The organism is Acetobacterium sp. KB-1 (assembly GCF_003260995.1).
Lineage (GTDB): Bacteria > Bacillota > Clostridia > Eubacteriales > Eubacteriaceae > Acetobacterium > Acetobacterium carbinolicum.
Genome location: NZ_CP030040.1, coordinates 461,372 through 519,042, shown reverse-complemented (window position 1 = coordinate 519,042; position 57,671 = coordinate 461,372). Strand labels below are relative to the sequence as shown.

General features: G+C 45.2%; 50 protein-coding genes and 1 pseudogene (2 of these 51 running past the window's edge). 10 read left to right on the top strand and 41 right to left on the bottom strand.

Features of this window, described 5'->3' with window-relative positions; all coding sequences use genetic code 11:
• Window positions 1-984, bottom strand: partial view of a helix-turn-helix domain-containing protein gene (locus DOZ58_RS02425; RefSeq protein ID WP_111886844.1) — the 5' portion only. 498 nt of this gene lie to the left of the window's left edge; only the first 984 of its 1,482 coding nucleotides appear in the window; it begins with the start codon at window positions 982-984; the stop codon falls past the left edge of the window.
• A 443-nt stretch (window positions 985-1,427) separates the two neighbouring features.
• Here DOZ58_RS02425 and DOZ58_RS02420 point away from each other — a divergent pair, with 443 nt between their 5' ends.
• Both DOZ58_RS02420 and DOZ58_RS02415 read left to right on the top strand, forming a co-directional pair.
• Complete coding sequence (locus DOZ58_RS02420) at window positions 1,428-4,505, top strand: methyl-accepting chemotaxis protein (RefSeq protein WP_111886843.1); 3,078 nt, start codon at window positions 1,428-1,430, stop codon at window positions 4,503-4,505.
• Between the two features lie 150 nt (window positions 4,506-4,655).
• The gene (locus tag DOZ58_RS02415; RefSeq protein WP_111886842.1) at window positions 4,656-5,054 is read left to right on the top strand and encodes a bacteriohemerythrin; all 399 of its coding nucleotides are present in this window, start codon (window positions 4,656-4,658) and stop codon (window positions 5,052-5,054) included.
• 249 nt (window positions 5,055-5,303) lie between these two features.
• Here the strand turns inward: DOZ58_RS02415 and DOZ58_RS02410 are convergent, their stop codons facing one another.
• From DOZ58_RS02410 to rsgA, 14 genes are all read right to left on the bottom strand, one after another.
• A complete protein-coding gene (locus tag DOZ58_RS02410) occupies window positions 5,304-5,843 on the bottom strand; it encodes a hypothetical protein (protein WP_111886841.1) in 540 nt (179 codons plus the stop codon).
• Window positions 5,844-6,035: 192 nt separating this feature from the next.
• Window positions 6,036-6,419: a dihydroxyacetone kinase phosphoryl donor subunit DhaM gene (dhaM, locus tag DOZ58_RS02405; RefSeq protein ID WP_111886840.1), complete on the bottom strand. Its 384-nt coding sequence runs from the start codon at window positions 6,417-6,419 to the stop codon at window positions 6,036-6,038.
• A gap of 3 nt (window positions 6,420-6,422) precedes the next feature.
• Entirely contained in the window at window positions 6,423-7,061 is a 639-nt protein-coding gene (gene dhaL, locus DOZ58_RS02400; protein ID WP_111886839.1) for a dihydroxyacetone kinase subunit DhaL, read from the bottom strand.
• Between the two features lie 169 nt (window positions 7,062-7,230).
• Complete coding sequence (gene dhaK / locus DOZ58_RS02395; RefSeq protein ID WP_111886838.1) at window positions 7,231-8,226, bottom strand: dihydroxyacetone kinase subunit DhaK; 996 nt, start codon at window positions 8,224-8,226, stop codon at window positions 7,231-7,233.
• Between the two features lie 314 nt (window positions 8,227-8,540).
• A complete protein-coding gene (gene trpA, locus DOZ58_RS02390) occupies window positions 8,541-9,344 on the bottom strand; it encodes a tryptophan synthase subunit alpha (protein WP_111886837.1) in 804 nt (267 codons plus the stop codon).
• Window positions 9,337-10,521, bottom strand: a complete 1,185-nt coding sequence (gene trpB, locus DOZ58_RS02385) for a tryptophan synthase subunit beta (RefSeq protein WP_111886836.1) — start codon at window positions 10,519-10,521, stop codon at window positions 9,337-9,339. Before trpB ends, trpA begins: the two co-directional genes overlap by 8 nt.
• Window positions 10,522-10,724: 203 nt before the next feature.
• Window positions 10,725-11,384, bottom strand: a complete 660-nt coding sequence (locus DOZ58_RS02380) for a phosphoribosylanthranilate isomerase (RefSeq protein ID WP_242988580.1) — start codon at window positions 11,382-11,384, stop codon at window positions 10,725-10,727.
• Window positions 11,385-11,542: 158 nt separating this feature from the next.
• Window positions 11,543-12,325 (bottom strand): indole-3-glycerol phosphate synthase TrpC, encoded by a 783-nt coding sequence (trpC, locus tag DOZ58_RS02375; RefSeq protein ID WP_111886834.1) that lies wholly within the window; start codon window positions 12,323-12,325, stop codon window positions 11,543-11,545.
• The gene (gene trpD, locus DOZ58_RS02370) at window positions 12,322-13,350 is read right to left on the bottom strand and encodes an anthranilate phosphoribosyltransferase (RefSeq protein WP_111886833.1); all 1,029 of its coding nucleotides are present in this window, start codon (window positions 13,348-13,350) and stop codon (window positions 12,322-12,324) included. The genes trpC and trpD overlap by 4 nt, the downstream gene beginning before the upstream one ends.
• Window positions 13,343-13,924 carry an aminodeoxychorismate/anthranilate synthase component II gene (locus DOZ58_RS02365; RefSeq protein ID WP_111886832.1) on the bottom strand — a complete coding sequence of 194 codons (582 nt, stop codon included), beginning with the start codon at window positions 13,922-13,924 and terminating at the stop codon, window positions 13,343-13,345. The genes trpD and DOZ58_RS02365 overlap by 8 nt, the downstream gene beginning before the upstream one ends.
• Window positions 13,924-15,387 (bottom strand): anthranilate synthase component I, encoded by a 1,464-nt coding sequence (gene trpE, locus DOZ58_RS02360; protein WP_111886831.1) that lies wholly within the window; start codon window positions 15,385-15,387, stop codon window positions 13,924-13,926. Before trpE ends, DOZ58_RS02365 begins: the two co-directional genes overlap by 1 nt.
• Window positions 15,388-16,050: 663 nt before the next feature.
• Window positions 16,051-16,521 (bottom strand): GNAT family N-acetyltransferase, encoded by a 471-nt coding sequence (locus DOZ58_RS02355; protein ID WP_111886830.1) that lies wholly within the window; start codon window positions 16,519-16,521, stop codon window positions 16,051-16,053.
• Between the two features lie 44 nt (window positions 16,522-16,565).
• Window positions 16,566-17,402: a lipase family protein gene (locus DOZ58_RS02350; protein WP_111886829.1), complete on the bottom strand. Its 837-nt coding sequence runs from the start codon at window positions 17,400-17,402 to the stop codon at window positions 16,566-16,568.
• Between the two features lie 42 nt (window positions 17,403-17,444).
• Complete coding sequence (gene rsgA, locus DOZ58_RS02345; RefSeq protein WP_111886828.1) at window positions 17,445-18,521, bottom strand: ribosome small subunit-dependent GTPase A; 1,077 nt, start codon at window positions 18,519-18,521, stop codon at window positions 17,445-17,447.
• Between the two features lie 440 nt (window positions 18,522-18,961).
• Here rsgA and DOZ58_RS02340 point away from each other — a divergent pair, with 440 nt between their 5' ends.
• From DOZ58_RS02340 to DOZ58_RS02330, 3 genes are all read left to right on the top strand, one after another.
• On the top strand, window positions 18,962-19,540 hold the full coding sequence (locus tag DOZ58_RS02340; RefSeq protein WP_111886827.1) for a PadR family transcriptional regulator: 579 nt from the start codon (window positions 18,962-18,964) through the stop codon (window positions 19,538-19,540).
• The gene (locus DOZ58_RS02335) at window positions 19,540-20,088 is read left to right on the top strand and encodes a hypothetical protein (RefSeq protein ID WP_111886826.1); all 549 of its coding nucleotides are present in this window, start codon (window positions 19,540-19,542) and stop codon (window positions 20,086-20,088) included. Before DOZ58_RS02340 ends, DOZ58_RS02335 begins: the two co-directional genes overlap by 1 nt.
• Before the next feature lie 175 nt (window positions 20,089-20,263).
• Window positions 20,264-23,239: a methyl-accepting chemotaxis protein gene (locus DOZ58_RS02330; protein WP_111886825.1), complete on the top strand. Its 2,976-nt coding sequence runs from the start codon at window positions 20,264-20,266 to the stop codon at window positions 23,237-23,239.
• A gap of 88 nt (window positions 23,240-23,327) precedes the next feature.
• Here the strand turns inward: DOZ58_RS02330 and DOZ58_RS02325 are convergent, their stop codons facing one another.
• From DOZ58_RS02325 to DOZ58_RS02310, 5 genes are all read right to left on the bottom strand, one after another.
• Window positions 23,328-23,786, bottom strand: coding sequence for a chemotaxis protein CheX (locus DOZ58_RS02325; protein WP_111886824.1), 459 nt, complete (start codon window positions 23,784-23,786; stop codon window positions 23,328-23,330).
• Window positions 23,777-24,640: a response regulator gene (locus tag DOZ58_RS02320; RefSeq protein WP_111886823.1), complete on the bottom strand. Its 864-nt coding sequence runs from the start codon at window positions 24,638-24,640 to the stop codon at window positions 23,777-23,779. Before DOZ58_RS02320 ends, DOZ58_RS02325 begins: the two co-directional genes overlap by 10 nt.
• Before the next feature lie 137 nt (window positions 24,641-24,777).
• A complete protein-coding gene (locus DOZ58_RS02315) occupies window positions 24,778-26,082 on the bottom strand; it encodes a DEAD/DEAH box helicase (protein WP_111886822.1) in 1,305 nt (434 codons plus the stop codon).
• 99 nt (window positions 26,083-26,181) lie between these two features.
• Window positions 26,182-26,340: a hypothetical protein gene (locus DOZ58_RS18635; protein WP_204355458.1), complete on the bottom strand. Its 159-nt coding sequence runs from the start codon at window positions 26,338-26,340 to the stop codon at window positions 26,182-26,184.
• A 144-nt stretch (window positions 26,341-26,484) separates the two neighbouring features.
• The gene (locus DOZ58_RS02310) at window positions 26,485-26,682 is read right to left on the bottom strand and encodes a cold-shock protein (protein ID WP_111886821.1); all 198 of its coding nucleotides are present in this window, start codon (window positions 26,680-26,682) and stop codon (window positions 26,485-26,487) included.
• A 385-nt stretch (window positions 26,683-27,067) separates the two neighbouring features.
• Here DOZ58_RS02310 and DOZ58_RS02305 point away from each other — a divergent pair, with 385 nt between their 5' ends.
• Window positions 27,068-27,979, top strand: coding sequence for an exopolyphosphatase (locus DOZ58_RS02305; RefSeq protein WP_204355457.1), 912 nt, complete (start codon window positions 27,068-27,070; stop codon window positions 27,977-27,979).
• Between the two features lie 31 nt (window positions 27,980-28,010).
• Here DOZ58_RS02305 and DOZ58_RS02300 read toward each other — a convergent pair whose 3' ends face one another.
• From DOZ58_RS02300 to DOZ58_RS02250, 11 genes are all read right to left on the bottom strand, one after another.
• On the bottom strand, window positions 28,011-28,625 hold the full coding sequence (locus DOZ58_RS02300; protein ID WP_111886820.1) for a hypothetical protein: 615 nt from the start codon (window positions 28,623-28,625) through the stop codon (window positions 28,011-28,013).
• 222 nt (window positions 28,626-28,847) lie between these two features.
• Complete coding sequence (locus DOZ58_RS02295) at window positions 28,848-29,618, bottom strand: arylamine N-acetyltransferase (protein WP_111886819.1); 771 nt, start codon at window positions 29,616-29,618, stop codon at window positions 28,848-28,850.
• A 126-nt stretch (window positions 29,619-29,744) separates the two neighbouring features.
• The gene (locus tag DOZ58_RS02290) at window positions 29,745-30,086 is read right to left on the bottom strand and encodes a hydrogenase maturation nickel metallochaperone HypA (protein WP_111886818.1); all 342 of its coding nucleotides are present in this window, start codon (window positions 30,084-30,086) and stop codon (window positions 29,745-29,747) included.
• Between the two features lie 264 nt (window positions 30,087-30,350).
• Window positions 30,351-33,125, bottom strand: a complete 2,775-nt coding sequence (locus tag DOZ58_RS02285; RefSeq protein WP_111886817.1) for an FAD-dependent oxidoreductase — start codon at window positions 33,123-33,125, stop codon at window positions 30,351-30,353.
• Window positions 33,126-33,138: 13 nt separating this feature from the next.
• Window positions 33,139-33,822, bottom strand: coding sequence for a hydrogenase nickel incorporation protein HypB (gene hypB, locus DOZ58_RS02280; RefSeq protein WP_111886816.1), 684 nt, complete (start codon window positions 33,820-33,822; stop codon window positions 33,139-33,141).
• A gap of 208 nt (window positions 33,823-34,030) precedes the next feature.
• The gene (locus DOZ58_RS02275) at window positions 34,031-35,260 is read right to left on the bottom strand and encodes an FAD-dependent oxidoreductase (protein ID WP_111886815.1); all 1,230 of its coding nucleotides are present in this window, start codon (window positions 35,258-35,260) and stop codon (window positions 34,031-34,033) included.
• A gap of 66 nt (window positions 35,261-35,326) precedes the next feature.
• Window positions 35,327-36,358, bottom strand: coding sequence for a helix-turn-helix domain-containing protein (locus DOZ58_RS02270; RefSeq protein ID WP_111886814.1), 1,032 nt, complete (start codon window positions 36,356-36,358; stop codon window positions 35,327-35,329).
• Between the two features lie 95 nt (window positions 36,359-36,453).
• Window positions 36,454-37,227 (bottom strand): TraX family protein, encoded by a 774-nt coding sequence (locus DOZ58_RS02265; RefSeq protein ID WP_111886813.1) that lies wholly within the window; start codon window positions 37,225-37,227, stop codon window positions 36,454-36,456.
• Between the two features lie 15 nt (window positions 37,228-37,242).
• Window positions 37,243-39,432, bottom strand: a complete 2,190-nt coding sequence (gene recQ / locus DOZ58_RS02260) for a DNA helicase RecQ (RefSeq protein WP_111886812.1) — start codon at window positions 39,430-39,432, stop codon at window positions 37,243-37,245.
• 256 nt (window positions 39,433-39,688) lie between these two features.
• A complete protein-coding gene (locus tag DOZ58_RS02255; RefSeq protein WP_111886811.1) occupies window positions 39,689-40,564 on the bottom strand; it encodes a nitroreductase family protein in 876 nt (291 codons plus the stop codon).
• A gap of 68 nt (window positions 40,565-40,632) precedes the next feature.
• Entirely contained in the window at window positions 40,633-41,223 is a 591-nt protein-coding gene (locus tag DOZ58_RS02250; RefSeq protein WP_242988579.1) for a VanZ family protein, read from the bottom strand.
• A gap of 58 nt (window positions 41,224-41,281) precedes the next feature.
• Between DOZ58_RS02250 and DOZ58_RS02245 the strand changes: the two genes are divergently transcribed.
• Window positions 41,282-41,764 (top strand): dCMP deaminase family protein, encoded by a 483-nt coding sequence (locus DOZ58_RS02245; protein ID WP_111886810.1) that lies wholly within the window; start codon window positions 41,282-41,284, stop codon window positions 41,762-41,764.
• Window positions 41,765-41,832: 68 nt separating this feature from the next.
• Here DOZ58_RS02245 and DOZ58_RS02240 read toward each other — a convergent pair whose 3' ends face one another.
• On the bottom strand, window positions 41,833-42,468 hold the full coding sequence (locus tag DOZ58_RS02240) for a nucleoside triphosphate pyrophosphatase (RefSeq protein WP_162624387.1): 636 nt from the start codon (window positions 42,466-42,468) through the stop codon (window positions 41,833-41,835).
• 357 nt (window positions 42,469-42,825) lie between these two features.
• Here DOZ58_RS02240 and DOZ58_RS02235 point away from each other — a divergent pair, with 357 nt between their 5' ends.
• A complete protein-coding gene (locus DOZ58_RS02235; protein ID WP_111886808.1) occupies window positions 42,826-44,160 on the top strand; it encodes a GDSL-type esterase/lipase family protein in 1,335 nt (444 codons plus the stop codon).
• Between the two features lie 308 nt (window positions 44,161-44,468).
• Window positions 44,469-46,028, top strand: coding sequence for a sodium/proline symporter PutP (putP, locus tag DOZ58_RS02230; protein ID WP_111886807.1), 1,560 nt, complete (start codon window positions 44,469-44,471; stop codon window positions 46,026-46,028).
• A gap of 125 nt (window positions 46,029-46,153) precedes the next feature.
• Here putP and DOZ58_RS02225 read toward each other — a convergent pair whose 3' ends face one another.
• Window positions 46,154-46,585, bottom strand: a complete 432-nt coding sequence (locus DOZ58_RS02225) for a molybdenum cofactor biosynthesis protein MoaE (RefSeq protein WP_111886806.1) — start codon at window positions 46,583-46,585, stop codon at window positions 46,154-46,156.
• A 323-nt stretch (window positions 46,586-46,908) separates the two neighbouring features.
• Between DOZ58_RS02225 and rsmH the strand changes: the two genes are divergently transcribed.
• Window positions 46,909-47,958 (top strand): 16S rRNA (cytosine(1402)-N(4))-methyltransferase RsmH, encoded by a 1,050-nt coding sequence (gene rsmH, locus DOZ58_RS02220; RefSeq protein ID WP_111886805.1) that lies wholly within the window; start codon window positions 46,909-46,911, stop codon window positions 47,956-47,958.
• 117 nt (window positions 47,959-48,075) lie between these two features.
• Here the strand turns inward: rsmH and DOZ58_RS02215 are convergent, their stop codons facing one another.
• From DOZ58_RS02215 to DOZ58_RS02180, 8 genes and pseudogenes are all read right to left on the bottom strand, one after another.
• Window positions 48,076-49,734, bottom strand: coding sequence for a C39 family peptidase (locus DOZ58_RS02215; RefSeq protein ID WP_111886804.1), 1,659 nt, complete (start codon window positions 49,732-49,734; stop codon window positions 48,076-48,078).
• Window positions 49,735-49,835: 101 nt separating this feature from the next.
• The gene (locus DOZ58_RS02210; RefSeq protein ID WP_111886803.1) at window positions 49,836-51,464 is read right to left on the bottom strand and encodes a diguanylate cyclase domain-containing protein; all 1,629 of its coding nucleotides are present in this window, start codon (window positions 51,462-51,464) and stop codon (window positions 49,836-49,838) included.
• A 139-nt stretch (window positions 51,465-51,603) separates the two neighbouring features.
• Entirely contained in the window at window positions 51,604-52,497 is an 894-nt protein-coding gene (locus tag DOZ58_RS02205) for a patatin family protein (protein ID WP_111886802.1), read from the bottom strand.
• A 188-nt stretch (window positions 52,498-52,685) separates the two neighbouring features.
• Complete coding sequence (locus DOZ58_RS02200) at window positions 52,686-53,027, bottom strand: thioredoxin family protein (RefSeq protein ID WP_111886801.1); 342 nt, start codon at window positions 53,025-53,027, stop codon at window positions 52,686-52,688.
• A gap of 109 nt (window positions 53,028-53,136) precedes the next feature.
• Window positions 53,137-53,886, bottom strand: a complete 750-nt coding sequence (locus DOZ58_RS02195; protein WP_111886800.1) for a SagB/ThcOx family dehydrogenase — start codon at window positions 53,884-53,886, stop codon at window positions 53,137-53,139.
• 272 nt (window positions 53,887-54,158) lie between these two features.
• Window positions 54,159-55,573, bottom strand: a pseudogene (gene ltrA / locus DOZ58_RS02190) (group II intron reverse transcriptase/maturase).
• Window positions 55,574-56,013: 440 nt separating this feature from the next.
• The gene (locus tag DOZ58_RS02185) at window positions 56,014-56,304 is read right to left on the bottom strand and encodes a ubiquitin-like small modifier protein 1 (protein WP_111886798.1); all 291 of its coding nucleotides are present in this window, start codon (window positions 56,302-56,304) and stop codon (window positions 56,014-56,016) included.
• Between the two features lie 19 nt (window positions 56,305-56,323).
• Window positions 56,324-57,671, bottom strand: the 3' portion of a protein-coding gene (locus DOZ58_RS02180; RefSeq protein ID WP_162624386.1) for an aldehyde ferredoxin oxidoreductase family protein. It continues 536 nt past the right edge of the window; only the last 1,348 of its 1,884 coding nucleotides appear in the window; the start codon falls outside the window, past its right edge; it ends in the stop codon at window positions 56,324-56,326.

Below are 57,671 nucleotides of genomic sequence, written 5' to 3'. Positions count from 1 at the left end.
TTCTTTATTAAGTTTAATCTTAAGCATTTGTCTATCAGCGTAATAAGCAAAACAAGGCAGTGGCTCAACAACTACCTCTACCTTAAAACTCCGATCCAAATCAAAGACCTGAAAGAGATCATTACTCTCCAGAATAAAAGGCTGCGTATCCTCAAGCATTTGCTCAAAACAGTTTAAATAGAGCTTATGAAAGCCAGGGTCCTGGTATCGCACGGCCTGGGTCAAATTCCGGGAAATGGTGATAACCGCTCTTGAAGTTAAAATAAAGTGCGGGAACAGAGCACTAATCTCCTGACCATTGTTCTCTTTCTTTAATTGATGAACATAACAATGCGATTGATAATTGACATTATCCAGCAGTGTCAATGCAATCAAATGCTTCAACGCTCCTAAAATCGGATCAGCCTCGATATCGTCGGATTCACGATGCAGGCTCAGTACATCCTGAAGCCGTAATTGCTTATTATTCCCCAACATCTGCTGAAATAAATAATCGTATACCGCCTGAAAGCCATAGGGGATAACCAGTTTTATCATTGGCTCAGTTTCCTCAGACAGTTCCCGATCAATACTTTGTTCAATCAGGCTCAGTACTTGTTTTTCTCCGGAAACGATCTGCATCGATTTAACTAGATTCTCTGAATTTGCAGCAAACCTTTTAGGACTGAGCTCCTTCGAAAAGGGAATCTTATATTCGGTCAACTCAGAAATAGTTTCGATGAGTTCAATAATTTTTTGACGATTGGCATAGGTCCCTTCCCCCACCTTAGCGATTTCCAGCAGTGATTCCAGTTCCGCTTCTTCAACCGATGAAAGCCGCAGGACCCGGGTCAATTTCTTAAAAAAAGCCCGCGTAGGCAAACGTTCCCCAGATTTAATCCGCTGCAAGGTGGTACGATTGATGTTTCCCATTTTCGCCAATGACTGAATAGTTTCACCGCTTACACTAATATATTCTGCTATTTTCTGACTAAATACTGACATAATACCTCCCCTATTATTTTATATTGCTTGTTATTATTATTTTCTCTTAAAGACTTATATTCAATTATGTCTTTGAATACTCATTTAATCTTAAATGATCATAATCTTTTTATTGTTTTCTTACAAGTGTAATATTTTGTGATGTTACCGATCGATAATATTATCACTCAAGATTCACATTAGTTTATTTGACTTTTTGAAAGTTAGTGATTCATTTTTATTTATTTTTGTGATTTTCTTAACACTATCACTGGTAAATTGTTAGGTGAATCGATATAATAGGTAATGTTGCTGACACATTGCTTAGTATTTTTATACCTACGCAAAACCAATAGCAAGCACAATAAAAGGATTCAACCTATGTTGTGTGACAATCAAAATTGATTGAACATAGTGTTGAAAATTTCAAAGAAATGGTTTAAAAAAACAGAAAGAGGTTCATCATGAAAGAAAAAAAACAGTCCCCCATTGACACTCAACCGATTTTAAACGCGACTATTGCCGTAGGTAAAGACAGGCAAATCATTAAAAAACACCTGTCCACCAAACTGTTGGGATTCACCCTGGCAATTCTGGCCATCGCGGTCATCGCCCTTGGCGTGGTTTCATATAATATGGGCTCAAAAGCCCTTTTGGAACAGGCCAATAGCGATGCCCAAAAATATACCAATGAAGGTGCCGCACACGTGGCTGCTATCATCGCCGGAAATCTGGAAACCCTCACAGAAGTCAGTAAACGCAATGGTATTGCTTCAATGGATTATGCCACCCAGGTGGCAGCCATCGATAGTGATATCGAGACATTAGGGTATGAGGACCTGGCCGTAATGAATATGGACGGTCATGCCAAATACCTCATCAGTGGCGGCGAATTTGACTCCTGGGGCGAATTCTGGTATGAAAATGGATTCACGGGAGAAAATGCCATCTCAGATGTCGCCATCAGTAAGGTGACCAAAGCCCCCTGTGTCTTTGAGGTTGCCCCCATCAAAAACAACGGACAGGTCATTGGGCTATTGGTTGGCCGCCGTTCCCCGACCTTCTTAAAAGTAACCACCAACGCCATGGGTGATGGTGACCGTCAATACGGCTTTGTCGTCAACAATGAGGGCGGCTTCATGGCCCATCCCAATGATGAGGTTATTTTAAACCAGACCAATGTCTTTAATGAAATTGACAATGAGGGTGTTTGGAAAAATTTCGGGCTGGCTTTTAAAGAACTTGGTGCCGGACAAACCGGAATGCTCACATACGTTTTAAATGGTGATACTAAAATCGGCGCCACGGCGCCGATCTCGGGCACCAACTGGAACCTGATCATTGCTCAATATGAAAGTGATGTGCTGGCACCGATGGTTCATTTACGCAATATCACAATGTTAATTTCTCTGTTAGTGTTAATTCTCGGTGCCACGGCGGCCTGGTATCTGGCTAAAAAAATTACTAAACCGATTGTTGATTTAACCTCTCTCGCCAATCAGATGGCTCTGGGCGATGTAGATCTCGAAATCGCTGCTACCAGCGCAGACGAAATTGGCGCACTGATGAATTCTTTCGCCACCATCATTGCCAACCGTAAAGACCAGGCCAAGGCTGCCCAATGTTTATCAAGAGGTGACTTCTCCGTAGAAATCATCCCCCAATCCGATCAGGATGTGCTGGCCTACGCCCTGATCGACATGGTAGCAGAAATGAATAAGGTCAACGCGGGAATCAAAAAAATAGGCACGGCTGCCCAGGATGGACAACTTAATTACCGGGGTAATACCACCGAGTACACTGGTGCTTTCAAGGATATGATTATTAGCCTCAACAACATGATTAACACCTTTGTTAAACCACTTAAGGTAGCCAGCAAGGCCATTGAGCGAATTGGTAACGGGGTTATTCCACCCGCCATCACGACCGAATACAAGGGTGATTTTAATGCGCTCAAAACTAACATCAATGCCTGCATCGACGGGTTGGGTGCATTAACAGAAGGAAATCAGGTGCTGGCAATGCTTTGTGCCAATGATCTGTCCCAGAAAATTGAAGGCAGTTATCAGGGTATTTACCAGGAAATTGGCGAATCGATTAACGGAGTTCACGCCCAGATGGTTCACATTGTCGAAATTGCCAACAACATTGCCGCCGGAAACCTCTGTGATCTGGACAATCTTAGAGCTATTGGACAGCGTAGCGACAACGATACTCTGGTGCCCAGTTTTATTTCGATGATCGAAAGCATTGCCCTGCTGGTAGCAGAAACCCAGACGATGACCCGGATCGCCGTTTCTGGCGATCTGACCAACCGCGGCAATGTGTCTAAATTTCAGGGCGAATACGCCAAGGTGGTTGAAGGTTTCAATCAGACCCTGGATGTGGTTATTGAACCCATTAATGCTGCCTCGGCGACGCTCCGGGAACTGTCCCAGGGCAATCTCCACACCGCCATGACCGGCGACTTTAAGGGCCAGCATGGCCAAATTAAAGAAGATATGAATCAGACCATTGCCTTCCTGAAAGAATATGTCGAAGAAATCACCCACACTCTGGAAGAAATTGGCCAAGGGAACTTGAATCAGGAAATTACCACCACATATCTGGGCGATTTCCAGAATATTAAAGCCGCTCTCAATCGTATAACCGCCAGCCTCAGCACAACCATGTTTGACATTAATAATGCTGCCGGACAGGTTGAAAGCGGCGCGCGTCAGATTTCTGACGGTGGTCAGGCCCTGGCACAGGGTGCTACGGAACAAGCCAGTGCCATTGAGGAACTCACCGCTTCGATTGAGGAGGTGACCCAGGAAACCAAGCAAAATGCAATCAGGGCCAATGAAGCCAACCAACGCTCCATTGAAGTCCGTAACAACGCCGAAATCGGGAATGTCCGAATGAACAGCATGGTCACTGCCATGGTAGATATCAATGACTCATCCCAAAATATTTCAAAAATCATCAAGGTGATTGATGACATTGCCTTCCAGACCAATATTCTGGCTCTGAATGCGGCGGTAGAAGCCGCTCGAGCCGGACAACACGGTAAAGGCTTTGCGGTAGTCGCCGAAGAAGTCCGCACCTTGGCCGCCCGCTCGGCCGAAGCCGCCAAAGAAACCACCGGGTTGATTGAAGGCTCCATCGACAAGGTTTCAATCGGTTCAAAAATTGCCGATGAAACAGCTGAAAGCCTGTCCCAAATCCTTTCTGATATTGAAAAGGTCACTGCCCTGGTAGGGAACATAACCCAGGCATCCAACGATCAGGCCGCGGAAATCGCTCAGATTACACAGGGGATTGAACAGGTTTCTCAGGTGGTTCAAACCAACTCAGCCACCGCTGAAGAGAGCGCGGCCGCCAGCGAGGAACTCTCCGGGCAGGCCGAAATGCTCAAACAAATGGTTGGTGCATTTACCATTAAAACTAAAAAAATCGATTTTTCCTCAGAAGGGATCAGGAAAACTTCGCAATCTACTGCTTCCCTATCAATACCTCAAATTGAGCTGGATGAGTGGACAATGGATAATGACAAATATTAAGATCATCAGCTTTGTTTTCTTAATAGTAGTGATAATCTAACTAAAACCAATTTACTTTAGAAGCACTCTTGATTTTCTAGTTCAACAGGGTTATAATTTTTACAGGTAAATTTTTATTGCATTTAATTTTTACACCCAGGAGGATTTAATATGGCTATTGTATGGACTCAGGATTTATCTGTCGGTGTCGCCAGTATCGATGGGCAGCATCAACAATTATTTAAAATGGCCGATGAACTTTTTGAAGCCGGTAAAAACGGTAAATCCAAAGAAGTAGTCGGTGAGCTACTGAATTTCTTGGATGCTTATACCAAACAGCATTTCAGTGATGAGGAAGCCTACATGAAAAGCATCAATTACCCGGGACTGGCTGATCAGCAGACTGCTCACAAAAACTTCATAGCAGAACTAGCCAAACTAAAAAGCGCATATGATACATCGGGCGGTAATATCTCGGTGATCATCAATGCTAATCAGATGGTTGTTGACTGGCTGACCAAACATATTTCCGTCATGGATAAGAAAATTGGCGTTCACACCAAAGCATAATCTAAAAAGAGCGGGAAGATGATTGTTAACAATCATCTTCTCGCTCTTTTACTATGGATACATTCTTTTTATAATCTAATTGGTCTAAGTAAGGTAAATAAATTCCCTATATTTTCGCTTAGATCGTAGTCTGTTACACATTTAACTTTTTCAAGTCAATTTAGCTGTAATTAAAAAAGAAGCAGTCCGCTGGATGATAGAGATCCGGGCTTTCGCTTCTTTTCAGGTTTATGCTTGTCAACCAAAGCATTAGAATATACTGTTTGTGGCTTTTTTCCCGGACTGGCCCATCACCGGTTTTTTGTTCTGGGGCTCAGCGGCATCATTGTCGTTTTGTCTCCTTTTCACTTCAGTATTATAAGCAGCCACAGTAATCTTTCCCGATAAAACCAGACCCTTTAATTGAGAGTTGGTGTATCCACCCAGCTGATTCCCGTTAACCTTTTCTTCTTCTTTTTCGTCTATATCAGCGGTTTGGCTCTTGGCTTCCTTTTTTTCAGAGTTCTCTTCTTCGTTCTCGTTGGGTATCCGTGACGGTTTTTGATCAACGATAGAATTACGTTGGTCGGTATCGCTGTTGATGGTCGAATTTTCACTCTTCATCCGAGACCCCACATATTCCCGGCTGAGCTCCATGGTATCGTATTTATAATAAGAATTGGCTTCAGCAGCAGCGTTCTGACCGTTAATGCTATCTGCTGTAGGCTTAACAGTAACCGCTTCAATTTTTTTTGAAAGTGTGGGCGCTGAACCTTGAAGTTCAACTGCATTTAAAGTGATTGGATCCATCGTTTTTCTCCTTTCAAAGGAATATGACTTCCGACAATTAAATAGTGAAGAAAACTATTTAAACCGTTCGCTACATTTTAGATATTATATCACAAGTTATTCTTAATTTCATTACATTTTTTTCTTTTCGTTATTTGTACTTATAGTAAAAAAACCCGGTCTCCCGGGTTTTTTCTATGAAACCAATTGGTTTCAGAACTTTTTATAAGATTTTGCTCCTGCCAACACTTCGATGACTTCATCAAATGATGAGCCGATAGAAGCCTCCACAGAACTAAAGATTGTACCTTCGACAATCGGTGCATCAATAATCTTTACCTGACTGCTATCTTCCAGCATTTCTATGGCCATTTCCGAACTCATCACGGCACTGCCGAGATCAACCAGAATTACCACACCATCACCATCCTGAACAGCTTCGATGCCAGCCAATATTTTAGAAACGTCGGTACCAATGCTACCATCTTCCATTCCCCCAGCAGCAGCTATTTTAGCTTCTGGCGCCATTTGTCTGGCCAGTTCTACTGCTCCTTCGGCGACTTTCTGACTATGAGAAACAACTACAATTCCGACCATAAGTTAAACACCCACCTTTTCTGCCACTTCTTTAATGGCTTGAAAGGCATATGCCATTGATGTCGCCCCGGGATCCTGATGCCCAATACTCCGTTCTCCCAGATAGCTGGCCCGTCCTTTGGTGGCAATGATAGTTTTCGTGTATTCAACTCCGTCCCAAGCCGCGGCTTCAGCGGCAACCAGAGCCTCGGTCATCGTTTTGCCGTCAGCAATACTGGCTTTAATGGCATTGATAGCGGGAATCATACTATCGAGGATGGTTTTTTCACCTTCGACTGCTTTTCCTCTAAACTGGATGCCACCGACAGCTTCATCCAGTGCCAGAATAATATCCTCATCGGACAATTCTTCTTTACCTTTGACAGCCGCCCCGGCTTTCATAAAAGCGGTGCCGTAAAGTGGTCCGGAAGCGCCGCCAACGGTGGAGACCAGGGTCATCCCCACAGTTTTTAAGATATCGTCAATATTTTTTTCGTAAACAGTCGGTAATTTTTCCATCACCGCTTTAAATCCCCGACTCATGTTAATCCCATGATCGCCATCACCGATTGCCTGATCAAAATCGGTCAATTCTTGTCGATGTTCTGCCATTTTATCCGCATAAACCCGGATAAAATCCAGTACTTCTGCCTTTGTTGCCATTTCTTTCCTCGTTTCTATGTTCTTCTCAATTAGTTCTCTAAAACCTTTATCTTAACACCAAACTAAGTACCGACAATTGTTACATCATCTTGTACGCATCGGAGCGAACAACAGATTAACAATTGGTCGGTACGTTAGCAAAGTACTTACCAAATTGTAGCGCGAAATTTTAGTACATTTTAAAACCGATGGTATCAGCTTGAGCCAGTAATAAATCTTTTAGTTCGGCATCTAATTTTAATAAGGTAATCGATGCGCCAGCCATGTCGATGGAGGTCATGTAGTCACCCACAAAAGTCTTAAATACTTTAACGCCTTTGTCCGCTAAAATTTGTTGAACTCGACGGTTTAAGATATATAGTTCCATTGGTGGGGTTGCTCCGGCACCATTGATCATGACGGCGACTTCGTCACCGGCTTTAGGATCCATATCTTTTAAAATTCGATCCATCAGATAATCAACGATTTCATCAGCTGTCTGGATTGGTTTTCGTTCGGTTCCCGGTTCACCGTGGATTCCGATACCCAGTTCCATTTCATCTTCTGATAATTCAAAACCCGGTTTTCCTGCCGCTGGAACAGTACAAGGTTTCAAAGCGACACCCATGGTGCGAACGTTAGCAATAACCTTTAGTGCCGTGGCTTTGACTTCCTCCAGGCTAGCACCAGCTTCAGCTTTTGCACCGGCGATTTTATGAACAAAAACAGTTCCGGCAACACCGCGACGTCCGGTTGTATAAAGACTATCTTCAACAGCAACATCATCATTGGTAACCACGTTGGCCACTTTGATGCCTTCAGCTTCAGCCAGTTCGGCAGCCATTTCGAAGTTCATGATATCACCAGTGTAATTCTTGATAACTAATAATACACCTTCACCGGCATCAACTGCTTTGATCGCTTCAAATACCTGGTCTGGTGTGGGAGAAGTAAATACAGATCCTGCGACAGCACCGTCAAGCATTCCTTTTCCGACAAATCCGCCATGAGAGGGTTCATGTCCACTGCCGCCGCCGCTTACCAAAGCAACCTTGCCAACTTTTTTGTCAGCACGAATCAGCACATCAAAACCTTCTACTCGAGCTACGTATTCAGGATGGGCCAGAACGATACCTTCAAGCATTTCATTTTCCACATTTTCTACATCATTAATAAATTTTTTCATAAGACGTCCTCCTACAAACATTATTAGTACTCTAACCATACTATAACACGTTTTTACCCATTTTGAATGTAAAAAAACGATATCAATTGATTTTTTTTGGACGGAATCAACTGATTCATGAAAAATATTGAAGGAAACCTGCAAAAATTCGTTACATCAATAGGATTCCGGTTGAAAATAAAAATTTTGTGTTAATCTTTTGTAAACTTTGTGCGGATAATAGGGGTTGAATGCTGGTTAACGCTATATTTAAACCATTACGTTATCTTGCCGTACCGACCAATTGTCGGTACTAGCTTTACTGCCGATACACCCTAAACCAGCGCCGCCTTCATCTTGCGGACGTAGTCAGACAGTGGGTCGGTGGCGGCGGCGCCGTGCTCGGCGATGATCCGGACGATGGCGCTGCCGACGATAACACCATCGGCAAGCTGCGAAATCACTGCAGCCTGTTCTGGAGTGGCGATTCCAAAGCCCACCGCCACCGGGGTCTGGGTTACCTGGCGGATGTCGGCAATAATGGCGGCCAGATCGGTTTTAATCTCGCTGCGCACCCCGGTAACGCCCATCGATGACACCAGATAGATAAAACCGGTGGCATCGACGGCCAACATCTGAATCCGATCCTGGGAGGTCGGAGCAATCAGGGTGATGACGTCCAGCCCGTGGTTTTTAGCGGTCTCTCGAACCTCCCTCTTTTCTTCAAAAGGCAGATCTGGAATAATGACCCCATTGATTCCCACTTTTTCACAAGCGGTAAAAAACGTTTCGGTCCCATAAACAAATATAGGATTCATATAGGTTAAAAAGACCAATGGAATTGATGTTTTCTCCCGAACACGCTTAACCATCGCAAAGATCTTATCGGTGGTGGTGCCGATGCTTAGCGCCCGTTCGTTGGCCGCTTCAATCACCGGCCCTTCAGCGATGGGGTCCGAAAAAGGAATCCCGATTTCAATCAGATCGGCCCCGGCGGCGGCCATCGCCAGAATAAATTCCTCGGTTTTAGCAAGGCTCGGATCGCCAGCCGTTAAAAAGGCAATAAAGGCTTTCTGGTCGGCAAAAATTTGTGAAATTTTATTTGCTTTGATTTTATTTGCTTCTATTATGTTACTCATAGATATTTTCCCCCTTGTAGCGGGCAATCGCCGCCACATCCTTGTCGCCCCGGCCGGAAACATTGACGATAATGATTTCGTCTTTACTCATCGTCGGTGCCAGCACCATTGCATAAGCAATCGCATGGGCCGATTCAATGGCCGGAATAATCCCCTCAGTCCGAGACAGATAGAAAAAGGCGGCGACAGCTTCATCATCAGTGATCGGCACATACTCAGCCCGTTTGGTGTCATGGAGATTAGCATGCTCCGGCCCAATGCCCGGATAGTCGAGCCCCGCCGAAATCGAGTAAACCGGGGCGATCTGGCCGTATTCATCCTGACAAAAATAGGATTTCATGCCGTGGAAGATCCCCAGACTGCCATTGGCAATAGTGGCCGCATGGAGGGCGGTATCGACCCCTTTGCCCGCCGCTTCACAGCCGATCAGCCGGACTTCGGCGTCGGGAATAAAGTTATAGAAGGCGCCGATGGCATTACTGCCGCCGCCGACACAGGCGATTACAGCACTGGGCAGTTTGCCTTCCTTTTTTAGAATCTGCGCCCGGGCTTCTTTGCTGATGACACTCTGAAAATCGCGAACCATTTCCGGGAAGGGATGCGGCCCCATCACCGAACCGAGGACGTAGTGGGTATCGTCCACCCGGGTTGTCCATTCCCGAAAAGTTTCGTTAACAGCATCCTTTAAGGTCATCGTGCCGGAGGTAACTACATGGACCATGGCACCCAACAGCTCCATCCGAAAGACGTTGAGAGCCTGGCGGTCAGTGTCTTCTTTACCCATAAAGATTTCACATTCAAAGCCCATCAAAGCGGCGGCAGTGGCGGTAGCCACCCCATGTTGACCGGCACCAGTTTCGGCAATCAGCCGGGTTTTCCCCATTTTCTTGGCCAGCAGTGCCTGACCCAGAACGTTGTTAATCTTATGGGAGCCGGTATGGTTTAGATCTTCACGCTTGAGATAGATCTTGGCACCACCCAGATCGGTGGTCATTTTCTTCGCATAATACAACCGCGAAGGCCGACCGGCGTATTCATTTAACAGTTCGGTTAACTCAGCCTGAAAAGCCGGATCGTTTTTATAGTGTTCATAAGCTTTTTCCACTTCAATAATGGCATTCATCAGGGTTTCTGGTGTGTACTGCCCCCCGTGGATCCCGTATTTTCCTTTACTCATTTTCTTTCTCCTTTTTATATCAAATCTCCATGCTTTTATTAAACTGCATCGTCTATCCTCGGTTTGTAGGGGCGATTCGCAATCGCCCGGACGCTGTTGCTGTTAAGATAAACGCATGGCATAAGATCTACGCTTGCGGGCGGTCAATGACCGCCGCTACGGAATAATGCGTTACGACAGTGTATTTATTCCAGTAGTTTTTATTAACCGCGAATTTTTCTGATCATTTCGACAATCTCAATAATCTTGTCCCGGTCTTTCTTACCAGCGGTTTCGACGCCGCTGCTTAAGTCGACACAGTAGGGATTGACCTGGTTGATGGCGGCGGCGATGTTGCTGCGGTTGAGGCCGCCGGCCAGAAAGAAATCGCCGCTGGTTCCGGCCAGCAGATCCCAGTTGAAGGCCGCCCCGGAACCGCCGTATTGGGAAGGATCGTAGGTGTCAAAGAGCCGGTAATCGGCGGTGCTGGCCCGGATGTCGACCGGGTTGCTGATCCGCAACGCCCGGATTACCGGCACACCGGTTTGGGTTTGCAGCAACCGGACGGTGGCTTCCTCCTCATCCCCATGCAGCTGGATGATGTCGATAATGCCCTGCTCGGCCAGCGCAATGATCTCGGCCACCGGGTGGTTGACAAAAACCCCCACCGCGGCAATGCCGGGATCAAGCGCTTGTTTTAGGACTCGCGCCGTTGCCATATCGACCTGACGCCTGCTGGTGGCAAAGACAAAGCCAATATAATCCGGCCGGGCCGCGTTCACCGCCGCAATATCTTCTAAGCGGGATAACCCGCAGATTTTTATTTTTGTCATGGTTAACTCCTCGCTCTTAATTCCATCCGGCGCCAATTTTATAATAAACATTTGCTATAAAATCGACGTTCCGGGCGGGTACTACCCGCCCCTACAACCTAACACATCACATTGGTGTATACTATTTAAACGGCACCGTCTATCATCAATTCGTAGGGGCGATCCGTGATGACCAAGGGGTCAGACCCTCGCCCTCACCACCGCCGCAGCTACCCCCGTAGCTTGTCCAGTTCCTGTTTCTTATCCCCACTACGCATCAACGTTTCGCCAATCAGTACCGCATTCGTCCCATTTTTCCGCAGTTTCGCGATGTCTTCCGGAGTCCGTATCCCACTTTCCGAAACAAACTGGATTTCTGGCGGCACCAGCTTGCGCAAGCGGATGCTGTTTTGGAGATCCACTTCAAAGGTTTTAAGATTGCGGTTGTTGACCCCAATGATCCGGGCGCCGGCGGCCAGGGCTTGCTTAACTTCTGCTTCATCGTGGGCTTCGACCAGCGCCGACAGCCCCAGCGCATCAGCAATACCTAGATAGTCCTTAATCTGCGCGGTGGTGAGAATTGAACAGATCAGTAAAATCGCATCGGCGCCGATCAGGCGGGCTTCATAAATCTGGATGGCATCAATAATAAAATCTTTACGCAGCACCGGAATGCTTACCTGTTCTTTGATTTCGGTCAGATAAGCACTCGTGCCCTGAAAAAATTCCGGTTCAGTCAGCACTGAAATGGCATCGGCTCCGGCAGCCTGATAGTCCCGGGCAATCTTAAGATAAGGGAAATCTGGCGCAATCACGCCTTTGGACGGCGAAGCTTTTTTGACCTCGCAGATAAAAGCAATTTCTCCAGCGGCTGACTTTCTGGCCAGGGCTTTTTCAAAAGCAAAGGGCGTTTCCGAGCGTTTGGCCTGACTTTTTAGCAGCGCCAGAGTGGTTGTTTCTTTAAGCGCCGCCACCCGTTTAGTGGTGGAGGCCACAATTTGATCCAATATCATGCCAGCACCTCGATGGTAATCTCATTGCTGCGCTTAACGAATTCATCCAGTTTAGCCTTAGCCTTGCCGGAATCGATAATCTCCTCGGCCATTTTGACGCAATCCCGGAGGGTGATATCGTTGTGGGACATATACAGGCAGAAGGCCGAATTCAGCACCACCACATCCCGCTTTGGTCCTTTTTCGCCGTTTAAGATATTCAGGGTGATGACAGCATTTTCTTCCTTTTCGCCGCCGATCAAATCCGATAATTCACAGCGTTTTAGTCCCAATTGTTCCGGGGTGATAAAAAAGCTGTTGATCTTGCCATTGGCAATTTCGCAGATGGTGGTGGTGTCAGTCAGGGTAATCTCGTCCAGGCCGTCGTGACCGTGAACCACCATCCCCCGTTTGACCTTTAATTTGTTCAGAACATTGGCCAGTGGCTCGACCAGGTTTTCGTCATAAACGCCCAGCAACTGCATATTGGCGCCAGCCGGGTTGGCCAGCGGACCGAGAATATTAAAAATCGTCCGGATCCCCAGTTCTTTGCGGACCGGCCCGGCGTATTTCATCGAGGTATGATAAGTCGGGGCAAACATAAAGCAGATCCCCAACTCATCCAGAATTACGGCACTTTTCTCCGCCGACAATTCAATATTCACGCCCAAAGCTTCTAGCAGATCGGCCGAACCGCATTTGCTGGAGACGCTGCGGTTGCCGTGCTTGGCTACCGGCACTCCACCAGCAGCAATCACCAGTGCCGCCACGGTCGAAATATTAAAGGTCGACACCTCATCGCCGCCGGTACCAACAATATCCAGTACATCGGTTTTCGGGAGGATCTTAGTGCATTTGTCCCGCATCACCATCGCACAGGCGGTAATCTCATCGATGGTTTCGCCCTTCATCCGCATCGCCGTCAGAAACGAGGCGATCTGGGCGTTAGTAGCCTGGCCGTTCATAATCTGATCCATGACCTCGCGGGTGCGCTCCAGGGACAGATCCTTGCCGTTGACAATATCGTATATCGCTGCTTTAATCATTTTCGTTTCCTATCTTTAAAAAGTTCTCAATCATCGTGTGGCCCGAATCGGTGAGGATCGATTCGGGATGGAACTGCACCCCGTAAACATCATAATTGCGATGCTTCACCGCCATCACCTCACCATCGTCATCCTCGGCGATAATCAGCAGCTCATCCGGCAGACTGCTGCGCTCGGCACTGAGGGAATGATAGCGGCCGGCTACAATAATCGGCGGCAGACCCCGAAAGATCGGACTGCCGTTGGCAATATGGACGTTGCTGCTTTTGCCGTGCATCAGAGTACTGGCATAGGTGATGGTACCGCCAAAAACCTCACAGATCGCCTGATGACCCAGGCAGACCCCCAGAATCGGGGTTTTGTCTTTGAAAGTGTCGATCACCTCTTCGCAGATCCCCGCCTCCGCCGGTCGTCCCGGCCCCGGTGAGACAATGATATGATCCGGTTTTAAAGCAATAATTTCGGCCAAACTCAGTTCATCATTTTTAATCACCCGGATATCGGGATTGATCATTCCCACATATTGATACAGGTTATAGGAAAAACTGTCGTAATTGTCAATCAGTAAAATCATTATTCCACCTCCTGGGCTCGTTCGAGGGCTTCAAACATCGCTCTGGCCTTGTTTTGGGATTCATTAAATTCGTTTTCTGGGATGCTGTCAGCGACAATTCCGGCTCCGGCAGAGACATAAACCTTGTCGTTTTTGCGAACCGCCATCCGAATCGCAATGCACATATCCATATTGCCGGAAAAATCGATATAGCCGACCGCCCCGCCGTAAACGCCACGCTTCTGGCCTTCCAGAGCATTGATGATTTCGATCGCCCGTTTTTTCGGCGCTCCGGACAGGGTTCCCGCCGGCAATACCGCCCCGAGGGCATCGAGCTGATCCAGCCCGGCTTTAAGGGTGCCGGTGACAGTGGAAGAAATGTGTGAAACATGGGAATAACGGACGACCTCCTGGTAGGTTGTCACCGCAACTGAGCCAAACTCACTAACCTTGCCGAGATCGTTGCGACCCAGATCGACCAGCATATTGTGTTCACTGAGCTCCTTTTCGTCCTTGAGCAACTCGGCGATAAAGGCCTCGTCCTCTTCCGGTGTCTCGCCGCGGGGACAGGTGCCAGCAATCGGAAAAGTTGCCAGCCGCGAATTTTTCAGCGACACCAGGGTTTCCGGCGATGCCCCGGCGACCTGAATCGCGTCAAAGTCGATATAAAACATGTACGGCGAGGGATTAACCGTTCGCAGCACCCGATAGGCCGACAGCAGATCGCCCTCAAAGTCAGCTTCCAGCCGGTTGGAAATGACGGCCTGGAAAATATCGCCCTGAACAATATGCTCCCGAGTTTTTTTTACCATCTCGCAATAGTATTCTTTGCTAAACAGCGAGCGATACTTTGATGTCACCTGACCCCGAAACGCCACGGTGCTGTTTCCGCTTTTTATCAACGCTTCAATTTCCTTAAGTACAATCACCCCGTCAATATAGTTTTGCTCAAAGTTATCGGTTTTAATATTGACAATCACCACAATTTTCTGGCGCAGATGATCATAGGCGATGACCTTATCAAAAAGCATCAGATTCATGTCATCAAAATTTTCGGCATTAGCATTTGTAAGCACCAGGTTGGTTTCGGTGTATTTAACAAAATCATAGGAGATATAGCCGACAAAGCCGCCGGTAAACACCGGCATAAAATCCAGCTTGGGGCTTTTCCACTGGGCCAGAATTTCCCGCAGCACCGTCCGTGGGTCATCGGCGAGAATGTCCTTGATTTTGCCATTTTTAACCACCACTTCGCCATCCAGACAGCTCACCGTCAGGGTCGGATCAAAACCCAAAAAGGAATACCGCCCCCATTTTTCGCCGCCCTCCACACTTTCTAACAAGTAACACATTTTGCCGGTTCCTTTTAAAACTTTAAGCACCTCAATCGGTGTCTTAATATCTGAAAACAGCTCCAGACTAATCGGGATGCTCTGATAATCCCCACAATACCCTCTGGCCTCTTCCATCGATGGTTTAATCATAATCGTATCCTTTCGTAAAGAAAAATTTATCTCGTAATCCAGTTTTTAGTTCTTATGAAACTTTGTTAATTAGCTGCTTAAAAGTGATGAGCAAAAACTAAAATCCCACCACTACCCAGTACCGACAATTATTACATCATGTTGTACGCATCGGGGCGAACACGGCGAAGCCTGTCCGATCCCGCAGCGAACAACAGATTAATAATTGGTCGGTACGTCAGTGACGAGTTAACCTTCCAATCAGTGCCCACACCTATTTATACGTTTTTTAAGTAATAAAAAACGCTCGTCCTTGATTAATAAAAATTAATCAAGGACGAGCGCAAAAAATTTAAGCCCGCGGTACCACCTTCATTTACAGAGAAAAATCCCTGTACACTCTGCAGGATACAAACATATCCCTCGCAACTGACGTATGCGTCACGTCGCAGAATACTCAGAAATACACATTTCCTTTGACTGCGCCCTCAGTGGTCCATTTGATGATCTGCGTTGTGCGAGGCTCTCAGCCTTCCCCGCTCTCTGTAACTGCACGATACACCGTTATCTCCACGTCAACGGTTTGATTGAACGATTAAATTAGATAAAGCTTAATCGATATTGCGGTTTTTGTCAAATTATTTTTTTATGACAACGCAATCATTAAGAAAATTCCAGGACCACTTAACAAACTGTCAGCTTCATCGGTACAAACCGAATCCCTTTGTTAACCTGTTCCGTAGCGGTTGCCTCAAAACCGAAACGACGGTAAACTTCCACCGCATAAGGAGATGAATTGACCGTCATTACAAAGAATTTTCCCGGTAGCTGGCTTTTTAAATCCGCCAGCACTGTGTCAAATAAAGCCCGGGCAATGCCCTGGTGGTGATGGTTCTTATCGACAAACATAAGTGAAACATGAAAACGATCCCGGGTGCCAATGACCCCGATGATCCGGTTGTCTTCATAGAAACCCCACAGTTTCTTATGGCCGCTTTCCAAATCCTCAGCCATTTCTTCCAACTTATAGTCCAAATAATCGGTAAAGGTCTGGCGCCCTTCTTCGGTGTAGCCATCGGCAATAAATTCATGAAATACCTGATTGGCCAGATCTATTGCTGCTTCCAAATCTATATTTTCAATTTTTTTTATCATTTAAACCTCTCCTGGGATGTCAACTGGGATTACTTGGCAAATCCCTAATTGTTTTTCATCGAATCCGCCAATTCCTTCAAATTTATCGGTTCCGGACAAAAGCCTGGACTACTGCTGCGCAGAGCATTCATATAATTAATATCCTGCTCTCCCAGCTTCTGGAAATAACAGTTGATCCGGTGATTCAAAAACAGGTTGTCCATCTGAAAACCAATCGGAACCGAAGCGTTCACGTGTTCATAGAACAACCCGGCTTCAGTGAAAGGAGCCGGATACTCGGCGGCTGGCAGGGTTGGGATAAAATCATGGACATTAAATATCCGATAACTGTTTTTGACGTGGGCGTTGTAAGTACCGACAAAATCCCGATCACCGGGCCGACCTGCCGCAATGGTATAAACAATCGCTTCTTTACGGGCAGTATTAACAGCAAAATCCAGCGCCGCCATAATCGACAGATCACCCCCCAGACTGTGACCAGTGATGTAGAGTTTTTTAGTGTCAGGCAATTGACTGATCTGCTCTATCACTTCCTCCCTAAGCGACTGATAAACCCGGGTGATGCCTCGATGGCTAGACCCGGCATTTTTTACATAGGGAAAGGGAATCTGAAAAAGATCCAAATCCGAATCCAGATTGGGGGTTGAATCGGTCCCCCGAAAAGCCAGTACAAGCCGATCTTCTGACTCAGCAATAAAGCCAAAATTTTCTTCCGTTTTTTCCGTCACCCCGGTCTTACCGTTAAATGAATACCTAAGCTCAAAACCGGCTGGCAGTGCCAGCTGCTGCTGATCAAAAAAAGGGTAGGTCTGATAACTAAAACCAGCCATTAAAATGGCATCCTGTTTACTGTAAGATTCCGGCAGATTTTGTTGCTTCATCTTATTTCTCCTTTGAATTAAAAATTGTGACCTAATCGTTATTTAGCGTTTGTTTTTATTTTTTGCCTGACGCATGATCTGTTTCATTTCGCCTTTACTGCCAAACATTTTTTTAATTTTTTCGGCTTCCAGCTGACGTGAATTGAGTCCTTCGTAGTCCATTTCTTTTTGCAACTTGCGATAGTTTTCAAACCGTTTTTCCGAGAGGTTTTTCGATTCAATGGCAGCTCGGACCGCACAACCCGGTTCGCCGCTGTGGCGACAGTCTCCAAAGCGGCATTGCTTGGCCAGTGCCTCAATATCCTCAAAGGACTTGGAAAGATTCGCCTTTTCGAGATGGAGTTCCCGCATCCCTGGGGTATCTATGACCACGCCACCGCCGGGCAATAGCAGAAGTTGACGATGGGTGGTGGTGTGCCTGCCCCGATCATCATTTCTCAGGCCTTTGGTTTCGAGCACTTCTGCCCCCATCAGATGATTGATAATGGTGGATTTACCCACCCCGGACGATCCCAGAAAGACGCTCGTTTTTCCCACCGACAGATAGGCTGCAATCTCGTCATAACCACGGTTGCCCTCACTGGAGCAAACCACCACATCAGTTCCTACCCGGACAGCAGAAATTTCACCTAGACGCGACGGTAAATCATCGCATAGGTCCGCTTTCGTCAGGACAATCACTGGCCTGGCCTGACTACTCCAGGCAATTGATAAATAGCGTTCCAGCCGGCGCAGATTAAAATCATTGTTTAACGACATGCAAATAAAAACCAGATCAAAATTGGCAGCGACAATCTGAACTCCATTTCCCGTTCCGGCCGCTTTTCGTTCAAACAAGCTGGTGCGACTTAATACCTGATGGATCACCGCATTGCCCGAACCTTCCTCGGTCCGATCAATCATCACCCAATCGCCAACCACTGGAAAGCTGGTATTGTCTTCAGTCTTAAACACAAATTTCCCGGACACCTCAGCCAGCAATTCGCCGTTTTCAGTGATCACCTTATACAGTTCCCGATGTTGCTCCGTCACCCTGGCTACGAACAAGTCACTGTACAAACTCGCTTCCTGTTTAAGGTGCTGATTCAATCCGTAATTTTCTAAATCTATTTTATTCATTTTTTTCCTCCAAATTTAGTATTTTGACCGTTTGGAGGGCTAAAGGCTTAGTATCGTTCTTTGCCCTCCGGCGTCACGACACTATCCATTTTTCTAATATTTTTCATAAATTCTCCACTCTACTTTAAATTCGTAATTTCAGCCTATTAAAGAGCATATCCTAATACCAATAATTGTTCGCATGTTGTACGCATTAAGGCGAACGCGGCGGTAGCCTGTCCGATCTTGTGGCGAACACCAGATTAACAATTGGTCGGTATGATAGTTTATTAATATCCTGTACTATTATTGTAAATGATTCTTTTTAATCAAGTCAAGGCAAATAAATTGCTTGTTGATGTTAATATTAAAACTAGCCAAGAAAATAAATGCATTTCTAACAAAAATCAGATAAAATAGAAGTGGATAACTATTTGACAAAAAACGAAAGGCTTAAACACATGAGAACTCTAAAATATGCCATCCTCGGCTTGATCAACCGGGAATCTATGACTGGCTACGATTTAATGAAAGTATTTAATATGGAACTGGTTAATTTTTGGTATGCCAAGCACAGCCAAATCTACCCGGAATTAAAAAAGCTCACCGACGAAAAGCTAATTACCTACGAAATACTACCCGAGGATGAAAAACTTCGCAAAAAAATTTATTCAATTACAGAAAAAGGCAGACAGGAATTTCACAACTGGATTTTACAGCAGGATTTACTGGAGCCTACTCCCAAGGATATTTTTCGGCTAAAAGCTTATTTTATCGAATCTCTGTCCAATGCCAAAATCCTGAACCACTTTCACTACCAACTGACCCAACGTCAGGAAAAACTGGAAAAGCTCCAGAACAACATGCAGATATTACTGGACTCTAAAGACATTTCAAAGATACAGAGTCCCGAATACGGCGACTATATTGTCCTTAAATCGGCCATCAAACGCGAAAAATCCTACATCGAATGGCTCAACGAATGCATTGAAGAAGTCACCACCAATACCCGAATTTTTGTCGACGAAAGGAGACCCTAATGAGCCCTATCTTCTGTCCTAAATGCGGCGGCATTAACACCAGCCCAGCGACCTTACCCTTATTGTTTTGCCGGGACTGCCAAGCCAAATTTGGCCACGATTACCATGAACTCGTAGCAGACACCCGCCAGATTATCTTTAATACCTATCAGAAGGCGATTGCCAGTCAAAATTTGACCTTTACAAAAACTGCCGCCGGAGCCACCATTGAGGGGCCCTTTCTGTGTTATTACCCGGATCTTCCGGAGATCTACATTGACCAGCTCCAGTGGCAACAATTACTTGAGGATTTCTATCAGCTTTATGTCTTGAACTGGAAAAGCAATTATCAGTCAGCAAACACCTCAGAGAATAGTGATACTGCTTTCGGCTGGGATTTAAAAATAATCATCGAGAACCAGGAACCCTTGATTTCTAAGGGTCAGGGACTCTATCCACCCTATTGGACAGCTCTAATGGATCTTTTTACCCGCATCGGTCTGCCCAATATCAGCAAGCCGCTGGGCCAGAATTTTTTACAGCTTCAAACTCAAATCCAGGCCCAGTAAAAAAACATTACCGTTTTAACTTTTTTTTACAAAAATTCACCTCCAGTTTTTCAGTAATAAAATAACGACTTTTTAGCAGCGATTTAACAATTATACCGTAGCGTTTCGGTTTAAAATGATTTAGAATGGGGTATAAAATGACCACTAATTAAAAAATTTAAAGGCGGAAATCACAATGAAGATTTTTAACAAGCACTCAATCGGTAATAAAATCACCTCAATGGTGATCATTTTTGTGGCCCTGGCCCTGTTGGTGATTGGCATCACTGTCACGGCATTAAGCATCAACACCGAAAATCAGCAAATTGAAGAACAAATGAATCTCCAGCTTAGTAATACTATTGGTGAGATTGAGCAGGTACTCAGTACTCACAGCAAAGCGGTGAGCAGTTTGAGCACCACTATCGGCGTCACTGGCACTCAGATGGCTCCCTCAGAGTATAACAAGCTCTTAACCCAATATGTTGAACTTACTGACGATACTTATGGTGTCGGAGTCTTTTATGACTACAATGCTTATCTACCTGAAATTAAATATTTCGGACCATACGCCTATCGGGAGAGCTCAAATATCGCCTACGCTGAAGCCTTGTTTAGTACTGATGATTATGATTATCCCAATCAGGAATGGTACATGGTAGGTAAAGACGCTGGTGGTAAAATTGCCTGGTCGTCACCATTTAAAGACGAAGCCTTGGGGATTTCGATGGTCACTGCTGCATCCGCTTTCTATGATACCAATCGTAATTTCAAAGGGGTGGTTACCGGCGATATCGATCTTTCCAGTCTTCAACAAATGGTCAGCAACATCAAAATCGGTGAAACCGGTCGCGCCTTTCTGGTGGACCGAACCGGCCTCTATATTGCTGATGCTGATGTTTCCAAGGCAATGGCCGTCAACTTGCTTGAAGATCCCAACCCAAGCTTGTCGACGCTGGGGGAAGCTATGCTCAGTGGTGAACCCGGTTCCGGGGTATTCCGTGATGATTCCGGCAAAAATAACATCTATTATGCCCCGATCCCTGCAACCGGCTGGACCCTTGCTATTATGGAGTCCCAAAGTGAACTCAATGCCCCGATAATGGCCCTGATCATCCAGTTAATCGGATTATTCTTATTAACCCTGATCGTGCTCAGCTTTATCATCGTTAAACAAGTCAAAGGGGTGGTCAATCCTATCGTTCTGATCACTGAGCTGTTTCGTAAGGCTGAATTGGGTGATTTTGACAGTGAAATTCCTGATGCAATCATCAACCGTGAAGATGAGCTGGGCAAGCTGGGACTTTCCTTCCAGAAACTATCGGAAAATATTCAGGAAAATATTGCCACCCTGGAACAGATTTCTCTGGGAAATCTTAATGTTGCCGTCGATGTCAAATCGGATAAGGATATTCAGTCTAAAAGTCTTATTGAAGTGGTTGATAATCTCAAAAACCTGGAAACAGAGGTAGAAATGTTAACTCAATCAGCCACCGATGGTCATTTATCTGTTCGAGGTGATGCCACCAAATTCCAGGGTAAGTACCGGGATATTGTGGTTGGTGTCAACAATACCCTTGATGCAGTGGTTGAGCCGCTAAACATGTCGGCGGACTATGTCAATAAGATCAGCCGGGGCGATATTCCCGAAAAAATAACCGCTACCTATCATGGGGACTTTAATACGATTAAAGAAAACCTTAACTCATGCATCGACAATATCAATGCCTTAGTATCTGATGTTGATATGTTAGCTCAAGCTGCTACCGAAGGCCAGTTAGAAATTCAGGCCGATGCCACCCGGCACAACGGTGATTTCAAAAAAATCATCGAAGGCTTTAACAATACGCTAAATTCCCTGTTAGCACCGATCAATGAGGCTCGACAGGTGATGACCAAGATGGCCGCTAATGACTATACCATTAGCATGGAAGGTCATTATAAAGGTAATATGAACGCATTTTCCGAGGAGATCAACCTGGTTCATTCCCGCCTTCTCAATGTTCAGGATGCTTTTATCCGTATTTCTCAAGGTGACACCAGTCGTTTGAGTGACTTTATCGCCATTGGCAAACGTTCCGACAACGATAAACTGATCCCATCGGTAATCGCCACCTTAACCACTATTGACAGTTTGATTGAGGAATCCCGTAATCTTGCTCAAGCTGGAATCAACGGCAACCTGACCGTTCGCAGCGATGCGTCAAAATTTGCTGGTGGTTACCGGGATATCGTCGATGGCTTTAACCAAACTCTGGATGCCATCGAGCAGCCCATCAATGAGGCCGCCGTCGTACTTGAACAAATGGCTGCTGGACAGCTAACCCACCACATGGAGGGGGATTACCTGGGTAGCTATGCAATTATTAAAAATTCATTAAATGATACCATGAACTCACTGAATGAAATTCTTGGAAATATCAATGACTCAGCTGATGAGGTCGCTTCCGGCGCCCGACAAGTCTCCTTCGGCAGTCAGGCTCTGGCCCAGGGTGCTACCGAGCAGGCCAGTTCAATGGAAGAGCTCAATGCCTCCATTGATGAGGTGGCGGTTCAAACCAAAGAAAATGCCATTAATGCCAATCAGGCCAATCAGTTGACTCTGACCGCTCAGCAAAATGCCGAAAACGGCAACACTCAGATGCAGCAAATGCTAAAATCGATGGAAGAAATCAATGCCTCCTCGGCAAAAATTTCAAATATTATCAAGGTCATCGATGACATTGCTTTCCAGACCAATATTCTGGCCTTGAATGCAGCAGTGGAAGCTGCCCGGGCCGGACAACAAGGCAAGGGTTTTGCGGTCGTCGCTGAAGAGGTCCGAACCCTGGCTGGACGCAGTGCCGAAGCAGCTAAGGAAACCACCGAACTGATTGAAGGATCTATTTCCAAAGTTTCCGAGGGCACTGTCATTGCCAATAATACTGCTGATTCACTCAACGAAATTGTGGATGGGGTTACCAAAGTCGCCGTCTTAGTCAGTAAAATTGATACCGCTTCTCATGAACAAACCGCTTCTATCAACCAAATTAATACCGGCATCGATCAAGTGTCTCAGGTTGTTCAAACCAATTCGGCCACTGCCGAAGAAAGTGCTGCCGCCAGCGAAGAGCTCTACAGTCAGGCGGAACTGCTCAAGAATATGGTTAGCAAATTTAAATTGACCAAATAAACCAAAAGCCACCCGTTTTAGACAATAAAAAAAAGAGCATGATCCCTGATAGGGGGATGCTCCTTTTTTATTACTTTAAAACTCTCATTTAATCGAGTGCCACATTGATTTCCAGTTTAATGCCATCGATATCAAATTCTACACACATGACTTGGTCTTTGCTCATACTAAGCTCAATACTTTCTCCCGTCAGCATCGTTGGTGGTGAAATATCTACAGTAACATTGTCATTGGAAAAATTAATCGCCGCATTGGCAGTTAACATATTGGAAAGCTCAGAAATTGCACTTTTTGCCATATCATCCAGTTCATCCACCGGCATCCCCATCATCATAATGGAAGCGATCTGCTTAGCACCTTCAGTATCAATAGCATAGGCTACATTTCCCTTTTTATCACCAACTATCCCCAAAGTTAGTACAATTCCACTGGCCACAATTTTTTTTGATTTCTCGCTTTGTTCTTTCAGGTCAATGTTAGCAAACCCCAATTGAGGCATCACATCCGTCACTGAAGCAATAAAAGGATTGATAATTGTTAAATCCATTCCACATCCCCCTTTTGAAAGCCAACATTCATAAAAACATCACCCATATCTGTTTTAATAACAAATGATTCGCTCATAATATCTCCAATCGAAATCGTGATATCTTTACCTCGGAATACTGTGGGTGGTGAAACTCGAAGACCAAAGGAACGATTAAGTCCATTTAAAAGCGAACAGGCATTACCAGCGATAACATTTGTGAATTCGCTTAGAAAATTAATCGCTTCGTCAATTTGCTGGCCTTCATCCTGAAGGATTTTTCGGGTCATGCTCAAGGCAGTATCTTCGGACATATCCATAATCAATCTTCCGTCATGCCGTCCAATTATCCCAATTGCCACAGAAATTCCTGAAGAATTTGTAGTCATCGGATGATCCTCAACCTTTTCAACTACGACTTCTCCACCAATCTCCCGCTTCAAAAAACTGAAAATTGATTCTTTAAACGCTTCTTCAAAATTGCTCTTTAAGACACCGTAAAGTTCTTCACCTTCAAAAAGTCGCTCAATTGCGGCGTCCAAATCCGTTTGATCTACCGGTTTTTGCAAGTAACCTTTGATACCAACTTTTCTAGCCAGCTGAATAATTTCTTCATCCATCATTGCGCTGATGGCAATAATTTTTGTATCATGCAGACATTTAAGAATTTCTTTTGAACACTCGATTCCATCACCATCAGGCAAGGTCATATCCATCGTAATCAGATCTGGTTTGATCTCTTGGGCTTTTTTTATTGCCTCGTTCATGTTAAGAGCCGTGGCAACGATCTCTATCCCATCTTTCTGAAGCATCCGTTTAAGAACTGCTATTGAAAAGGTTGAATCGTCTACTATCATCACTCTAATATTTTCCATAAATCCACCGCCTTTTTAATCGAATCGAAACTTTCCTATTTACTAATTCTAATGGTTATCACAAGCATTCGTCAAGTATTATTTACGGATATCTTCTGTAATAATTTTTACCCAGACGACTTCAAAATACACAAATTTTACAGATTATCTTTTCTCTTGTTTTTCGCATAAAAACGATCCCGATCTTTTTTCCCACCAGTTGACTTACCTGAACCGCTTCCGCTTCCGCGACGATTTCGGGGCGCTGTGGGCTGATGTGCTGCCAAACGACGGGAAGATGCTATTTTTTGTTCTGCTGGCACCTCCACCAAAGGAAAGGGATGAACCTCAACCACGGGAATTGATTTCAACACAAGTTTTTCAATGCCGTCCAGTAAGGGCATCTCTTCCTGATCACAAAATGCTATGGCTATGCCGCCAAAGCCAGCCCGACCCGTACGTCCGATCCGATGCACATATGTTTCCGGTACCTCCGGCAAATCATAATTAAAGACATGTGACAATTCATCAATATCGATTCCCCGGGCGGCAATGTCTGTTGCAACCAAGATCCGAGTTTTTCGTTCTTTAAAGTTATTCAGAGCCAATTGCCGCGCATTCTGAGATTTATTACCATGAATCGCCTGCGCTTTAAACCCGGAACGCTCCAGATGCTTAACAATTTTATCGGCCCCATGTTTAGTTCGGGAAAAAACCAGTGCAGAGACAATTTCCTTATTTTTAAGCAAATGAATGAGTAGATTGATTTTATTGTTTTTATTTACATAATACACATTTTGCTTAATTACTTCCACCGTTGATGAAACCGGAGTAATGGTTACCTTGGCCGGATTTCGGAGGATGGTGCCAGCCAGTTTGGCTATTTCCATCGGCATAGTTGCCGAGAACAGCATATTTTGACGCTCGGCCGGCATGTGCTTGATAATTTTTCGGACATCCTGAAGCATGCCCATATCCAACATCATGTCTGCTTCATCCAGTACAAAAGACTTGATTTGATTAAGACGTATGTATTTTTGGTTAATCAAATCCAGTAGCCGTCCCGGGGTTGCCACCAGAATATCAACACCAGCTGACAATGCCTTGGTTTGAGGGTTTTGAGATACACCTCCATAAATAACCAAGGTCCGCAAACCTAAAAATTTGCCATAAGCTTTAAATGAATCACTGATCTGTAGAGCCAGTTCTCGGGTAGGTGCCAGTATCAACGCTTTAATGGGTCGGTTTCCTTTGAGATTTCGCTGCTCGTATGAAAGCCCCTGTAAAATCGGGATAGCAAAGGCGGCAGTTTTGCCCGTTCCGGTTTGAGCACATCCCAGTAAATCCCGGCCTTCCAGTAAAGACGGAATGGCCTTCTCCTGAATTGGTGTAGCTTCTGTGTATCCTTCAGCTATTAAAGCCTTCAGAATCGGCTGTATAATATTTAAATTTTCAAATTGCAATAGTTTCTCCTTTATAATATAAGTGCAGAATGGGTTGAGATAGTTTACCAACCCATATCATAAATAAAGAACGCAGTCTGCGTTCCTTAGAAAATAGATTTATTTATCGAAAAATCCGCCTCGTTTTGTTGTTTTAAATGCTTTTCGATGACTTACCTTGTTTTGACTCGGTTTATCAGCTTTTATTCCCTGTTGTGCACTTAGCTTTTTCTTCGCGTCAATTATTTTTTTCATCGCTTCGATGTTGTTTGTTGACATAAAATCCCCTCCTTTTCCCCGTAAAACCTCAGTAACCCCTTGGGATTATCGTTCGCGATCAGGGATCAGTGCTGTCAATATTTTGTGACAGTATAAAAAAAAACTTATGCCGTTTTCAGGCATAAGTTTAAAATATCTGTGTTATTAGATAACTTGAATATTTTCGGCTTGTGGGCCTTTAGGTCCTTGAGTAATTTCAAAAGAAACTTCTTGGCCTTCTTCTAAAGATTTATAACCGCTTGATTGAATTTGTGAAAAATGTGCAAATACATCTTTACCATCTTCCCCTGTAATAAAACCAAAACCTTTTTCCGAGTTAAACCATTTCACTGTACCATTCATTGATGAGTACCTCCTAATTTTATTCCCTAAATCCTTGTAATACGGATAACAACTACATTTCTAAATTAGGATAATACTGTAAAGCATAGTACCAATTAAAAAATAATACTGTTAAATTCATTTACTATTAATTTAAGTTCTTACTTATAATAACACGTAACAATCAATAAAGCAAACATTTTAATAATTTTTTTTAAAAATATCTTAAACCCTTTAATTAAAGCCCCAATTGTTCCTTATTTTTTTTCATTGAAAAGATGGAAAATCTGCTTCTTAAATGGTACAATATAAAAACTGTTTCTAAATTCTTACTGACCTTAACAGCCCGAGGGGCTTTTAAACTTACGGTGGCATTTAGCTAGAATTTTTTCTTAGGAGGTTTCATATGCGTTTAGTTACTCGATCTGATTTTGACGGTTTAATCTGTGGTATGCTGTTAAAAGAAGCCGACATCATTGATGATTGGATTTTTGTTCATCCAAAAGACCTGCAGGACGGGCTCTTCTCCCCCACCGAAAATGATGTGCTGGCCAATGTTCCCTATGTGCCCGGTTGCGGGATGTGGTTTGATCACCATTCTTCAGAGAAAGAGCGAATGGGATGGCATCCTGGGGTGGCAGGCGTAAGCCGACTGGCACCTTCGGCTGCTCGAATTATTTATGAATATTATGGCAGTGCCGCAAAGTTTCCCAATTATGAGGAAATGATTTTTTCGGTGGATAAGGTGGACTCCGGGAAGCTTACCCGGGATGAAATCTTAAACCCCACTGGCTGGATCCTACTGGGCTTTATTTCTGACCCTCGTACCGGATTAGGTCGATTCCGGGATTTCCGAATCAGTAATTACCAATTAATGGAAGAACTGATCAATCTTTTTCGAAACTTGTCCATTGAAGATATTCTGGCCTTGCCGGACGTAAAAGAACGAATTGATCTTTACCACGATCAGGCCCGACGTTTTACTGAAATGGTAACAGCGCATACTCAAATTATTAATAATGTGATTGTTACCGATTTACGGGATGTGGATACCATTTATACTGGCAACCGTTTTATGATTTACAGCCTTTATCCCGATCAAAACGTATCACTCTGGATTGTTGACGGCAAGCAAAAACAAAATGTCTCCATTGCCTGCGGTTACAGCATCTTAAACCGAAGCTGCACTGCTGATATTGGCAAACTGATGCTCAAGTATGGGGGCGGCGGCCATCACATGGTCGGTACCTGTCAAATCCCGTATAACGATGCTGACACCATTATTGAAGAGATCATTGCGGCACTTAAAAGCAAATAAAAAAACGCAACCGTCGCAGGTTGCGTTTTTTTTATTGCTCGGGACGAAATTCAAAGACCATGACCGTTCCCCGATAACCCAGAAAAGTAACATAGGCCACTGATCGATCTGGATTAAACCAGGCCATCACCGTATAGGAATTTTCAGCATCTTTTTTATTGTAGGCAGAATTTATTTCGGTACCGTCTACTCCACCTAAAATAGTCTTGACCTCTTCGTAGGTCATCCCTTCTTTAAGGGTGTTAACCTGATCCGCCGTAACATTGGCGTTGACAAGTCCGTCGAGATAGGTATTATCCGGGACAAATAGTGATTTAAACACCACTACCTCCGCACCTTCTGTCTCTTCCGAACCATCCGTAGCTTCTGTGACCATTGTATTATAGCTCACTGTGACCCCATAGCCGGTGTTTTCATCGACATAGTTAAAGCCTTTCCCTTTGGCAGATCCTTCGACTTTCAAAGCTTTTTCAGCTTCCTCTCTAGGCATCCCCACTAGTATCTTATTGTATAAGTTTAAGGGATCTTTGCTGACCTCTTCTTTACCGCCCCCGAACATCATCAGTACAATGACGGCAAGAACAGCAATGCCGATTAACACCGCAATACCGCCGATCAGAATCGGCTTCGAAATTTTTTTCTTCATTCACTCTTCTCCTGTTCTATTTCTCAATTTGTCTACAATGGCATTAACCGTCATAAAATCCTGCAAAAAAAAGAGTGGGCCTCGCAATGTCTCGACAATACCACTCTCAAAGTTGATTTTTACTGAGATTTTCGCTGAACTCATTCTAAACAAAAGCTGTGGTTTTGTCAATTAAAAAGCAACAATCCTCAAATCGGTTTGTTGCTTTTTTATTGCCAGCTTTTAATTTAGCTTCACCCCAAAATAGCTTTTTAAGGCTTCTTTGATTGCGGCATCGCCGTTGATGGCTGTTTCGGTCAGCACCTCACCGTCAGCAATCTTTAAATTGCCATCAAAATAAGTGATCTTGCCGGTTTCTGTGACCAAAGCACACATCTGCGCCTGTCTGAAAAAGGACTCCGGGTAGGTGGCAGTGAAATGATTTGCAATCAGATAATCCGCCGGACAACAGGTTTCCCGGGTAAAAGCGTAGATGGGTTCAAAACCAGTGGCAGTTTTGAACTCTACTCGGCAACCGTAAACCGGGTCGGCCATCACCCGATGAATTCGTCCCAGATGCTCCTGCTCCAGACCTTCCTCAAATAAAAGCGGTGCGGCCAGACTGTTGCCGCCAAAACCTACATCACAGACCCATTTCTGGCCGTCAGCTTCTGCCAGCAACACCATATGGGTTTTTCCCGAGTTATCAAACCCTCCGTGGTAGACTCTGGCCAGATGCCTGGTGACTGGAAAACCCATCTCGGTCAGCACCGCCGCAAAGAGACTATTCATTTCAAAGCAGTAACCGCCGCGATGGTTTTTCACCATCTTCTCGAAAAGATCGTCAAGATCAAGAGAAATATTCTTCTTTTCAAAAACATCGAGGTTTTCAAAGGGAATGTTCATCACATGGCCAAGATGGAGTTGTTTCAGGGTTTCAGCGGAAACCTGGCTACCCCCGGTATAATGAATCCGCTTAAAATAGTCCTCCAGGTTAAATAATTTATCTGGCATACGTTCTCCTTTTTTTAGTTTCGTTTAAACTAACTCCAGTATACCAGAACGCCTGGGAAATTAAAGCTAAAACTGATTGCATTAAGAATAATTTTATTAAGCACTTAATTCCAATTGCCGCCTCTATCAATAGGCGACAACCTCCTTGATACTGAATTCCCGGCCGGAGATCAAACTGAAATCTTCACCCTGACAGTTTGGACAAATCTTGCGGTGGTCAACCACATTATAAATTTTATGACAAGACTGGCACTCCCCGGTGGCCGGCAGCACGATGATTTCAAGCTTTGTATCTTCATAGGGGGTTTCACTAACCGCCGCCGGATAACAGGCTTCCACAAAGTGGGGAATGGTCTGGGACAATTGTCCGATCTCCAGAATAATCGTGTCAACCCTGGTCAGATTGTTCTCCACGGCGAACGCGTCGACGATTTTAATCACTTCATAAACAATCCCGAGCTCATGCATGGCCTCACACCTCTTTTTCTCGTTTCTTTAGTTAAACTACAAACTTAGTACCGACAATTGTTGCATCATGTTGTCCGCATCGGAGCAGACAGGTTGATCAACCTGTCCGATTCTGCGCGAAGGCAACGAGCCGATCATAAGCTTGTTTATAGTTGGCGACTGCCCGCGACCTATGCGAAAGAAGCGTAGCGGATTTCGCATGGCGCAGCGAACAACAGATTAACAATTGGTCGGTACGATAGCGAAACACTCCGCTAGTTTTATTTATCGGGTTTCCGAAAATGGATTGACCTTATTGAGTGCAATTTTTGCTTTTCGACCAATCGCTTTTTTAAGAACTGCTTTTTGCAAGTCGTCGATTTCATAACCCATCTCATCATAAACCCGTTCCAGTTGAATGGCCTCAAATTTGCATTTAAGGGTACAGGCACCGCATCCGACACATAAATACGCATCCACCTTGCTAGCCCCGCAGCTTAAGCATCGGGCCGTTTCTTTCTGGATTTGCGCTTCGGTTAACACCCCTCTTAAATCTTTAAAAGTTGTTCTTGAAACCTTTCCATCAACATGCGAAATCCTTTGTCGCTCGGTGCCATCATAATCGATTCGCTCATCCAGATTGTCCTTATCAAGCATGGTATAGGCATGATTATCGCGACCAAAAACCAATGATTGACCTTTCTGGACAAAACGATGAATCGAAACGGCGGCTTCTTTACCGGCGGCAATGGCATCAATGGCCAGCTTAGGTCCGCTGGCAACATCGCCTCCTGAAAAGATGTCATTTTTAGAAGACTGTAGCGTGACCGGATCGACCGCTACGGTGTTGCGACTGGTTAATAACACCGCTTCGTCGGCAAACAAATCGCCATAAGCATAGGTTTGTCCCACTGACAGGATCACATTGTCACAGGGCACAATCATCCGATCCGCTTCTTCAAATTGAGGATTGAAACGACCAGCGGCATCAAAGGTTGACAGGCAACGCTTAAACTCAACCCCGGTAACCTTACCACTTTCTGTGACAACCCGAGTCGGTCCCCAGCCGTTATGAATGCCGATTTCCTCACTCAGTGCCTCGGCCACTTCCTCGGTATGAGCAGGCATATGATCCCGGGCTTCCAGACAATATAAATCGGTCTGGGCGACATTTTTTAGTCGAACTGAGCTACGGGCCACATCAATGGCCACATTTCCGCCGCCGATAACCACGACCTTGCCTTTGACGTTGGTTTCTTGGGCCAGGTTTGTGCGGCGCAGAAAATCCACGCCACTAAAAACACCCTCGGCATTTTCGCCGTCAAGGCCAAGGGTTCGTCCCGCTTGAGCCCCGATGGCTACATAAAAAGCCTTAAAGCCTGAGTTTCGCAGGTCCTGGAAGGAAATATCCTGACCTATTTCCACACCGGTTACAAACTTGACCCCCATCTCGCGAATCACATCAATTTCTGCTGCTAAAACGTCTTTCTCCAACCGATAGGAAGGAATCCCTAGGGACAGCATCCCCCCAAGGCGACTTTCCTTTTCAAAAACTGTGACATCATATCCGTCAATGGCCAGATCATAAGCACAGGTTAGTCCTGACGGTCCCGAGCCGATGATGGCAATTTTTTTGTCACTGTAATCATGTCGTTTGACCGGCATGAAACGAGATGCCATTTCCAGATCCTTTTGGGCAATAAATTTTTTGATATCATCAACCGCCACCGCCTCGTCAATATCCCCCCGGGTACAGTCTTCTTCGCATAATCGCGGACAGATCCGGCCGCACACCGCTGGTAGCGGATTATGTTTCTTGATCAGCTCCAGGGCCTCGGTATAGCGTCCCTGAGAGGCCAGTTTGATGTAGCCCTGAACCGGGATATGGGCTGGACATTTGGTGATGCAGGGGGCCGTTCCTGAATCCAGGGCATTTTTGCGGTTGATGCGGTAATCGCTGTTCCACTTATCTTCCAGCCATTCGGTATTACGGGGGGTCACCTTGGTTACCGTTTCGTCAATGGGCGTTTTGGAACATAGCTTCTGGCCGAGTCTGATGGCATTGGTCGGACAGACATCGACACATTCACCGCAGGCGACACATTTGCTTTCATCGACTACCGATTTATAATTCGACCGGACGATGTCAGTGTTCAAGTATTCGTTGGCCAACCGCATGGCATAGCAACCACAACCACAACAGTTGCAGATGGCATGGGTGTGACCTGGAGTATCCAGATTGGGGATTGAGTGCATCAGGCCATTGTCTTCCGCCTTTTTAATAAGCTCGAAGGCTTCTGCTCTGGTGATTTCCCGACCGCGACCGGTTTTGATATAATACTCAGCAGCATGGCCCAGTTGAATGCACATATCCTCTTTTAAGTGGCCACAACCTTCACCCATGGATTCGCGGGAGGTTCGGCAGGAGCAATCCGATACCGAAAAAATGCTGGCTTCATTTAAATGATGCGATACTTCTTCATAGGTCACTTTTTGGGAATTTCCATCAATCGACCGTTCGATCGGCAAAACCCGCATCGGACCGCTGCCAATCGGCATGATCCCAGCGGCCATAGGTCCTTTTTTGCCGCCAAAATAATAAAACGCTTCAGCGACTTCCGGATGTTTGGCGACTAATTCTTTGTTATTATTGATCATTTCCAGATGGCCAGGGACAAAAATATCCTGCCAATATAGATCTATCCCATCGACCGTATTGACAAACGCAACCCCGGCCCAGGCAATGTACGAAAGGGCGTCGGTGACCAGATCGAGCGGTTCCCCCGCTGCTTTGGCTACCGCTTCAGCACTCAGTTTTTTTCGAAATTCAAGGTACATGGCAATTTTGGCCTGGTACGCGTCAAGAATCGGCTCCAGAGCATAGTACTCCGGACCGAAGGGGATGACTTCCCGACTGGTTCCTGCTTTGGTACGACCGATTTTATTGGCCAGATCAACAATTTCCTGACGATAGGGTCGGTCATTGACATCCGCCCAGGTTAAGGCAAAATTAAAGCGTGTCGACTTACTAAAATTTGTCGGTTCTGTTTTTTTGTTCATCTTGATCTCCTCTTTAACTCAATAATTCTGGCTGATTCCAGTTATTAACTTGATTGCGTAGCCAGTTTGCCCATTCGTCAATACCTTCTCCGGTTTTGGCGGATATCGGAATGACGACCAGGTTGGGGTTGATCTTCTTAACCCGCTCCCGCAGAATATCCAGATCAAAATCGAAATGCTCCTGTACATCGATTTTATTAATCAGCAGCACATCCACCAGTGAAAACATCAGCGGATATTTCAGCGGTTTATCATCCCCTTCCGGGACACTCAGAATCATCGCATTCTTAGAAGCACCGGTATCAAACTCGGCTGGACAAACCAGATTGCCGACATTTTCCAGCACTACCAGATCGGTCTCTCTGGTACCAATCCCCTCCAGACCCTGGCGGGTCATGCTGGCATCCAGATGGCACATCCCCCCGGTATGGAGCTGAATCACCCTGGTTCCCGTTTTCGCCACGGTGTGAGCATCCACATCTGAGTCAATATCGGCTTCCAGAATGGCAATGCTCAATTCTTCCTTTAGAGCTTCAATGGTTCGCAACAGGGTTGTTGTTTTTCCCGAACCCGGCGACGACATCAGATTCAGCAGAAAGGTCTGCTCCTTTTTTAATTCCTGACGAAGCTGATCAGCTTCCCGGTCGTTATTTTCATAAACGCTTTTTTTGATTTCCAGTACCTTATAAACTTCCATCTTTTTCTCGCTTTCCGCTTATGTAATTGTTTGCAGTTTCTTCATTAGCTTGATTATAAGCCATGCGAATAACTTTGACAACATTTTAACAGCGCATAAAAACACATCCCGTCAGTTGTTTTAACTTGGTGTTAACAACTTATCGGGATGTGTTTGAAGTAAAATCCAGCAACTGTCACAAACCTGTAAACAGCAAGCCAAAATAAATTTATAATTGATCGGGAGAAAAATAACGGTTGGCAAAATCATTGAGGTATTGGGTCAGTTTATCAAGGGTGGGAAAACAAGTCAGACTTCCTGAAAAATAAATGCCATCCTGGCCCTGGCGGGTGTTCACCTGATCGTAAAAACCATTTTTTATTTCCGTCCCGGTGACATGGGGAAAGGTTTGCCACTGTTTGTAGGCAAACAGCCGCTCAGCCTTATAGCCGGCCTGTTTCATATCGGCATCAATAAGGGCCTTTAACTCTTTAATTGGCAGGTCTCCGGCTGCATAGGCCGTCAGAAGCGGTCCCGGCTTATCCGGCTTGCTGCTAAACAAAAGCATGAGTTGCCCGTCTTTATCAAAATTATGACTGAAATAACTGGTTATCCGGTAGTTTTCCCGGGCCACATAAGCCAGCACATTGTAGTGTTTTCTTTGATAGGATTCCATTAAGCTGGCATGGTCCGGGAACTTAATCACTTGTCGATTCAGTGGCACCGTGATCACCGCCGCATCAAATTCCTCATTGCCGACGGGAGTTTCAATGGTCACACGGTGATACTCTGCGGGAGCAATGCCAGTGACTGGGGTATTCAAGCGGAGATCTTCCAGCTTTTGCGCTAATTTTGTAATGATCTCAGTGGCCCCGTTGGTAAAGGCAATCAGCTTTCGGGCCTCAATCATCGAAGACAGGGTCAGCAGATCCAGATACTTTAAGGCATAGATGGCCGGAATCTCGCTGGACTTCCCAAAACCAAAGGCAACCAGATGGGGTGCATAAACCCGGATCAACGTTTGTAACTTGTTTTCGATACACCAGGATTCAAAGGATTGGGTCAACGCATCGGGAACGTTTTCCCAGCCCTGAGCATTTAAAGCGGCTTGATAGGGGGCCAGAATTTTCGGCAATCGTTTTAGCTGTTCCTGAAAGCCAGCGATTTCATGGGGATTAATTTGAGCCAGTTTTTCACCATCCGGCCCCAAAAAATTCCGATGAAAATACTTGTATTCCGCCTTAACACCCAACTGTCGCAGGAATTTCATCAGTGCTTCTGAGGTTCCCAGCACCACTCCCAGCTCACAAAACTCTTTTTTATGAAAAACTGTGTAGCAATGGCCTCCGGCCCGTTCTTCCTGTTCAAAAACCGTCACCGTATAACCAGCTTTTTCAAGAAAATAAGCCAGAACCAAACCGCTGTAACCACCGCCTACCACCGCTATCCGCTTTTTCATCGTTCTCCCCTCCTGGCAAATTGTTTTTTCTGACGCTTCCAAAATTCTAGTTGCTTTTATTAACCGCTAGTATTTTCGATTGACATAAGACCATAGTGGCAGGGTCACCCCTGTTCCCTTCGCCTCGACAACAATTTCGAGGGGCGTTTTCTGGCAGTTTTTACCATAACCCAGAGACATGTCAAAATTATAATTGCGAATAAATTGCTGAAAATCATCCTTGATTTCTTCGAAGGAACGAGTCGATTCCAACGCTGCTTCCAGATAATCCCCACTTTTCTGATTGAATACCTGAACTGTTTTTGAATATAAATTATTTTTTTCTTCCCAAATCACCTGTTTGATGTTCATTTCCCGGAGATTTCTGGTGTACAGATGGCGGCTGTGAATTCTTCCGGTGGTATACTCCGCTTGATGGGGGGTCATAATCCACCGCGGTTGCATCAGCAGCTCATTACCCATGGGAACGGCCACCCCCAGCAGCAGGTCCAGAGCACAGTCAGAATTTTTTTTCGTATAAAGTCGGGAAAATGCCATGCCACTGATTAAGTCCACCACCGCATACTGATAAAGATTGCCCATCCCCGGTTGATAACCGCGTGTCACCGTCCAGGCCATCCAGCATTCTCCCACCGTCAGATGCTCCGGTTCCGGGGCCCGATCCGACCAGATTTTTATTTCAGGGCCGACAAATTGATGTTGCTCGGCTCTTATTTTCCGGCTATAATTTTTTCTGGCCTGTTTCTGGTTAAGATCGTGACGGCACATAATATTATAAACCCCGCTGCTACTGATGATCAGGTCCCGATCTTCAAGCAGCCAGGCGATACTCTGGGGGCCGTAGTCCGGAAAGGAAACGATTGCATCAAGCACCGCCAGCTCCATCGCCAGATCGGATTTATTGGGCGGGACATAATGTCGGACCTGATCCTTCAAGCCGGCCAGACCCTTTTCATCAAACCGTTTGAGCCAACGGTAGTAAAGGGTTCGGGAGATTTTATATTTTTTACAAGCCGCACTGACTCCCTGCTCCTGACCGCACAGCAAAATCTCATGGCGGCGTTTGATTGTTTCCTGCTCTTTAATAGCTTTTAGCATGTGCGATCGTCCTTTCTAATCATTGCGACAACATTTCCCTAGATTTATTACCTTATTGATTCTTTCTAGTAATGATCAGTTTTAGAACACCGATCTTAAAAAAATAGATTGCCGATAAAAAATAATACCACGATGTGCAGCGGATAAAAAACATAAAACAGATATTTCATGCCCCGTCCCTTTTCACCATTATAAGAAAGCATCAGCGGTAGGGAACCGATCATCATCCATTGATAATTCGTGTAAAGAAGGGCTGTCGGTTGCGGATTCATGGCCCATTCCAGAGCAAGAAAACCCAGGCAGTAAAGCCCATAAGCCAGGATCAGCCGTTTTTTGTCGGTTCGATTAAAGTAAATCAACACGCCCAGAAAAACAAAGATAAAACTACCCTCGTTAAAAATCAGATTGCCGGTGATGGCCCCCACAAAGCTCATCATGCCGGTGAGGGGAAGTACTTGGCCGGCCAGAATACAGAGGATTGTTGTCAGAATCTGATAGACCGCGAACAGGGCGAGGTATTTGTTGCCTTTGGGCTTATCGGTTTTTCTGATTTCGATGAGCCAGACAATTACCGCCACCAAAAACAGCGTTACAAAAATATTGTTGGATATCATAGCGTAAGGGTCTGCGACAATATTGTTGCAAATGACATCTATCAGGCCCATTCCCAGGCCGAAGAAATACATCCTTAAGAGATACTTTTTGCGGTCATGGGTGTAGTAAAAACCCCAGGCCATACAAAACATAAACACTGGGGCCGAAATCCGGCCCACCCAGTGCAGCCACAGCGGTGCACCCGGAATAAACTGCCCCACATGGTCCAGTAACATCAAAATCAGGGCGATTACTTTTAAAGTTGTCGAGTTCATCTGTCTTTCTCCAATCTACTGTAAACTATTTTTATGAATGACAATTTTTATATCACTATAGGAGCAACTCTCCGGCAAGGCTTCCTTGATGGGTCGCAGTGCTTCCAGACCAACGGTTCCAATCGCATTGATGATTGCCACTTCTTTTTCGGTATCCACAAAATCACGCCAGTCAATCGCTTTTCCTTCCTGGTCGCAGCGGATTAAATGACCAAGCACCGTGTTTTCGGTTAATTCACGCTGCCTGGCGATATCAGCAATGGTCATGCCATCTGTAAATAACTCGTAGCTGAGTTCCCATGAGGGCACTTTCGCTTCTTTTTCTCTACTTTGCTGCCTGGAAACCCTGGGTTCCGGGTCATCCGTCGCGATCGGCCGGGGTCTGATCGTGATCGGGTGATTTTCGGAAAAGCTCTTAATCGCTTCGATAAAGACTGCCCCATAATGATTATAGCGGGCCTGGCCGACCCCATTGATTTGCAGAAATTCGGCTTCTGAACGGGGAAAGTAGGCTGCCATTTCCTTTAAGGTCGCATCGGGGAAAATCACATAAGGTGGCAATCCCTTTTCCTGGGCAATGCTGCGTCTCAGGGTTCGCAGTTCTTCAAACAAGGCTTCATCGCAATCCACCGGCGGTTTGGCTTTACCCGAGTATTTTTTATTGGCAGCCTTGATATTGAGCAAGTGTTTTTTATGGAACACTGTTTCGTTGCCCTTTAAAATCCCGCTGGCGGCCGGGGTCAGCTTGAGAACCGGATACTCATCGGCAGTGACCATGATATAGCCCTTGGCTACCAGGGTCATGATGATCTCCCGGAGGCTTTCGGCACTCTGCTCCTTAAGAATTCCATAGGTTGAGAGCTGATCAAAACCTAACTCCAGCACCTTTTTATTTTTTGAACCCCGGAGCACCGCAATCACCATATTCAGGCCAAAGCGGTTTTTCATCCGATAAATACAGGAAAGAATCTTCTGGGCGTCCAGAGTGATATCCACCATTTCCGACTGATCGAGACAATTGCCGCAATTGCCGCAACGCTTGTAGTCGGCGGATTCCCCAAAATACTGAAGGATGCTTTTTCGAAGGCAATCATTGGTGTGGCAATAATCGACCAGATACTGGAGATTTTCAAATAGTAAGGTTTCCCGTTCCGGAGAGGTCTGATTTAATTGGATCAGCTGTTTCTGTTTAACAATATCCGCAGGCGAATAAAGAATAGTGCAGTGGCTGGGTTCGCCATCCCGGCCACCACGACCGGCTTCCTGATAATAGGCTTCCATATTCTGGGGCATATTGTAATGGATAATAAAACGGACATCCGGCTTATTGATTCCCATGCCAAAGGCATTCGTGGCTACCATGATGTGAAGACGGTCATTAATGAAATCCTGCTGATTCTGCTCCCGAGTCTCAGAATTCATCCCGCCATGATAGGCTCCTGCTAAATACCCAAGGCCTTTAAGCTTGGCAGTAACGCTTTCCACGGTTTTTCGGGTGGCGCAATAAATAATACCGGACTGATCCGGGAATGTCTCGGTGATGGTATTTTTGACGTAACCAAGCTTATCGCCGGTTTTAACCACCTGATAAAGCAGATTGGGCCGATCAAATCCGATGATCGATTCCACCGGATCTTTAAGCGCCAGCAATTCCCTGATTTCCTGAATAACCTTGACTGTGGCGGTGGCGGTATAGGCCGCTACCACCGGCCGGGGCGAGATATTCCGGATAAAAGCGGGAATCTCGCGGTAATGGGGGCGAAAATCATGGCCCCACTGACTGATACAATGGGCTTCATCCACCGCGATCATGGAAACGTCAAGCTCCCGGACCAACTCCACAAAGGCCGGTGCACAAAGCCGTTCCGGGGCGATATAAAGAAGTTTGTACTGATTGGTCCGGATCCCTTTAAGCCTTTTTTGATAGGTAGCATCATCCAGACTGCTGTTTAAAAAGGTGGAAGCGATTCCCATTTCGCCCAGGGCATCGACTTGATCCTTCATCAATGAAATCAGCGGTGAAATCACCAGCGTAATGCCTGGCATCTGAATCGCCGGAAGCTGATAGCAAAGGGATTTTCCCCCACCGGTGGGCATGATCCCCAGCACATCCTGACCATTTATGGCGGCTGTAATGATTTTTTCCTGCCCTTCTTTAAATGTATCGTAGCCAAAATATTGACTCAGGTTTTTTTTTAGTGTCACGATGAACCTCCTGTGAATCCTTGTCTCCGATTAGACGGTTCCGTGGGAACCTTGATTTTTGTCATATCCTTTATTATAAGTTAAAATAACGCCCCTGACAAGGAAAGTGACTCACTTTAAAAATCTTGTTCATTCATTTTATTGTCCCAATGCTGATCGCCAATATCCATTTAAAAAAGGGCCTTTACACATCGTTTCCGATGGCAAAGCCCTTTTAAATTTACTCGTTATCGTTACTTTTCAATGCGTCTAAGTCTTACAAATCAAAATGAGCAACCCGCCGATACTCAGTGCTGCCCGAATCGTCCTGGATAAAATGCCAGTTTGATGGAAAACTCAGTTCTTTTGCTAGTCCTTCAAGGGTAAATAGCATAATCCCGGCATCGGTATAATTCTCTTCCCGTTCTGGATTAACCACCGCCAGTTCAGCGTAACCATCTTTCAGAATCAGCCGGCAGGGCTGAATATTTTGGAATGAGGGCGAATTCCTGACGTAGTAAAGCAAATCTAGAACCCCTCTTTTTTCCATCTCTGAAAATGGTGCTACATTTCCCCAATTTTGAAGAAAAACAGTGTCTACCACTGATAGTCGCGATTCATCGTTAGTGGTAATCATGGTGATCCCGTAGGGATTCTGTTCATATTTAGTGTCACAACTAATAACGGTTGTATGTTTATCTGTACTGCTTTCTTTTTTTACTGGTTTTCCAAAAACTAACAGATGCTCAACAATACCTTTTTGTCCCCCCAGTAATTTTTCTTCTTGAGCCTGGCTTATTTCACTTAAGGTGATCCAGCAACTGCCCAGGCCCAGATCATAAATCTTTTTTACCACCGACTGCATATAAAAAGCGCCAAAAATTTCAATCTCATGGTCAGCTTTGTCCAGTCGCAAACCGATATAATGGGGTCCTTTAATCATCACCCCGCCATACCCCCCAGAGCCTTCCAGGTTCTGATAAACAACGGCACCGTTTTCTATCAGGATCAGGGAGAATCCCTTTTCCTTACCAACAGTACTATTTACTTCATCAAGATATGTTTTTATTTCTTTCATATCCTGTTCTACCACACCAATATCCACAAATTCTCTGGTTGAGTGACTATTCACCATAAATTCTCTAAATTTCATAAGTTAGACCTCCTCGCATTATCTGTTTACTTTATACCCCACTTAGTGAAGATTAATCATAATTATCCCTAAAACCGTCTGGAAATCCTTCTAATGACAATGGTAGTGAGTAAAACCCCGAGAATTGCGCCAGCACCATCGATAAGCACATCCTGAAATTGACCGGAGCGGCCCGGTACAAACAATTGATGGAATTCGTCTGACACAGCAAAAAAGACGCAAATGATTAGAGCCAGATTAACCGGTTTTTTGACTTCGCTTTGAAAGAGCGAAGAAATCGTCAGGGAACCCAAAATAAAATAGGCGATAAAATGGGCATTTTTACGGATATAAAAATCCAGACCAAAGATTTCCATGTTCTCGATATCCGGTGCAAAAGGCTTCAGAAAAGATAATAATCCATTCTTCACCCCAGTGCTGAGATGAGCCGACTGGGTCGCTGGCTGACTGGAAAGATAAAAGATAATTCCCATCCAAATCAGGGTGCATATCCAGGTTAATATAAGTATTATTCGCTTTCTATCCACTTCTTCACCTTTTTTTCTGACCTGGCCGAATCCCCTTCTGTTTTCGTAGCTTTTAATAGCAACTTGAGCGCTGTTAATCATCCAGTTTTTCTCATAAACAAACGACAGTGTAAACCCAATAATATTATTCAAGACAGCTCCACTTTTTTAAGCAATTATGGTAAACTAAAGAAAAAAACTGGAGAATGCGATGAAACGACATGATTATATTACCTGGGAAGAATATTTTATGGGGATTGCCCTGTTATCGGCCCGACGCAGCAAAGATCCCAATACTCAGGTGGGTGCCTGCATTGTCAATAAAGACAATATTATTCTGTCCACCGGCTATAACGGCATGCCTAAAGGCTGCAGCGATGATGCCCTGCCCTGGGAGCGGGAAGGAACCTTCCAGGACACCAAATATGCCTATGTGTGTCATGCCGAATTAAATGCCATCTTAAACTCAGACGGGCGATCACTGGCTGATTCCATTTTATATGTCACCTGTTTTCCCTGCAACGAGTGCGCCAAAGCGATTATTCAAGCCGGGATTATAAAAGTGATTTATCTTGAAGATAAATATCCGGATGCGGATGCCACCCAGGTTTCCCGACGCCTGTTTAGTATGGCTGACATCACCTTAAAAGAATTTCTAAATCCGGCCTTTTATCGTGAGTTATCGTTGTATTAATGAAAATATTTATCTTCCTCTAATACCAAAGAGATGCTTTTTTCGATGAGCCGCAGATGGCCTAGCTTTTACTGGTTGGCGATCTGCGCAAGCATTTTGCCGAACCGTTTGTTGAGTTTGGCAATCGGCAATCCCACAATATTATTATAGTCTCCTTTAATCCACTTAACCCAGAGGCCGGCCTCTTCCTGGATGCCATAGGCCCCGGCTTTGTCCATGGCCTTGCCGGAGGCCACATAATCAGCCACCTCCCGCTGCATCTGATGATCCCATTCATAAAACTTAATCGTAGAATTCACGACAAACCGCTCTTCGAGATCCCGATAGCGGATGCTGACACCAGTAAAAACCTGATGGGTGTTTCCAGCCAGCCGTTTAATCATGTTATAAGCATCCATTTCATCCGCCGGTTTCCCGAGGATCTGTTCATCGATCACCACAATCGTGTCCGCTCCCACTACCAATGCCCGAGGATTGATCTTTTGCACAACTCGGGCTTTCCTTGCCGCCAGCTCTTCAACAAGTATTTTTACCGCGTCCTGAAAATCCTCGTCACTGTTTGCCAGAATTTCTGTCTCAATCCGTTTTTCATCGATTTCTGCGGCCTGGATGATAAAATCTTTGATGCCATGGCTTTTTACTACCAGCTTAAACAGCTCCTGTCGGCGGGGAGACTTGCTGGCAAGAATTATTTTAGGTTGCAAGGTATACCTCCGTTTATTCAAAAAAGATAGTAATATTGTATCATTTTATCGAAACAAATGAAAGATTTTGGAGATAAATTTTAAACTGAAGCCCGAATTATCGTTTTAGTGCCCGTACCACTAAAAATGATGATCTATCCAAATCGATAGCCCACTTACAAACAGCCATTATGCCTGAATCATTTTTCGCTCACTGGTCAAAAAGTGTTGACAAGCCAGCAACTAGTATTATAATTTTATTATAGGTACCTGTCTCAGAGATCATTTAAAAACAAGCCTTATTTTTTGTTCTTTGGGGCGGATCACAGATGCGTACTTTCAACCACCACCCAAATCGAACCAGAGAAAGGAAACAAAATGAAAAAAAGTATTCTTAGATCGATCACCGGCCGTCTTTTGATTCTTTTACTGATGCTGTCCATGATTTTTTCAACCGGCGTTTTTGCCGCTGTTGATTCCGAAAAAACTAAGACCGATAACACCATTGATACAAGAGCCACTGGAGATATTGGTGTTCAATATCGGGGGCACATCCAGAATAAAGGTGATGTTCCCCTACCGGTTGGCAACTTCGTTAGCGGTCCCGGCGAGCTGGGAAGCCAAAGTGAGGGGCTCCGGCTGGAAGGGCTCAGGATTGAACTCACAGGCGATGTACCTTCCGGTGCGGGAATCAGCTATGCGGTTCATGTCCAGAATAAAGGTTGGATGGATACGGTGGAAAACGGTGATTTTGCCGGAACCACTGGCGAAGGCCTGCGCATCGAAGCCATCAAAATTAATTTGACCGGTCTTGATGGTTACGAGGTTTATTACCGCGGCCACGTTCAAAATAAAGGCAATATTCCCATAGTTGATAACGACTGGGGCTGGGTCAAAAACGGAGCCGAGCTGGGAACCACTAGCGAAGGGCTGCGTCTGGAATCAATCCAGATAAAAATAGTCAAAACAGAAACCTATACTGCCCTGGGCGATTCCATCGCCTATGGAATGAGCGCAACCCCCGGTTCCGGTTATGTTAATCTTTTCTATAACGACTTAAAAGGAATGAGTGGAAATGAAGACTTATCTTTAGTCAACCTGGGCGTCCCGGGTTATACGTCCAGTCAGCTCCTTAATCAGCTTTCAAACGATCCGACAACCATGGCAGCTCTGAGCAAGGCTAAGGTCGTTACTGTCAGTGTCGGCGGTAACAATATTCTTGCTCCAGTTATCGCCAGTCTGGCTGCAGCTTTCTCTTTGGATCCCACCTCGGCCACCTTCCCGGCTGAGCTGGCAGCCGCTTTAGCCCAACCCGGTGCCGAGGATATCATTACGGCAACGCTACCAACAATCCAGACAAGCGTGACAGCCAGTGTTACACAGTTTGTCACCGATTGGCCACAGATCATTGCCACCATCAAAACCCTGGCACCTCAGGCTGATATTGTTGTAGCAACCCTGTACGATCCCATCAATACCCAAGATCCGCTCTACGCCATTTTCGAGCCATCGATTCAGACGATTAATCGTACCATTATGACCCCTGGTGCCGGTTATAAGGTTGCTGATGTCTACACCGCCTTTGCCACCTATCAGGGCAGTGAAGCACTGGTTAATTTCAACTGGTACATCGGTAGCTTAGATCCCCACCCTACCACCGCCGGCCATGAGTTGATTTACCAGTACCATCTAAATGCCGGGTTTATCAACTAGCCTGAGCCGTCGCCATTAATCTGAACTTAATATCAATCTAAAGATAAATGCGCTGGACGTTAAACGAGTTAACGTCCAGCGCATTTTATCTGTTCAAATCTTGTCCAAAACACTCAGCAGATAAACTGTAATTAACAAATGACGGCAACGATGCTTGCTTCAAACACTTTGAGCCGCTTGCTTTATCGTTGAGATAAACTTACCTAAATGGCTTTGGAGGCTCTGTAGCGGGTATTTTTTCTTCCATTTCTTTGTATCCTTATTCATTCTATGCTATAATACATTGAATTTAATTTAGGAGGAAAAGAATGAGTACTGATAACATTCAAATACTGATCGCCATGATCATTTACATCGTGGCGATACTTGGTATCGGCATCTATTTTTTAAAAATCGCCAACGCCAGCAGTGACAATTATTTTATCGGCGGCCGTTCCCTGGGTCCCTGGGTGGCGGCAATGAGTGCAGAAGCATCCGACATGAGCGGTTGGCTTTTGATGGGATTACCCGGTGTAGCGTACTGGTGTGGCATAAGCGATGCTTTCTGGACCGCTCTAGGTCTCGCTTTAGGAACTTATCTGAACTGGAAGATTACCGCTAAACGACTACGGAACTATTCCGCGATCGCAGGTGATGCCATTACTATTCCAGAGTATTTCAGTAATCGCTTTAAAGAAAGTAAAAAAGTCATCATGCTGATTGCTTCCGTGTTTATTCTGGTTTTCTTTACCGTTTATGCAGCCAGTTGCTTTGTGACCGTAGGCAAGTTGTTTACTTCACTGTTTGGCATTCAATACCAGGTTGTGATGATTGCGGGTGCATGTTTTGTTATTCTATATACCTTATTGGGTGGCTTCCTGGCTGAAAGTGTTTCTGACTTTATGCAGGGTGTTATCATGATTATTGCACTCTCTCTCGTTTTGATACTTGGCGTTATGGCGGCCGGGGGATTTGGTGACGTGATGGAAAATATCCAGCGCATTCCCGGTTTCTTTGATTTCTTCGGTATTGCCAATCCAACGGTGGTCGACGGTACACAACAGGTATTAGCTGGTAACCCGGTCTTTGGTGCAGCCTTGCCTTACACCTTTTTGACAATCATCTCCACCATGTCGTGGGGTCTTGGCTATTTCGGTGTTCCCCAGGTATTGCTGCGGTTTATCGCCATTCGGGATGCTGCCGAAATTCCCAAGGCCCGACGCATTGCCACCACCTGGTGTGCTATTTCGCTGTTTGCTGCCGTCTTCATTGGTCTAATCGGTCGGGTTTTATTCCCAACGGAACTGCTGACCCCAAGCGGCGCAGAAAGCATTTTTATTGTGATGTCAACTAATCTACTGCCACCTTTGATCGCTGGATTTGTAATGGCCGGGATACTCGCTGCGACCATGAGTTCTTCGGATTCCTATCTGCTCATTGCCGCATCGGCTTTTTCAAAGAATATTTATGAGGGTATCCTCAAAAAAGACGCTACCGATAAAGAAATCATGCGGGTTTCGCATATCACCCTGATTGCGATTTCAATCATTGGGGTTCTTCTTGCCCTTGATGAAACCAGTGTTATCTTTAATATCGTATCTTTTGCCTGGGCTGGTTTTGGTGCCACCTTCGGGCCATTGATGATCTTCTCACTATTTTGGAAACGAATTAATCGAGAAGGTGCCATTGCCGGAATGCTCGCCGGCGGCGGCATGGTCTTTATCTGGCGACTTTTCATCAAGCCATTAGGCGGCGTTTTCGGGATTTACGAACTCTTGCCAGCCTTCCTGGTATCCTGTGCCTTTATCGTAGCCGTTTCCCTGATGACCAAAGAACCCTCTCAGGAAATTCAAGATGAATTTGAACAAGTCAAGGCTGCTTCAATTTAGTATTACAAAATTAATAGGCAAAAATAAAAGCCAGCTAAAAAGCTGGCTTTTATTTTTTTGTAGTTTTGTCACAAAATAATATTATGCGACAAAACATGTAAAATTTAATAGCTTGCTTGAAGATCTCAAGCCTGTTGCTTAGCGTCGACTGACTTCTGCTCAATCTCGGTGACACAGGTGGTTTTTATGGTTTCCACCAGATACTGCAGGGCATCAATTACGTGGGGGCGGATGTCACCGCCAATGAGGACAAACATAATATCATCACCCAGCTCCAGCTGACCTTCGTTTAGCCAGACCCGGGCATGAAAGATGCCGTCCATTTTTTTTGTTTTAGCAATAGCCGCTTCCACCTTTTTAGCATCATAAAAAAATTCCATGCCGGTGACCAGCGAGCCGTCATCGAGCCCTTGTCGTACCTTGGCTTTGGGTGTTTGACGGACGGTGCCGTTATGAACCAGATACATGCCCTCCTGTAAGGCCTCCGGATCATTTTTAGCTTCTTTTAACCATGCATCAATCGATGGTGCTGTCTTTTTTGTATTTTTATTACTCATTTACATCTACTCCTTATTTTTCTTTGTGGATCTTTAACAGTCTGAGCTGTTATCATCATGGCATCATTATTTTTGCTGCTAACCGTTAGAACCGATCCATGAAATCATGGAATCCCGCTAATCTACTTTACCACATCAAACCAGAATTTCAAAGAACTTGTTCGTCGGCGCGTACCTGATTTGCTTTTACAAATCGTTTTTGGTATCATAAGACTCACAAAACTATAAAAAGGCGGATAAAAGCATGAGCACTTCATTTTATATTCAATCAGCTTTACCATCAATTTCAACGATCACCGAATCTGAATTACAGAGGTTATTCAATGGATAATCAGGAACCGAAGCATCAACGACGTCCACGCTACAAAGGTACCCACCCCAAGGCATATAAAGATAAGTATAAGGAACTACAGCCCGAGAAATATGCGGATACGGTGGAAAAGGTAATGCAAAAAGGCAGCACCCCAGCCGGAATGCACCGCTCTATTTGCGTCAATGAAATCCTCGACTTTCTGGCGATTAAACCCGGACAAATCGGATTGGATGCCACCCTGGGGTTTGGTGGCCACACCAAAGCCATGCTGCAATGTCTTGAAGGTCAGGGTCACCTGTACGCCACTGATGTGGATGCCATCGAACTGCCCCGGACGCAAAAGCGTCTCGAAGATAATGGTTATGGGCCGGAAATTCTGACCATCCGGCATCTCAACTTTTCGCAAATCGATGAGATTGCCCGGGAATCTGGACCCCTGGATTTTGTTCTGGCAGATTTGGGGGTATCTTCAATGCAGATTGATAATCCCGAACGGGGCTTTTCTTTTAAGTTTGAAGGGCCATTGGATTTACGACTTAATCCCGAAAAAGGTATCTCTGCGGCGAAGCGGCTAAAAACCATTTCCCTGGATGAGTTGGAAGGTATGTTCGTTGAAAACGCTGACGAACCCAATGCAGCCGCTGTCGCCACCGCCATCATCGCCAAAAGGAATAAGGGCATTGACCTGGCAACCACAACCCAGCTCCAGGAAACGATCAAAGAAGCCCTTAAAAATATTCCCGGCAGCAATAGTAAGGAAGCCATGAAAAAAACCTGTCAACGGTGCTTTCAGGCCTTGCGGATTGATGTCAATGACGAGTATGAAGTGTTATATGAATTTCTGGAAAAACTGCCTGATGTGCTTGCCCCCGGCGGCCGGGTTGCCATCCTGTCTTTTCATTCCGGCGAAGACCGACTGGTTAAAAAATCGTTTCAGCGTTTTTTTCGAGAAGGCATCTATCGTGAGGTGGCTCCCGGTCCGCTTAGGCCTTCCGCCGAAGAATGCCATGCCAATGGCCGGGCCCGATCAGCAAAATTGCGCTGGACCATCAAAGCCTGATTTTGTGCCCTGCTATGTCGAATCCTAGTAATTTTCTGCATAATCATATGAAAGCAAAAAAGAACCTTGAATTTCAGGTTCTTTTTTGTTTAAATGGAATTTATATATATTTTGATGCTAATGGATAATATAGGTGATATTGCCGGACTCTGCCCAGGCAGCCGCAAACTGATCCAATCGATATCGGACCCTAACTCCGGCATCGCTCGAAGCGGCCGGATCATTGATGATGATATACTCGGAACCGTTTTCCTGGGTAAAACCGCAAACCACAATCAGATGACCATAGGTTGACCGAATTGGTGCCCCATCGATTACCGGTAAATTTGCGTTAACACTGGCGCTGTTTTTATAGGCCACTGCTACCGCCGCGGGATGACCGCCAGCGATTTCTCGTTTTAAGCCCTCAATGGTTGAATAGTCCACATAGGCGTGATAACCAAAGCTTGAGGCATAGGCGGTATTAAAGGGCCAGTTGCCGAAATCTTGATAACCATAATCATAGGATCCCCAGGCCGCGCCTTCCGGTTGAACCGGGGTTCCATAATAATTTAAGATCATCGCCACGCTGGTGGGACTGCAAATGGAATCGGCAATTGAAGGCTCCCGAACCATCTGCGATAACTGGGGGACATTGAGAATCGGTAGGTTTGATAAATCCGGATTATCGGTAAAGATCTTGGTGATTCCTTGGCCGAGATTGGCATTTCTTAACGCCACTGAGATTAATCGCACCGTGGGCGTCACTCCAGCGTTACCGGAATGGAGGATGACCCGATACTGAATTTTATTGGCCGTTTTTCCGTCCTTGACCACTAGGGTATCGACATCCATTTTGGCGACCGGACCATCGGTTACTCCGACCCCGGAGGAGCGGTTAATGGTGGTTCCCCACCGTCCCCAGGAGAGCCAGTCGGACCAGTTTTCGGTGGACAGACCATTAGCATCCACGGCATTCTCGCAGACCCGAGCTTCCACTTGAACCAGGGTTCCGTCGGGCGTGTCCGTATCCCAGGAAAGCACCGCTTTGGTAAATGAGTTGGCATTAAAGATGTTGGAAGTATATACTCCCGATTGATTTCCGGACTTAAGCACAATTGCCCCATCTCCGGAATTTGCTACAATCTCAACGCGATCCAACCCCATCGCATTCTCATTAAAATCACTGCCCGTTGTCTGAATCATCAAATTCCCCGGCACGGATTTTCGTTCGATAAAGGGAGCATCCTGATCCACGGTTCCCGTCGGCGGGTTTCCGCCTTTGGGCACAATGACAATATGGATGCCTTCCAGCCGATACGAGTAACCCGCGGTTCCTGAGCTTTCTCCGTTTTTAGCCCAGCCCAACCAGCCCATATTCTGGGCATGAACCTGATAATAGACATCAAAACCTGCAGCATCAGCCCCGGTTAAATTAATTTGAATGGCTTCCAGCCGATAGCTCAACCCTTCAGTACCGCTCATGGCACCATTGCTTTGCCAACCCCGGTCGGTATCCGCTTCCCAACCGATGTTCTGGATATGGGTTTGATAGGTAATGCCCAGATCATAATCCGGAGCATCCAGCTTCACCTCAATACCCTCCAGTCGCAAACTCCTGCCAGAGGTGCCACTCATGATTCCGTCGGTTACAAATTCCTGCCAGCCATCATTCTGTACATGGGTCCGATAGCTCACACTTGGGTTTTCGACCGCCATGATCCCGGCCGGGAGCATTCCGGCAAACAGACACAGTCCCAGCAATACGATCAAACTGTTTTGGAAACACTTCTTCACGGATTTATCCTCTTTCCTGTTTTTATGTTGCAACACTTTTTGATTTATTTTACTTATTGGCTATCATATTACAATAGACGAGGTCAGTCAATCATACTTATTTAATTCTTAATTACTGGCTCAATTTCGGCGCCGGGTTTAAAGTCCCGGATAATCTTCAAACCCTTTTTGATGCTTTTTTTCTCACGATACATTTTTGCATCGGCTTGGTTGATAATGGTGTCAATGTATTCATTGGTGCCACCACTGAAGGTTTCAATCCCATGGCTGGCACTGATTTGATAGCGACGGTTTTGTGTCTCATTGATGTGCTCAAATTCTTCCACAATGCGTTGCCAGATCGCTTCAGCCCCGGATTCATCCAAGCCTTCAAAGATAATCAGAAACTCATCGCCACCCAATCTGGCCACGAAATCATTTTCCCGAATCATATTCCTGATACCATTAGTGATGGTTAAGATCAGTTCATCGCCAACATCATGTCCCAGATAATCATTGACATCCTTGAGACCATTGATGTCGATAAAGCAGACTGAAATTTCGCTTTTGTTTTTCTCAGTATTTTTATATAGCTGCGCTAATTTTTCGAAGCCGGTTCGGCGGTTATAGATCCCGGTCATGGTGTCATATTCAGAATAGTACTTAATTTCATCATTTTTCGCCTTACTGATGGTCAACAGCACCCCTAAAAACAAGGCCAGTGTGAAAATCATAAAATAAGCAAAGAGATTATTTTTTAAGACCAGTAGGACGGTATCAAACAAACTACCTGTTAACAGCTTGCCGTCCTCTGTATCCGGCGAAATATACGAAATAATGGTCCAATCCCCCAATCCCAAAACCAGGGAATGGTCGCTTTCTAATGCAAGTTCATCATCCGTCAGAATTTTCGTATAATTGAAGACGCCTGCATCGGAAATCTGAGAACCGTTTTCTTTTGTCTGAATAGTCTGCCAGACATCGGGAAAATCGTTCTTAAAGCTTTCATCCTGTCGATTATCATACATAAATGACCAGGCTTTGCTGCCATCACCACTGTTATAAAGCCAATACCCATCGGCATTGAGCATAAAAATATTGCCCTGACTGGTGGAAGCAATTTTTCCCACTTGACTTAGCATATCAACGGCAGAATAATTCAGCACAACGATTCCTTCCAGTTGGCCGTTCGTGTCATAATATGGTGTTGCCAAGCGAATCATCGGTTTAATAGGCTGCACAATCTGATTATTTTCCATGTTTAAGTCCAGTTTTGAGACATAGATCTGATTATCATCCAGATTAATTGTTTCGGTAAAATAATAGCGGTCTGCCTTGTTCTGGAGATCATCACTGTCAACGAGAGTGGCACCGGTATCGGCATAATTTACCCGAATCACTTCATTGCCATCCACGTCAATAAAGCGAATCTGATCATAGATCATTTTGCGGTTTGAAAAGGCCAACCAGTGATCTTCAACATCGCTATAGTCACCGCGGGCGTTATCACCCAGTTTCAAGGCATCGGTGACGTACAACAGATCAGTTACCAGCCGATTGACCTTATTAGCGACAATGGTTTTCTCCACATCGACCAGCTGTTCTTCCTGTGTCATAATTTCATTTTTTTGAACGGTGTCGATATTAATCTGGATTACCAGAGTGATCAAAAAATACACCAAACTGAGGACAAAAAATACTCCGGTGATATATATAATTGTTTTTTTTGTATCTTTTGTAATATTGTTCAAGGTAAGAACTCCTTATTTATAATTGAAAGATAAACTTGATTTCATTGTATCTTAATCAAATCGTCAAGACAAGAGTCCTGGTGTTCTTTTAAAATGAAATAACTTAGCTTTCCTATTTTATAAAAGCGCGTTGAGATTTTTAGTCGATTTTTAGAAAGTGTTTCCATTCCGGAACATCCCGTTTTCCCTGTGCATAGCCGAGCTGATAGCTTTGGAAAAGTTTCTCAAAGTCAATCTCGCGGTTTGACACTGGCATGGTCTCCGGATAAACCAGAAAAGCCTGTCCTTTGCGCTCCAGGGCTTCCAATTCATCTAAGGTCTTGTTATAAATCACATGGCGGCGCAGCATCGCCCGAGCCACCTTGGGATAGTTATGATAATAAGCTTTGATGGATCGCTTAAACCTAATCGGGGATTTTCGATAACCTTTTTCCCGCGTTAACACAACGAAGAATTTCTGATATCCGTCTTGTTTTGCAATATCCAGGGCAATGCCTCCACCCAATCCGCCGTCAACAAAGGACTGACCGTCATAATGGGTTGGTGGCATAAAAATAGGCAGTGAAGAGGATGCCCGAACAATTTTCATTAGATCTTTGATATCTTTAATATCATCCTTGGTATAATAAATAACTTTTCCTAAACTGCGTTCAAACATTCCTATTCGCAATTGGGCGGGATTCTCCATAAAGGTTTCAAAATCCAGCGGCAGAACCCCGCCAGGTAGAGATGTTTCTTCGTAAAGATATTGGGATCTGAAAAATCCATCACCTTTTAAAAAGGACTTCCAGCCACCAAAATTCGGATCTTGGGCGATTTCCACAAAAGAGCGTCGAGCTCTTTCAGGATCCCGGGATAAATAATTAACACTATGGCTTGAGCCAGCCGATATTCCAGCAACATAGTCGAAATAAAGATGGTTTTCCAATAGATTATTCAAAAATCCAGCGGTATAGCTAGCACGCATTCCCCCACCTTCGAAGATCAGGGCGGTATCTTTAATATTACATTTTATTTTATTGCTGATTTCCATTTTGTCTCCAGTTTCTGCGTTGATTCACTTTACTTGTTAAGTTTAACTTAAATACCCGGTTTTTTCAATCCTAGTTGCAAAATTTGGTTGTGTTAATAACCCTAGTTAAAGTGTTTACTTCGGTAAAAGAGATGCCTTCTTTTTAATAACAAAACCATCGTTTATCAAACAGTCACCGATCTTTTATCCTACGATTGCGTCGCCTCCAAATAAAAAAGCTGATAGTATCTGGAGATTTTTTCTTCGAGACTGTTCAGACTAATAATACCAGCTTCTCTTACTGTTTCTTTACCTTGAATGAACAGCATCACAACCGGAGCTGAAAAGATGTGAAAACTAGCCGATAATTCTGACAAGTTTTGCACATCAACCTTAACCGCCCGAATGTTTGGATAGCGATCAATCATCGCATTAATTTTTGGCTGCAGGTCACGACACACGCCACAAGTGTTACTGCCAAAATATGCCAGCAACATGTCATTTGTCTTAATCAGTTGATTCATTTCTATTACTGTATTTACCTGTTCCATTTATTCCCCCACAATCTCAATCTCAAAAATATTACTCATTAATTATAACATATCGTCGATGCTAGAAGGAGACCAAAACTGCATAAGAAGCGGATCTTGTATACCATCATCAAACTTTCCCAACTGGTGCCATATAAACGACGAACTCATCTTCGCCATCTATACTAAGGAGGCGATCGGCAGCTTGCTGATCATAAGCTGCGATGGCACAGGTTCCGGCACCAATGGCTTCGCAGGCGAGATAGAGGTTTTGACAGATATGTCCGGCATCCAAAGCTATTACCTTGTATGAGGCCTCAGCATAGCGCCATTCCATCCGATAGGAAATGGTTGTCCAGATAAAGGTAACGGCACTTGATCCGGCAAATTTTTGATTTAATGCCGCCTCTGTCATCCTTTCTTTGAGATGATCCGGTGATGATTCTAGAACTAATTGGTGCTGGGACGGCAAGTACCGATAGATTCCCGTTTCCAGGCCGTCCACATTGAATACCGCCAGATAGGTTTCCAGGGCATGACGATTTCCCGCTGAGGGAACGGTTCTCAGAGCATTTTTCTGTTGCCACTTGCGAACTCCCTGGGTGGCCCAGAGAAGAAATGACAATTCGTCAATGGACAAGGCTTCATTGCTAAATCTACGCCGTGATTCTCGGCGTAAAATGGCTGTCTTTAAAGACACTTCACCGATCTTAACCGCTTCAGGCTCAATTAAAGGTATTTTCTTTGCATCCGATGGACATGGTTTTTCAATCGGCGGGGCTGGGACGCCCATGTTCTGATCGGTCCTTTTAAAATCAGTTTCCTGTCGAATATCGTCTTTCAAGAAGTCCTTTAAGGTTTTAATATTTTCATTTTTCATCGTTTTCTGCCTTTCATTGTCTCATGAATAACCATTTTTCTGATTTCACTTTCTATTATTTTACCCGATAAGAATAATTTAAGCAGCAATAAGATAAAAATCTTATCGTGATTGTTATGATTTCTCAGTTAAAAAACGCGCTTCTGAGAAAGTGTTATTGCTTTGCTGAGGTTCTAATCATGTACTAAATCGGGTAGGAGGCTGACCATTAATTGATCAGCCGACCTCCCACACAACCGTACGTACCGTTCGGTATACGGCGGTTCCAGAGTTTACACGGTTACTTGCAGATAATAATCATAAAAATTGGGATATCCTGCCCGCTTGAGTCGATCATTAGACAGGGTTCTCATTAAGATTGGGCTATGGGCGGTTCGCCAATAGCCTTTTCTTGTGTTTGCCCACATCCACGCCCGTTTTTCATCCAGTCCCAACTTTTTGAGATTGGTAAAGCGCGTTTTTACTTTCTTCCAGCGTTTCCAGATCACCATCCGGATTCGGCTTCTCATCCACTTGTCCAGCGGTTTCAATATATTTTTCATATCCGCCAGCTTGAAATAATTGACCCAGCCCCGCACGATTTGCAGCATTCTTTCTTTTCGTCTCTGAATTCCCATCCCATTACTGCGTCCGGTAATCTGTCGGATTTTATCCTTCAGCTTATCGATACTCTGGGGGTGAACTCGCAACCTTCCCTGTTCCTGGTAGATATAGAATCCATATCCGAGGAATTTCACTTTTGCGACGTTGGACACTTTCGTTTTCTCCCGATTAATACGAAGAAACAGTTTCTCTTCGATAAACGGGGCGATGTTCTTAAGGGTTCGTTCGGCCGCTCTCCGGCTCTTGCAGAAAATCATCAGATCATCAGCATACCGGACAAAATGGTGACCCCGGCGTTCCAGTTCTTTATCGCATTCATTGAGCATGATATTTCCAAGAATTGGGCTGAGTGGACCGCCCTGCGGCACGCCTTCCTCATTACGCTCGAACACGCCACCTGACATAACGCCTGCGTTCAGAAATTTGTGGATCAGGGAGATGACCCGACCATCTTTGATGGTTTCAGACAGAATCTGAATCAGTCGACTGTGATTGACGGTATCAAAGTACCTTTCCAGATCCATATCGACGACGTATTTATATCCGTCGGTAATATTTTGCTGGCATTGTTTCAGGGCACCCTGAGCGCTGCGTTTGGGTCTGAATCCGTAACTGTTGTCTGAGAATTGTTGTTCGAATATCGGCGTTAACACCTGAGCGATCGCCTGTTGAATCAATCGATCCACAACGGTTGGGATTCCCAATTTTCGTGTCTTCCCGTTTTCTTTTGGTATTTCTACCCGTCTGACGGGTTGTGGTTTGTATTTACCACTTCGGATGGCTTCAATGAGTTCATTCCGGTTTTCTTTCAGGTAGGGCAGAAGTTCATCTACCTGCATGCCATCTATTCCACCTGCACCCTTGTTTTTCTTCACCTGCTTATAGGCCAGGTTCAGATTATCCCGGGTTAGAATTTTCTCCAGTATTCCATCCGTCTGCTCGTTTGTATTGGTGATTTCAGTTTCAATTATCTTTGGTGATGCGCACACGTTGCATATCTTTTCTGTTCCGCAGATATCTTTTGCAGATCGCCTTCATTATAAAGTTTTCTGTGTTTTATTTTATCACCGTCAGTAATCTTCATTGATCTTCACCTCCTCTGGTTCAGCCCTTCCTTCGACATCTAGATTGTCTCCGTACTATGGCTTCGGCTGACTTCTCACGATAAATCTTATTTCAACCGTATTTCATACTCTGTTTCCACACGTCCGTGAGATCTCCCCGGGTAAGAACGCAATCTTTCCTTCCATCTATCTGCCACATTTACACCATCAACTTCCGAGTAGTTTTGGGGCTTCAGTTTGTTAGGCAACCTTACCCAGTTGATCATGCCTGATGTGATTTCTGTTCGTCAGACCGGAAGTTTGCCGCTGGCTTCCTTCAGATTCTCCGTCGCCGGGGACACCCTTGCCTTAAGCTATGCACTTGGCACTACCTACCCGTGCTCGGGACTTTCACCCGTTAGATTGCGCCCATGCCGGGCGCACCTAAAAAAAGAGATCAGCAAGCTGACCTCTTTTTCGCTCATCCACCGCCCACCGGCGGAAAAATTAATACCGTATCATCATTTTTCAAGCTGCTATCAAGCCCTGCTAAGGCATGGATCACACAGCCATTTACAAAAACAGCAATCCCCGGATTAAGCGCTCCGGTATCATCAAAAAGTCGTTTATTTAATGCTGGCCCATAGCTGTTACAAAGTTGATTCAGGGCATCCCGAACCGTATCACCATCTGAAAGCACGATGGTCTGGTCTTTTTTTTCACCCATCAGGGCTTTTAAACCCATGATGGTGGTGATATGTATCGCAATCATTTTTTTCCAATCATTCTTTTTATAACATATTCCGTTTTTCAAGCAGGGTTACAGCTTCAGGCAGATCAAGTTCGGCTAATTTTTCTCGAGTCGGTACCCCGTCTTGACTCCAGTTTCTGGCATCATAATATTCGTTGAGCATGATTTCCAGATCAGCTTCGGGTATCAATTGTCCTTTGGAGCCGCCTTCTTTGATGGCTTCTTCCATGATTCGTTTGGGAAAGTTATCATCCGCCCGGGTAAAACCGGCTGAAATGTTATAGACCCGAGCCAGGTTATTGACCCGCTCCCCAACCTTGCCGACATCTTCTTTAGTCAGGACGAGACCGCTGGCACTGCTGACAAGATCAGCAGTGTTTTGCTCAGCAATGGCCGGCAGTGCCATATCCATCAAGAAGCCACACATGGTGGGGCAATCAGTGGTGGCACAGCGGATATCCTGATTCCATTTGGTCAGCCAACCCTTGCCAACCACGGCAAAGCGATCATAGGCCTGAGGCACCGGAATCCCAAATATCTCCTGAAAGGCATAACCCCGATTATGGTCGGCACCCGTATAACTGGTGGCAAAATTCAGACCATGAGCCTTAGCACCCCGGGGATCATAGGCTGGCAACTCCAATCCTTTGATATGCATGGCAAAATCACTGGCGTCGCCGCCAATTTTTTGTGCCATAACCCGTGAGCCATCGCAAAGCAGCTCTCCAAGTCCTTCTCGTCGGAAGGCAATTTCTTCAATCAACTGAGTCACTACCTCATGATTTCCAAAGCGTAAATCAAACCCTTGCGTGTCTTTCTCACTGAGTAATCCGCGCTCAAAAAGCTCCATGGCTAAGGCAATGGTGACCCCCACTGACATGGTATCTAAGCCATACTTGTCGCATATCATATCATTGTAAATAATGCTATCGACGTTTTCTACCCCGACCACACCGCCAAGGCTGTAATAGGTTTCGTATTCAGGATCCGACATGCCACCTTCATAGCGTTTCCCCTTGGCCAGCTTCAGCTGGGTACAACCTACCGGACAACCATAACAATGTTCGTTGCCCTTGTTACGGCTTATGCTGGCTTCGACCCCAATGGAAGTCGAATAATCTTTTTCGCCGGTGGTCCGAAAATTTTCAGATGGAAACATCCCCATGGCAGAAATCGGATCCACTACCATTGGGGTCCCCAGCTTCGAAAACTCGGGATATAAAACCGGGCTATCTTTCATGGCCCCCAACATGAACTTACGGGCCGCCGCAAAGGCTTCAGGTTTGGCAATGGGTACCTCCTGAGTTCCCCTTACAGCGATGGCCTTTAGATTCTTTGAGCCCATCACCGCACCCACGCCTTTACGACCAAAGGCCCGGCGCTCATTT

Bases quoted from the DNA above. Each gene is read 5' to 3' on its own strand.
- DOZ58_RS02420 (WP_111886843.1), top strand. From the start codon at position 1,428: ATGAAAGAAAAAAAACAGTCCCCCATTGACACTCAACCGATTTTAAAC.
- DOZ58_RS02415 (WP_111886842.1), top strand. From the start codon at position 4,656: ATGGCTATTGTATGGACTCAGGATTTATCTGTCGGTGTCGCCAGTATC.
- DOZ58_RS02410 (WP_111886841.1), bottom strand. From the start codon at position 5,843: ATGGATCCAATCACTTTAAATGCAGTTGAACTTCAAGGTTCAGCGCCC.
- dhaM (WP_111886840.1), bottom strand. From the start codon at position 6,419: ATGGTCGGAATTGTAGTTGTTTCTCATAGTCAGAAAGTCGCCGAAGGA.
- dhaL (WP_111886839.1), bottom strand. From the start codon at position 7,061: ATGGCAACAAAGGCAGAAGTACTGGATTTTATCCGGGTTTATGCGGAT.
- dhaK (WP_111886838.1), bottom strand. From the start codon at position 8,226: ATGAAAAAATTTATTAATGATGTAGAAAATGTGGAAAATGAAATGCTT.
- trpA (WP_111886837.1), bottom strand. From the start codon at position 9,344: ATGAGTAACATAATAGAAGCAAATAAAATCAAAGCAAATAAAATTTCA.
- trpB (WP_111886836.1), bottom strand. From the start codon at position 10,521: ATGAGTAAAGGAAAATACGGGATCCACGGGGGGCAGTACACACCAGAA.
- DOZ58_RS02380 (WP_242988580.1), bottom strand. From the start codon at position 11,384: ATGTTTATTATAAAATTGGCGCCGGATGGAATTAAGAGCGAGGAGTTA.
- trpC (WP_111886834.1), bottom strand. From the start codon at position 12,325: ATGATATTGGATCAAATTGTGGCCTCCACCACTAAACGGGTGGCGGCG.
- trpD (WP_111886833.1), bottom strand. From the start codon at position 13,350: ATGATTAAAGCAGCGATATACGATATTGTCAACGGCAAGGATCTGTCC.
- DOZ58_RS02365 (WP_111886832.1), bottom strand. From the start codon at position 13,924: ATGATTTTACTGATTGACAATTACGACAGTTTTTCCTATAACCTGTAT.
- trpE (WP_111886831.1), bottom strand. From the start codon at position 15,387: ATGATTAAACCATCGATGGAAGAGGCCAGAGGGTATTGTGGGGATTAT.
- DOZ58_RS02355 (WP_111886830.1), bottom strand. From the start codon at position 16,521: ATGATAAAAAAAATTGAAAATATAGATTTGGAAGCAGCAATAGATCTG.
- DOZ58_RS02350 (WP_111886829.1), bottom strand. From the start codon at position 17,402: ATGAAGCAACAAAATCTGCCGGAATCTTACAGTAAACAGGATGCCATT.
- rsgA (WP_111886828.1), bottom strand. From the start codon at position 18,521: ATGAATAAAATAGATTTAGAAAATTACGGATTGAATCAGCACCTTAAA.
- DOZ58_RS02340 (WP_111886827.1), top strand. From the start codon at position 18,962: ATGAGAACTCTAAAATATGCCATCCTCGGCTTGATCAACCGGGAATCT.
- DOZ58_RS02335 (WP_111886826.1), top strand. From the start codon at position 19,540: ATGAGCCCTATCTTCTGTCCTAAATGCGGCGGCATTAACACCAGCCCA.
- DOZ58_RS02330 (WP_111886825.1), top strand. From the start codon at position 20,264: ATGAAGATTTTTAACAAGCACTCAATCGGTAATAAAATCACCTCAATG.
- DOZ58_RS02325 (WP_111886824.1), bottom strand. From the start codon at position 23,786: ATGGATTTAACAATTATCAATCCTTTTATTGCTTCAGTGACGGATGTG.
- DOZ58_RS02320 (WP_111886823.1), bottom strand. From the start codon at position 24,640: ATGGAAAATATTAGAGTGATGATAGTAGACGATTCAACCTTTTCAATA.
- DOZ58_RS18635 (WP_204355458.1), bottom strand. From the start codon at position 26,340: ATGTCAACAAACAACATCGAAGCGATGAAAAAAATAATTGACGCGAAG.
- DOZ58_RS02310 (WP_111886821.1), bottom strand. From the start codon at position 26,682: ATGAATGGTACAGTGAAATGGTTTAACTCGGAAAAAGGTTTTGGTTTT.
- DOZ58_RS02305 (WP_204355457.1), top strand. From the start codon at position 27,068: ATGCGTTTAGTTACTCGATCTGATTTTGACGGTTTAATCTGTGGTATG.
- DOZ58_RS02300 (WP_111886820.1), bottom strand. From the start codon at position 28,625: ATGAAGAAAAAAATTTCGAAGCCGATTCTGATCGGCGGTATTGCGGTG.
- DOZ58_RS02295 (WP_111886819.1), bottom strand. From the start codon at position 29,618: ATGCCAGATAAATTATTTAACCTGGAGGACTATTTTAAGCGGATTCAT.
- DOZ58_RS02290 (WP_111886818.1), bottom strand. From the start codon at position 30,086: ATGCATGAGCTCGGGATTGTTTATGAAGTGATTAAAATCGTCGACGCG.
- DOZ58_RS02285 (WP_111886817.1), bottom strand. From the start codon at position 33,125: ATGAACAAAAAAACAGAACCGACAAATTTTAGTAAGTCGACACGCTTT.
- hypB (WP_111886816.1), bottom strand. From the start codon at position 33,822: ATGGAAGTTTATAAGGTACTGGAAATCAAAAAAAGCGTTTATGAAAAT.
- DOZ58_RS02275 (WP_111886815.1), bottom strand. From the start codon at position 35,260: ATGAAAAAGCGGATAGCGGTGGTAGGCGGTGGTTACAGCGGTTTGGTT.
- DOZ58_RS02270 (WP_111886814.1), bottom strand. From the start codon at position 36,358: ATGCTAAAAGCTATTAAAGAGCAGGAAACAATCAAACGCCGCCATGAG.
- DOZ58_RS02265 (WP_111886813.1), bottom strand. From the start codon at position 37,227: ATGAACTCGACAACTTTAAAAGTAATCGCCCTGATTTTGATGTTACTG.
- DOZ58_RS02255 (WP_111886811.1), bottom strand. From the start codon at position 40,564: ATGAAATTTAGAGAATTTATGGTGAATAGTCACTCAACCAGAGAATTT.
- DOZ58_RS02245 (WP_111886810.1), top strand. From the start codon at position 41,282: ATGAAACGACATGATTATATTACCTGGGAAGAATATTTTATGGGGATT.
- DOZ58_RS02235 (WP_111886808.1), top strand. From the start codon at position 42,826: ATGAAAAAAAGTATTCTTAGATCGATCACCGGCCGTCTTTTGATTCTT.
- putP (WP_111886807.1), top strand. From the start codon at position 44,469: ATGAGTACTGATAACATTCAAATACTGATCGCCATGATCATTTACATC.
- DOZ58_RS02225 (WP_111886806.1), bottom strand. From the start codon at position 46,585: ATGAGTAATAAAAATACAAAAAAGACAGCACCATCGATTGATGCATGG.
- rsmH (WP_111886805.1), top strand. From the start codon at position 46,909: ATGGATAATCAGGAACCGAAGCATCAACGACGTCCACGCTACAAAGGT.
- DOZ58_RS02205 (WP_111886802.1), bottom strand. From the start codon at position 52,497: ATGGAAATCAGCAATAAAATAAAATGTAATATTAAAGATACCGCCCTG.
- DOZ58_RS02200 (WP_111886801.1), bottom strand. From the start codon at position 53,027: ATGGAACAGGTAAATACAGTAATAGAAATGAATCAACTGATTAAGACA.
- DOZ58_RS02195 (WP_111886800.1), bottom strand. From the start codon at position 53,886: ATGAAAAATGAAAATATTAAAACCTTAAAGGACTTCTTGAAAGACGAT.
- DOZ58_RS02185 (WP_111886798.1), bottom strand. From the start codon at position 56,304: ATGATTGCGATACATATCACCACCATCATGGGTTTAAAAGCCCTGATG.